40 protein-coding genes (1 of these 40 only partly in view) are annotated in these 57,671 nt (G+C 69.2%); 9 read left to right on the plus strand and 31 right to left on the minus strand.

Annotation, left to right across the window (positions count from 1 at the left end):
* Positions 1 to 93 precede the first annotated feature (93 nt).
* Positions 94 to 2,196: a hypothetical protein gene (locus tag HNQ61_RS17470; protein WP_170035362.1), complete on the minus strand. Its 2,103-nt coding sequence runs from the start codon at positions 2,194 to 2,196 to the stop codon at positions 94 to 96.
* Positions 2,197 to 2,439: 243 nt separating this feature from the next.
* Between HNQ61_RS17470 and HNQ61_RS17475 the strand changes: the two genes are divergently transcribed.
* Positions 2,440 to 3,318 carry a sce7726 family protein gene (locus tag HNQ61_RS17475; RefSeq protein ID WP_170035363.1) on the plus strand — a complete coding sequence of 293 codons (879 nt, stop codon included), beginning with the start codon at positions 2,440 to 2,442 and terminating at the stop codon, positions 3,316 to 3,318.
* 1 nt (position 3,319) lies between these two features.
* Here HNQ61_RS17475 and HNQ61_RS17480 read toward each other — a convergent pair whose 3' ends face one another.
* The 6 genes from HNQ61_RS17480 to HNQ61_RS17505 all read right to left on the minus strand — a co-directional run bounded on the left by HNQ61_RS17480 (position 3,320) and on the right by HNQ61_RS17505 (position 8,173).
* A complete protein-coding gene (locus HNQ61_RS17480) occupies positions 3,320 to 4,237 on the minus strand; it encodes a sce7725 family protein (protein WP_170035364.1) in 918 nt (305 codons plus the stop codon).
* 103 nt (positions 4,238 to 4,340) lie between these two features.
* Positions 4,341 to 5,231 carry a hypothetical protein gene (locus tag HNQ61_RS17485; RefSeq protein ID WP_170035365.1) on the minus strand — a complete coding sequence of 297 codons (891 nt, stop codon included), beginning with the start codon at positions 5,229 to 5,231 and terminating at the stop codon, positions 4,341 to 4,343.
* Positions 5,191 to 6,765 (minus strand): ThiF family adenylyltransferase, encoded by a 1,575-nt coding sequence (locus tag HNQ61_RS17490; RefSeq protein WP_170035366.1) that lies wholly within the window; start codon positions 6,763 to 6,765, stop codon positions 5,191 to 5,193. Before HNQ61_RS17490 ends, HNQ61_RS17485 begins: the two co-directional genes overlap by 41 nt.
* 1 nt (position 6,766) lies before the next feature.
* The gene (locus tag HNQ61_RS17495; protein WP_170035367.1) at positions 6,767 to 7,300 is read right to left on the minus strand and encodes a Mov34/MPN/PAD-1 family protein; all 534 of its coding nucleotides are present in this window, start codon (positions 7,298 to 7,300) and stop codon (positions 6,767 to 6,769) included.
* Positions 7,293 to 7,868, minus strand: a complete 576-nt coding sequence (locus HNQ61_RS17500) for a hypothetical protein (RefSeq protein WP_170035368.1) — start codon at positions 7,866 to 7,868, stop codon at positions 7,293 to 7,295. The genes HNQ61_RS17495 and HNQ61_RS17500 overlap by 8 nt, the downstream gene beginning before the upstream one ends.
* Positions 7,869 to 7,870: 2 nt before the next feature.
* Positions 7,871 to 8,173: a ubiquitin family protein gene (locus HNQ61_RS17505; RefSeq protein ID WP_170035369.1), complete on the minus strand. Its 303-nt coding sequence runs from the start codon at positions 8,171 to 8,173 to the stop codon at positions 7,871 to 7,873.
* Between the two features lie 211 nt (positions 8,174 to 8,384).
* Between HNQ61_RS17505 and HNQ61_RS17510 the strand changes: the two genes are divergently transcribed.
* Both HNQ61_RS17510 and HNQ61_RS17515 read left to right on the plus strand, forming a co-directional pair.
* The gene (locus HNQ61_RS17510) at positions 8,385 to 8,738 is read left to right on the plus strand and encodes a helix-turn-helix domain-containing protein (protein WP_170035370.1); all 354 of its coding nucleotides are present in this window, start codon (positions 8,385 to 8,387) and stop codon (positions 8,736 to 8,738) included.
* Positions 8,739 to 8,751: 13 nt separating this feature from the next.
* Complete coding sequence (locus HNQ61_RS17515) at positions 8,752 to 9,306, plus strand: ImmA/IrrE family metallo-endopeptidase (protein WP_170035371.1); 555 nt, start codon at positions 8,752 to 8,754, stop codon at positions 9,304 to 9,306.
* Positions 9,307 to 9,520: 214 nt separating this feature from the next.
* Here the strand turns inward: HNQ61_RS17515 and HNQ61_RS17520 are convergent, their stop codons facing one another.
* On the minus strand, positions 9,521 to 10,627 hold the full coding sequence (locus tag HNQ61_RS17520) for an MBL fold metallo-hydrolase (RefSeq protein ID WP_170035372.1): 1,107 nt from the start codon (positions 10,625 to 10,627) through the stop codon (positions 9,521 to 9,523).
* A gap of 520 nt (positions 10,628 to 11,147) precedes the next feature.
* Here HNQ61_RS17520 and HNQ61_RS17525 point away from each other — a divergent pair.
* Complete coding sequence (locus HNQ61_RS17525) at positions 11,148 to 12,395, plus strand: lipase family protein (protein ID WP_170035373.1); 1,248 nt, start codon at positions 11,148 to 11,150, stop codon at positions 12,393 to 12,395.
* Positions 12,396 to 12,781: 386 nt separating this feature from the next.
* Here the strand turns inward: HNQ61_RS17525 and HNQ61_RS17530 are convergent, their stop codons facing one another.
* The 4 genes from HNQ61_RS17530 to HNQ61_RS17545 all read right to left on the minus strand — a co-directional run bounded on the left by HNQ61_RS17530 (position 12,782) and on the right by HNQ61_RS17545 (position 18,989).
* Positions 12,782 to 15,898 carry an efflux RND transporter permease subunit gene (locus HNQ61_RS17530; RefSeq protein WP_170035374.1) on the minus strand — a complete coding sequence of 1,039 codons (3,117 nt, stop codon included), beginning with the start codon at positions 15,896 to 15,898 and terminating at the stop codon, positions 12,782 to 12,784.
* A gap of 13 nt (positions 15,899 to 15,911) precedes the next feature.
* Positions 15,912 to 17,123 (minus strand): efflux RND transporter periplasmic adaptor subunit, encoded by a 1,212-nt coding sequence (locus HNQ61_RS17535; protein ID WP_170035375.1) that lies wholly within the window; start codon positions 17,121 to 17,123, stop codon positions 15,912 to 15,914.
* Entirely contained in the window at positions 17,113 to 18,435 is a 1,323-nt protein-coding gene (locus tag HNQ61_RS17540) for a TolC family protein (RefSeq protein WP_170035376.1), read from the minus strand. Before HNQ61_RS17540 ends, HNQ61_RS17535 begins: the two co-directional genes overlap by 11 nt.
* A 158-nt stretch (positions 18,436 to 18,593) precedes the next feature.
* The gene (locus HNQ61_RS17545; protein WP_184430756.1) at positions 18,594 to 18,989 is read right to left on the minus strand and encodes a hypothetical protein; all 396 of its coding nucleotides are present in this window, start codon (positions 18,987 to 18,989) and stop codon (positions 18,594 to 18,596) included.
* A 320-nt stretch (positions 18,990 to 19,309) separates the two neighbouring features.
* Between HNQ61_RS17545 and HNQ61_RS17550 the strand changes: the two genes are divergently transcribed.
* On the plus strand, positions 19,310 to 20,257 hold the full coding sequence (locus HNQ61_RS17550) for an NAD-dependent epimerase/dehydratase family protein (RefSeq protein WP_170035378.1): 948 nt from the start codon (positions 19,310 to 19,312) through the stop codon (positions 20,255 to 20,257).
* Between the two features lie 300 nt (positions 20,258 to 20,557).
* Here HNQ61_RS17550 and HNQ61_RS17555 read toward each other — a convergent pair whose 3' ends face one another.
* Positions 20,558 to 21,832: a GAF domain-containing sensor histidine kinase gene (locus HNQ61_RS17555; RefSeq protein WP_170035379.1), complete on the minus strand. Its 1,275-nt coding sequence runs from the start codon at positions 21,830 to 21,832 to the stop codon at positions 20,558 to 20,560.
* A gap of 323 nt (positions 21,833 to 22,155) precedes the next feature.
* The gene (locus HNQ61_RS17560) at positions 22,156 to 22,563 is read right to left on the minus strand and encodes a nuclease A inhibitor family protein (protein WP_170035380.1); all 408 of its coding nucleotides are present in this window, start codon (positions 22,561 to 22,563) and stop codon (positions 22,156 to 22,158) included.
* A 375-nt stretch (positions 22,564 to 22,938) separates the two neighbouring features.
* Between HNQ61_RS17560 and HNQ61_RS17565 the strand changes: the two genes are divergently transcribed.
* Positions 22,939 to 25,089, plus strand: coding sequence for a DNA/RNA non-specific endonuclease (locus HNQ61_RS17565; protein ID WP_170035381.1), 2,151 nt, complete (start codon positions 22,939 to 22,941; stop codon positions 25,087 to 25,089).
* Between the two features lie 365 nt (positions 25,090 to 25,454).
* On the opposite strand, the gene HNQ61_RS17570 is transcribed toward HNQ61_RS17565, so the two are convergent.
* From HNQ61_RS17570 to HNQ61_RS17630, 13 genes are all read right to left on the minus strand, one after another.
* Complete coding sequence (locus HNQ61_RS17570; RefSeq protein ID WP_170035382.1) at positions 25,455 to 27,263, minus strand: hybrid sensor histidine kinase/response regulator; 1,809 nt, start codon at positions 27,261 to 27,263, stop codon at positions 25,455 to 25,457.
* A 581-nt stretch (positions 27,264 to 27,844) separates the two neighbouring features.
* On the minus strand, positions 27,845 to 28,840 hold the full coding sequence (locus HNQ61_RS17575; protein WP_170035383.1) for a histidine kinase: 996 nt from the start codon (positions 28,838 to 28,840) through the stop codon (positions 27,845 to 27,847).
* On the minus strand, positions 28,837 to 29,970 hold the full coding sequence (locus HNQ61_RS17580; protein WP_221239699.1) for a sensor protein KdpD: 1,134 nt from the start codon (positions 29,968 to 29,970) through the stop codon (positions 28,837 to 28,839). Before HNQ61_RS17580 ends, HNQ61_RS17575 begins: the two co-directional genes overlap by 4 nt.
* Positions 29,971 to 29,993: 23 nt before the next feature.
* Entirely contained in the window at positions 29,994 to 31,091 is a 1,098-nt protein-coding gene (locus HNQ61_RS17585) for an outer membrane beta-barrel protein (RefSeq protein ID WP_170035385.1), read from the minus strand.
* 402 nt (positions 31,092 to 31,493) lie between these two features.
* The gene (gene kdpC, locus HNQ61_RS17590; RefSeq protein ID WP_170035386.1) at positions 31,494 to 32,105 is read right to left on the minus strand and encodes a potassium-transporting ATPase subunit KdpC; all 612 of its coding nucleotides are present in this window, start codon (positions 32,103 to 32,105) and stop codon (positions 31,494 to 31,496) included.
* A 114-nt stretch (positions 32,106 to 32,219) separates the two neighbouring features.
* Positions 32,220 to 34,340: a potassium-transporting ATPase subunit KdpB gene (gene kdpB / locus HNQ61_RS17595; protein ID WP_170035387.1), complete on the minus strand. Its 2,121-nt coding sequence runs from the start codon at positions 34,338 to 34,340 to the stop codon at positions 32,220 to 32,222.
* Positions 34,340 to 36,058 carry a potassium-transporting ATPase subunit KdpA gene (gene kdpA, locus HNQ61_RS17600; protein WP_170035388.1) on the minus strand — a complete coding sequence of 573 codons (1,719 nt, stop codon included), beginning with the start codon at positions 36,056 to 36,058 and terminating at the stop codon, positions 34,340 to 34,342. Before kdpA ends, kdpB begins: the two co-directional genes overlap by 1 nt.
* A 2-nt stretch (positions 36,059 to 36,060) precedes the next feature.
* Positions 36,061 to 36,150, minus strand: coding sequence for a K(+)-transporting ATPase subunit F (gene kdpF / locus HNQ61_RS17605; RefSeq protein ID WP_170035389.1), 90 nt, complete (start codon positions 36,148 to 36,150; stop codon positions 36,061 to 36,063).
* A gap of 186 nt (positions 36,151 to 36,336) precedes the next feature.
* Positions 36,337 to 36,834, minus strand: coding sequence for a hypothetical protein (locus HNQ61_RS17610; protein ID WP_170035390.1), 498 nt, complete (start codon positions 36,832 to 36,834; stop codon positions 36,337 to 36,339).
* Positions 36,835 to 37,486: 652 nt separating this feature from the next.
* Entirely contained in the window at positions 37,487 to 38,053 is a 567-nt protein-coding gene (locus HNQ61_RS17615) for an RES family NAD+ phosphorylase (RefSeq protein WP_170035391.1), read from the minus strand.
* Entirely contained in the window at positions 38,053 to 39,000 is a 948-nt protein-coding gene (locus HNQ61_RS17620) for a hypothetical protein (protein WP_170035392.1), read from the minus strand. The genes HNQ61_RS17615 and HNQ61_RS17620 overlap by 1 nt, the downstream gene beginning before the upstream one ends.
* 118 nt (positions 39,001 to 39,118) lie before the next feature.
* The gene (locus tag HNQ61_RS17625; RefSeq protein WP_170035393.1) at positions 39,119 to 40,684 is read right to left on the minus strand and encodes a sensor histidine kinase; all 1,566 of its coding nucleotides are present in this window, start codon (positions 40,682 to 40,684) and stop codon (positions 39,119 to 39,121) included.
* Positions 40,681 to 41,376, minus strand: coding sequence for a response regulator (locus tag HNQ61_RS17630; RefSeq protein ID WP_170035394.1), 696 nt, complete (start codon positions 41,374 to 41,376; stop codon positions 40,681 to 40,683). The genes HNQ61_RS17625 and HNQ61_RS17630 overlap by 4 nt, the downstream gene beginning before the upstream one ends.
* A gap of 724 nt (positions 41,377 to 42,100) precedes the next feature.
* Here HNQ61_RS17630 and HNQ61_RS17635 point away from each other — a divergent pair.
* Positions 42,101 to 43,990: a methyl-accepting chemotaxis protein gene (locus HNQ61_RS17635; RefSeq protein ID WP_170035395.1), complete on the plus strand. Its 1,890-nt coding sequence runs from the start codon at positions 42,101 to 42,103 to the stop codon at positions 43,988 to 43,990.
* Positions 43,991 to 44,620: 630 nt separating this feature from the next.
* Here the strand turns inward: HNQ61_RS17635 and HNQ61_RS17640 are convergent.
* Genes HNQ61_RS17640 through HNQ61_RS17655 form a run of 4 tightly spaced genes read right to left on the minus strand, consistent with a single transcriptional unit; the run spans position 44,621 to position 48,565 of the window.
* Positions 44,621 to 46,366 (minus strand): hypothetical protein, encoded by a 1,746-nt coding sequence (locus HNQ61_RS17640; protein ID WP_170035396.1) that lies wholly within the window; start codon positions 46,364 to 46,366, stop codon positions 44,621 to 44,623.
* A 17-nt stretch (positions 46,367 to 46,383) separates the two neighbouring features.
* Positions 46,384 to 47,553 (minus strand): prepilin-type N-terminal cleavage/methylation domain-containing protein, encoded by a 1,170-nt coding sequence (locus HNQ61_RS17645; RefSeq protein ID WP_170035397.1) that lies wholly within the window; start codon positions 47,551 to 47,553, stop codon positions 46,384 to 46,386.
* Positions 47,550 to 47,957, minus strand: a complete 408-nt coding sequence (locus HNQ61_RS17650) for a type IV pilus modification PilV family protein (protein ID WP_170035398.1) — start codon at positions 47,955 to 47,957, stop codon at positions 47,550 to 47,552. The genes HNQ61_RS17645 and HNQ61_RS17650 overlap by 4 nt, the downstream gene beginning before the upstream one ends.
* Positions 47,957 to 48,565 carry a pilus assembly FimT family protein gene (locus HNQ61_RS17655; protein WP_170035399.1) on the minus strand — a complete coding sequence of 203 codons (609 nt, stop codon included), beginning with the start codon at positions 48,563 to 48,565 and terminating at the stop codon, positions 47,957 to 47,959. The genes HNQ61_RS17650 and HNQ61_RS17655 overlap by 1 nt, the downstream gene beginning before the upstream one ends.
* Before the next feature lie 631 nt (positions 48,566 to 49,196).
* Here HNQ61_RS17655 and HNQ61_RS17660 point away from each other — a divergent pair.
* Positions 49,197 to 52,436: a VIT domain-containing protein gene (locus HNQ61_RS17660; RefSeq protein WP_170035400.1), complete on the plus strand. Its 3,240-nt coding sequence runs from the start codon at positions 49,197 to 49,199 to the stop codon at positions 52,434 to 52,436.
* A 657-nt stretch (positions 52,437 to 53,093) separates the two neighbouring features.
* Positions 53,094 to 57,671, plus strand: partial view of an RHS repeat-associated core domain-containing protein gene (locus HNQ61_RS17665; protein ID WP_170035401.1) — the 5' portion only. The gene runs 648 nt beyond the window's last position; only the first 4,578 of its 5,226 coding nucleotides appear in the window; the start codon lies at positions 53,094 to 53,096; its stop codon lies beyond the right edge, outside the window.

Raw genomic sequence — 57,671 nt, forward strand, 5'->3', positions numbered from 1 at the left:
TCACTGAACCGCTCTCCTGAGGATGGTTCGGGCCTGCGTCAACGACGCGAACAGTATGCGACCCAGATGCCATCCGCTGAACCGAGATTTCGCTTATTCTTCGGGATGCGGGATCTCCCCCAGTTCAGTTGCCAACAAAGCGTCGTCGATCCCGAATGAATGCACATCCACTCGCGATTCCCCGAATTCGTAGCGCAGCGCGTATGGTACCATGGCAGCAAAAACAGGCGCTCGGGCTGGATCATACCGTAGATTGTCACTTAGTTCCTCGCCCGTTGCGCGCGTGCCGCTTACCTGCCGTCTGGGGCGCCCTCTGAGTACGATTTCTCCTCCGAGGATGAAATTCCCCAGTTCGAAGAGGCTCCGGACCGGATGGGCTCCGTAAAAGGCCCCTGACAGCATCCGATTCGTGGTAACAGCACAGGTGTGGATCTCAGACGGATTCGTGCAGTCGAGTCCGGTTTTCGTCGCAAGGGACTTGAGGAACTCAGGGTCAGCAGAAAGGCGGCGGAATCGATCCAGTTGCTCCTCGGCGTGTGCCAAATGGTCCAACGTCGTGCGAAGCTCGAACGGCCCCGTAGGCACCAGGGAATTCTTGCACTCAAACGCAAAGAGACGCCCGTCCACCACGGCCAAGACATCAACTTCGCCTTCTTCTCCACCATGTTTGTACTTGACACTGGCCTTGGCAGCATGCCCCGCTAACGGAAATACGCTGGCGAGCATACGCTCTGCGGGATCATCCTGTGCTCCGCCATGGAATCTTGTACGCGAGTGCTGAAGCGAGTTACGGATCAGGTCCGACATTCCAAGGATGTTGAGCGGGGCCATCACGAAAGTGCCATCCGTGATCATCGGCTGGTATTGAACATCGAACACAGTATCTCCAGGCCACGTTAGTAGCCGCAACACTCCCTCGGCGTTCGCCGGATCCATCACCTTGCCCAGTAGTTCACGCAGGTGTTCGTGACTGTAGACGGGCACGCTCGACTGGGCTGCAGTCCATGGATCCTTCGGGAGAAAATCCTCCATGTAGCGGTTCATCCAATGCCTCATGACGTTGAACACCCTTTGTACCTTCATGATGTCCCACACTGCTACCCCGCGAATCTTGAACTCCGTCAGTTGATCTGCGGGAATGAGGTACGCTTGCATCGCAGATGACAGGTGGGCACCCTCCTCTCCAAACAGGTTCTCTTCGGTGAAGATTGCCCAGAACTCCGCAGCGCTCGGCACGTGCATCGTTACGCGCCGCACAGGATCCTGCAAGACTTTGAATGCTCCGCCGCGTACCATCGCCCGGTACGTACGTTCAGCGAATTCAGTAAGTTTGAAGGCGTCCTGCGCCGGCGCTGCGAGTGCTTCGCGGGCAGCGGCTGTGCTGGATTGTAAGTAGCCTAATCTCAGCGCCATCTCGTTACGAGCGTCAACGGGCGTCAGGTCATAAGCGTTTCCATCGCCAGCCCGACTGCAGACATGGGTTCCCCAATCAACGAGTACCTCCCATTCCGTGAACCTCCGGATCATCGCACCATCCGCGAACCAGTCGAGGTACTTGCCGGCAACGACTCCTTCGACGTCAACTCGGCCGAACGACTCCCTGGCAAATCCGACGTTTTCGGAGTACATGTGACAAAGGAGCGAGAACCCTTCGGCCAACTGTTCTGCGGTGTGGTGCGCGGACGTGTTTGTCGGGGCGCCCAGGTCTGCCGGCCGCACGTCCTTGAAGACGGCGTCGATACTGACAGCGAGAGATTTGATTAGAGACGGCGGACCATTTCGCAGAAGCCGGACTAACCGAAGTCGGCTCTTCCGGACGCCTTTCGCGACGTCGGCAAGGGCCAGAACGGATTCGAGGTACGTCCGAACCTGCTCTGACAGGCCGAGCGCGGTATGGCAAGCCAATACCGCTTCGACTGTCTGGCTGATCGTGCTTCCGACAAACTCGTACTTTGATGCCCGCAGCATGCCGTCCCGACGGAGGCGCTTGCCGAACCGCTCTGGTTGGAGCACAAACCCAAGCGCAAGCCACCCTGCTGCCTGTCCGGACCTTCCCCGTTCCAGAGCCCGTTGCAGTGCCTCGATGCAGGTGGCTACGTCCGCCTTTGTCGCTTGGTGGGTACCTGCCACCCTTACCAGGGTGGCCGGGTCGTGTAGCCAAAAGCCTTCAGGAAGCTGTCCGATGAGATTGACCACGAGTTGACGCGGTTGTGAGTTGTGTTGGATTGGCGATCGTTGCTTGCGGCCACAACTTACTGTCCCATTGTTGTGCCCGAATCGGAGCACATCTCGTGTGAGCCTCTGCGACACGCAGGTGTATCGACCGGCGTCCTGGGGGTCCCTATTGGGAAACATTCCGTCGGCGAGATCTCCCACGCGTTCAGACCGACACACAAGGGCTGTTTACGACACATCAGGGTAAGGCTACCTTACCCTGATGTGTCGATCCGCCTCGTTGACTCCTGTTGTGTGAACCCTAAGTACCTTCGTTCGCTCCCACCGCTCTTTGCGCGTCCAGTCCTGGCCGACTTCGCCCGGACCGGCCGCTCGGGCGCGTTCAGCAACCTCGCCGCAGCGGCTGGCCTCGACACGCAGGCCACCGTGGGTCAGATCTATACGAGGGTGTACCAGTGTCTGATTGAGCAGCACCGTTGCGAGTACGTGTTCAAGAACCAGATCGCGCGCCGGCTGCTTCTTGATCGGCACCCATGGCGTGAGGCGCGGCTGCTTACAGAGTTCCGGATCGGCCCTGCCAAGGCGGACGTCGTGGTGCTGAACGGCACATCGACGGTTTACGAGATCAAGACCCGGCTGGACAACCTCGACCGGCTGCCTCAGCAACTGGCCGCGTACAAGAAGGCATTCGACCGCATCTACGTCGTCTGTGAGGCGGAACAGGAGGAGCGTATCGGCGCCGCGGTGGACCCTCGCGTGGGTTTGATCGCGATGGGTGTTGACGGGGAACTGACCGAGACCCGTGCTGCCGCGGAAAACGCGCCGTTCACCGACCCCGTGACGATGCTCGCCGCATTGCGCAGATCCGAGTACCTCGAGGTGGTCGCGACCGAGTGCGGCGCGGTGCCGGACGTACCCAACGGCAGGTTATGGGGTGAGTGCGTCCAACTGATGCAGACCATGGACCCGGAACGCGTGCACGGGCACATGGTGCGCCTGCTACGCGCGCGGGGGGCGGCGGCCTCGCTCCGGCAAAGGGTAAACGCCGCCCCGCCCGCGCTGACACACGCGCTTCTTACACTGGACGCATCAGATGCGGAACTGGAGCAGCTCGCCCGCGCACTCGAAGCGCCTCCCAGTTGAATTAGAGCAACGACATCATGAGTTCGATGTGGTGCTGGATTCCGAGCCGCTTCGGCGTACCCAGGCCCGGATACGATTCCGCCTGAAGCAGAGCGCGGTATTCCGCCACGGCCTTGGAGAATTCAAGGTCCCTCTCGTCCTCGCCGGCCCAATCCACCAACTCCTCCAGCACTTCAAGAAACCGTCCTGGCACTTCGGGAGCCGCGGTCACCGTGTCGGACACGAAGTGTCTCGCGCGAACGGCGCCGTCGCTGGCAGTGTACGTGAGATGCAGCGCTACAGCACGGGGCGTGAAGCCCCCAGGACTGTAGTCCCGTCCCACGATCTGGTAGTCGCCGAACCCCGCGAAGCCGTCGTTGCTGAACTCCGCGTACGTGTCGGAGAAACTCTCGTCCTCCGGGTAGTCGGCATTCTTCACCTTCCGGAACGGATCCTCAATCAGCACGCGCGTGTCGGCGGCGAACCGGCGCACGTACGCGCGCCTCTGAGGTTCCAGCAGATGCCACCGGCCACGAGCAGCAACCGTCTCCAGCGCGGCAGCATCACGGAGTTCGTCGAGGTGGAAGAACGCCATTTCGTCCTCCGGGAACCGCTCGCAGAACACGTCTACCTCGGCCCTTGTGGTTGCCGCGTTCAGCATCATGGTCGGATGGAAGACGCGGTTCTCCGCGAGAACATCGTTCATGACGCGGTTCACGGCATCCGGCGGCATCAGCTGCCGGCAGCAGATCGGGTTGACGACGAAGCAGAAGGGCTGACCACTGCGGGTGTACCTGCGCAGGAGCCGGCGCAGGCCGTCCTCGTTCTTCGCCACCGGGATGAGGACGGGGATCACGGTGCCGGACGAGCGGATCTCGGCACCGATTCCAGCAAGGGCGAGAATGTCGAACCGCGCGGAGTGGATGACAGGGAAGTACATGCAGACCTGTTGACGTTGGTTTCCGGTTGACAGCCGTCCTGTATCGGTCCCGCTTCCTCGCCGACATGCCAGCTCCGCGAGTCCGGCATTGGCGGACGAACGCTCAGCCGAGCTGCACCATCTGAGCGGTAAGCACTGCTGTCGTACTGCGGGGTCGCGTAGGCACGCTGACCGCTACCGCTGGATCGAGGAAATCTGCGATCAGCGGTGGGCGGTCCGCGGCGAGCAGATCCTGTGGAAGCTGGGGCCAGACGTCCATCATCGACGGGCTGTAGCCGTAGTGCACGACGCAGAGTGCCCGCTTTACGCCAAGCCGCAGCAACGCGATCAGTTTGCCGATCCCGTCCAGCGCGACGGCTCGATCATCCGCAACCAGCACGCGGACCGGCGTTGGCAGTGGGATGACACGGAACGGAACTCCCACGATATCGCCATTCACCTGCAGCGGGCCTGCGGCGTCCAGCAAGAACGGCAACGCGGACTGCAGCCCCGGCCCGCCGGGAACCGCCTCCAGGAGCATCTGCGATCCGTAGCCGTAGATGCAGAAACGGGCGATGCTGCCTTCATCCTGAGCGGCCGGAAGGAGTTCGGCGATGGGCACAGGATCGCTGAAGAGCCGCCCGGCAATCAGCTTCTCGATCGCGATCCACTCGAACCCGGCCAGATTCCACGCGTCGGACGGCTGGATGAGGCTGCGGGCGTCTGCCAGCACCTTCAGGGCAGCCGGTCCCCGCACGGCGTGGAAGGACGGCTTGCCGGCGTGGTCAGCGGGCCCGAGCCGAGCCCCAGCGCCGAAGCGCGCTTGGAACTCCCCGAGCGCCTCCGGCGAGAGAGCACCAAGCCAAGGGATGGAAGCGGCCGCAGACGCAGGATCCATGAACCCCGCCAGCGCGACCGATTCGACGTACGGCCGCTTCAGCGGGTGCGGTTGAGGAACAGGAAAGGTTTCCACTTCACTCCGCGTGTGCAGAAGGATGCGCAGCCCCGGATCCACCCACCGCCTCTGCCCAGAGGGCCGCAAGCGCCGGATGCGAGCAGAGCAGCAGGCAGTGGGGTTCGCGCTCACGCGGCCCGGTGCTGAGAAACGGGAGCCGGACCGAATTCGCCACCCGCGCATCCGCCGTGAACCGGACGTGCGGCCCGGCCCCGGCGGTCCGGATCAGCGCCGCCACTTGAAACGCGGCGGCCATCACGCTCGCGAACGGAAAACTCGCTTCCGGCTGAGTCATCTGCTCCTCGCCCACCACCGGCATCCCGGCACCGCAGGCGAGTGCCCGTCGCGACGCGGCGTACGTCTGCGTTGCTGCCCCATGGATGCATCCCAGGCATGCACCTGATCCCCGCGGGTGCAGGCTCACCGTCCAAGAGGTTCCTGACGTGCCGGCGTTGACCAGCAGGTCTGGCCAGTCCGCTTGGACCTGGAGGCGGGACGCGACCTGGTCGACACCGACCAGCAAGCGCCTTGGCTCGGCGCTTGTGGGTGCGAGATCTGCGGCCGCCAGATCCTCGTACCGCGCCGCATAACCCCGCGTGCGCAAGCCAGCTTCGGCCAGCGCAGTCACTGCCGGAGCAGCCTTCGGCTGCCCGACGGCACCAACCCCCACCCGGATCAGGCGGTTTAGGTTCGAGAGTTCGATAATGTCCGGTTCGACCACGGTCGCCGACGCGCACGTGATCCACGACGCTGCGAGTACCTGCGCCGCATTTCCCCCGATCCCTCCCGCCGACACCAGCACGAGTTCGCCGAGATTCACCTGGGGACCGGCTTCCGCGTCCCAGGGAGCCGGACCAGGGTGCGATGAGCCCTGCCGCATCCACACGCTTGCGTCGGCTGGATCAACGCAGACCCGACCAGTATCCACGGAGCACCAGTAGCGCAGGTTTTCGCCCTCGCTCGGGTGCTCGTCGCGGACCGTGCGGTACACGAGCGCGACCGCTGCTGCGGCGGCGGCGACGACCGCCGCGGTTGCAGCCGGTCCCGTTTCAGCCGCCTCTCCGGCGGGGCGCATGTGGTTGGCCAGCGCCCAGCTTGCCGGAGGCGTCCAGTCCACCCCGAAGACCCATCCATTCCAGCCCACCCGAACCTCGCCCAACCGCGGAGCCGTTCCCGCCGGGTCCACAAATCCAATCCGCAAGACCAGGTCGACGCCGGCGAGCGCACCATCATCCCCCAGGGCGCGCCACTCGATGCTTCCGAAAGGGTCCGCTCCCATGAGTTCGGCGTTGACGGCCTGTCCGAGGGTGGCGAGCGAGCGGTGGAGAGCAGCATGGTTGCGGGTGTCCGCCGCGCCCGACGTGGCCACGATAATGGAGCGTGAGAACGCACGCCCCATCCGCTTCAGCATGGAGAGTGACCACAGCAGCGCCGTCTGCCCGGCCGCGGTTTCCATCAGATCGGGCGCCAGAACCACCGCCACGGCGAGCTGGGGCGCCGCATAGGCGCCACCGAGTGCGGTCCGCTGGTCGCGCTCCGCGTAGAACGCGTCCGCTGTGAGGACCCTGCCCCCGACGATGCACGCCGGCACCATCCTATTCAGATCCAGAGATCCAGACATCGCTCAGCACCTCGAATCGCACTTCCGGGTTGATTGCTCTCCAGTCACCGCCACCCTGGTGCTCGTACGCGCGCCACCGCGGCTCGCGGACCGTGGAGAACCGCGCGAAGTAGGGGATGACGACCGAGAGGAAACCGGGCCGATGCGACACCGGCTCGGCTTCGTCGGCCTCGGAGTGGTCTTCGTCTGTCGGATGAGTGTGCACCTGGGCCAGGATCCACAGCCCGTGCTTGCCGCACCACCGGGTGATGTGGCCCATCTCGCCTTCGGCCAGTTCGAACCGAGAGTAACCCGACCGGATCCGCGGAAACGCCACCGTCGACACCAGGGCCCGCGTCGCGCCGGCGGTCCCCGGCAGCTCAGCGCCGATCCAAAACGCGAGCATCTCGCGGTCTCGTCCGAGCGCCAGGCCCTGCAAAGTGTTCGAGAGCACCGTCGCTGGGATCACCAGCCGCTCCAGCCTGCCGGGCGGGCGCACGATGACCGGCTCCTCGGTCCCGTCATCCACGGTCAACGCCCGCGCTCGCGGGAAGCTCGATCCCGCGCTGACGCGCAGCCGCCAGCAGCGTTTCATGGCCGAGCGGGCGCCAATGGCTGGGGTGGTCGGCTTTTTTCATGGCTTCGACGAGCTTCATGACCACAACATCGATGGGCCAATCGCCCGGGATCCAGCTCTCCTTCGCCCCGTGAAGGTGGTAGAAAGGCGCCGTTGCGCGCTCACACCAGAAGACCGGAATGACACCGGGGTGGGCCACCTGGAAGGAGCCATGCAGGCCGGGGATCGCGGACAAAGGCCAATAGCGCGGATCGCGGTCGGTCAGCCGATCCCACTCCGAACGGGCAGCGGCAGGATTCAGGAACCCGATCTCGTACGGCTCGACCGGGTAAGCCGAAAAGTTGATGCGCGCGAGGTAGTTGTCGTTCGGCCGCTTGCCGCAGGCCCAGACGTACAGGAAGGGCCCGACCCGCTCCACCCGCACGCTATTCAGCGCATCGTCCTCATCCGCAGCCAGGAGGCGCCGGCCCAGGATCTCCAGGCCGGCGCCCACCAGTGCCTCATGATAGGCGGCGTGCACCGTCAGCGCCGCGCGCCGCCCGACATCGGCCAGCCGAGGCTGACCACGACGTCCACCTCATTGCCGCGGTTCTTGCCCCCCGTGGCCAACCCTCCGATCAGTTCGCTGTCCGCGACCGACTTGCCTCCGAGCTGGATGTACGTCGCCGAGAGCGGCACGTTGCCCTTGTCCTGCACCAGCCGGTCGTAGACGAACCGCTTCAGTTCGCCGACCGTCTGGCTCACCCGGAACGGGTGCTCCAGGTTGCCCTCCGTCGATTCCACCCGCACCCGCACGACACCATGCTCATCACCCTTGCCCGCCATCTCGCACCTCCGCTCAACACTGGTTCCCGGCTTCGAATCCCCCGATCCTCGCCTCGGCGCAGCGCTGAGCGGAGTCCACGCCGGGAACGTAACCAGAGGCTATGGGTATGTCAACGTGCCCGTCTTTGTCATCTACAATGACAGATTCGACAAGCAATGGCCCACTTCGGGTCGTTGCATACCTGGGCACTACGGCTTATCGTACACCTCCATGCAGATCTACGAGTACATTGGCACGGCCGTGCGGGATCAGCGGACTGCAACGCGCCGTACTCAGCAAGAGCTGGCTGACCTCGCAGGGCTGAAGCGGTCGACGCTGGCCATGATCGAAACGGGGCGGCAGCAGATCTCGCTGGATCAACTCATCGATCTCGCACGTGCGCTACAAATCGACTACCGCGACCTCCTGCCCGCGCCGGACTACTTTATGCCGACGCGCAACGTACGGGTCACGCTGGACACGATGCACGACCAGGCTCCCACAACGGCGGGCCTCATCGCACGCTTGCAGCAGAATGCCGATCCATCCCATGAGCCAGCGAACAAGGCAAAGGACTCGGGCTGACGTATCGTGGGCAATGGCCGAAGCCGAAAAGGTGCTCGCCCGCGCAGGGTATGTCAGACCTCCCGTTCCCATCGAAGACATCATTGTCGACACGGGGCTGCAGATACAATCGCAGCCGCTGGAAACCAACGTCTCGGGTTTCCTTATCCGTAAGGATTCCGGGGCATACGTCGGCGTAAATTCCCTCCATCACCGCAATCGGCAGCGATTTACACTCGCGCACGAGCTTGGTCATTATATCCTCCACCACGACAGCCCTACCGTGTTCGTCGACGACGCGCTCATTCACTTCCGAGCCGAAACGACGACAACGCCGAACGATATGTACGAGATGGAGGCCAACGCCTTCGCTGGAGCTCTCCTGATGCCTGAGTCGATGCTCAGACGAGACCTCGCGGAACGGTACATAGATGCAATGGATGAAGCTGCCGTACGAAACATGGCGCGGCGTTACGAGGTCAGCCCTCAGGCCCTGACCATTCGATTGATGCGCGTCGGCTTGCTTGGCGGCGTTGATCCAATCGGACCGCCGGCGCAGCAAAGGAAACGCCCTCCTACCGAGTTCTAGCGCCACATTGTCACTTCGTGAAGCTCGCCATCGCTAGTTGCAGACGAAGTGTCCGAACATTGCGGGTTCGCAGATGATCGGCTATGACGGTCGCATCTGCCGCATGCGTATTGCTGACCTCCGTGAATCGAAGACTACACGAAGAAAGCGCGCCCGGTCTGTATCGGGCGCGCTTTCTTGCGTTTTGGGCATGGTCCCACCTCTTCGCACCTTCCTATCGCGAGCAGTAAGGCTTTGGTGCAGGTGGATGAAAAGTTGGAGTATCAGGACCCCGAGGGACCGTGTCCGTCAGCATGAGACCCGGCAGATCCTGAAACGGATCAGTATGGTCCCATACAGGCGGAATCAGGACCTGGACGCTGTCCGCGGCCGCCAATTCGGCGATTCGCCCCATGCTGCGCGGGACGTCGTCTCCACCGTAGATCGTCGGCAGCAAGGGCTCATCAAGGCCGCGGAAGAAATCGTCCCAGTGCACGAGGATCACGCGCCGGGCGCCGGTCGCGCGCACGACCTCTGTCCAGTAGGTGTCGATGACGGAGAGTGGCTGGCGGCCCAGACCGCCGATTGCGAGGTAAACCACGTCGGCGCGGCGCCCGCGCAGGGCGCCCGGTTTGTAGCCGGCCGTACTCTGCACCAGAATCGACCGTCCGCGGTGGCGGACGAACACCGAGTATACAAGCCCGGTCTGCCACGCGGTTGTTTTCGCCGGTGGTTCGAACGGCTCGTACACTGTCCCAGGATAGCGGTCCGGCAGTCCGTGTACGGACTCGATGAAGGTCAGTTCGAACCTGCCGAACTGGATCGGAATTCCCTCTCGTACAATCACATCCTGACTGTCCGGGAGACCGATGCCGCGACCGAGCATCGTGACGGAGCGCGAGCCGACCAGCGTCGCCCCGCTCATCTGCGCCCAGACCGGCGCGTCCATGGCATGATCGTAGTGCGCATGGCCGGCGAAGACAGCGGCCAGGTTCGGCTCGCCCAGCCGGGTGTGCGCCTGCCGGATGCGCCCACAGTTTGGCCGGATCCTTCCGATCCCGACCCGGAGCATTCCCGGACGACTCACGAACCCGTCCATCAGGATCGAAGTGCCGTCCCGATCAGTGAACAACAGCGAACTAGCACCCATGAAGCGTACGGTGAGCGCAGGAGCATCGGATCCGGAGGTGTTGGCAAGCGCAGGCTGCGTATAACCTTTGAACGATGTGATGCTCGGATGGGCAAGAGGCGACCTGATGCACCCTTGAGCCATGAACAACCCGGTCAGAATCCCGGCCCCGGCGAGCCAGCGGACCGAATTGCGGGGGTGGGTGGGGATCATTGGGACTGGCGGGCCGGAGGGAGAGTACGAGGGGCCTTTACAGGAAGGATGCAGCCAGGAGTGCCGGCGCGGAAGTGTCTTGTAACGTGTGCACCGCCCGCACCCGCTGATGATCGTTGTCTATGGCCCTAGAGGATGCTACACTGATCTGTAGCAGGATGCCGCATGTCCTTTCCCGCCGGAAGGAACGACGAACATGCGGTGGTTCTAACTTCTTGCCTCTTCTTCCCGCCCCGAACTGTCGCCATCCCTCCAGGCGCGGTGCAGTACCTCCCTCCTTCATGCGCAGACCCCTATGATGAGCCTTCGAGAAAGATCTCGGTTTCGCGTGCTCTCCGCACTCGCACTGGCCTGCGTTCTTTCGGGTTGCGCGAGCAATGGCGGGACGGTGTGGACATCACATGCAAAGCTGCCGACCCGAGCCGTTTTCCTGAACCGCCACGGCGTGGGGGTGCCAGTACGCGTGACAGGACAGGCAGAGTCGGTTACTGGGAATGAGTACGAGGAACACGTGCACCGGATGATGATCGAGCTCCGCCGCGACCGCAGGCCGCGGGGGCTCATGATCGTGGTGCACGGGGGCTTGAACAGTTTCGGCGCGTCCCGAGAATTTGCCGAGCAGGCGGGGGACGGCATCTACGCCGCCGACTACAACCCGATCTTCCTGAACTGGCAGACGAATCTCGTCAGTTCCTACGGGGAGCACCTGTTCTGGACGCGTCGCGGTCACATCGTCACCGGCGAAGCGGCCACCGTGAATGCTCCCTTCAACCTGGTCGCGGACGTAGGGCGGGGAGTCTCGCGCTGGCCGATCAACGTCACGGAGTCTCTGCGGGATGACCTGCTCACCTTCGGTGCTGACCGCTCGTACCCGGTGATGGCAGAGTATCAGGCTGTCCGTGCCGGCTTTGGAAACCCGGCACAGGTGCAGGTTTCGCTCGGAACGTACTGCAAGTCGACCACGGGCCAGCTCGCCACCGCCTTGGGGCTCCCCTTCCTTCCTTTTCGGCTGGCTCTGGGGCTCCCTCTGTCGGAGATGGGCGGCACGTCGGGATGGAACAACATGCTGCGCCGGACGCGCAACGTGTTCCGGCAGCCGGTGGAGTCAGCGCATCGAGACGTCGCGTATGGCGAGCAGTATAAACCCGGCCAGGGTGGGGCCTCGATTCTCATGGACTCACTGCAGGGGCTTCTCCGTGAGGATACCACTCGCAGGGTCACGCTCATCGGCCACAGCATGGGTGCGATTGTGCTGAATGAGGTTATCCGGCTGTATCCGACGATCCGATATGACACGATCGTCTACATGGCGGCGGCGGCCAGCACACGGGACGTATATGAGAGCGTGCTGCCGTACCTTGCTTCTCATCCGGAAACCCGGTTCTACAGCCTTACGCTGCACCCCAATGCCGATGCTGGCGAGCACATGCTGCCACTTGTCCCCGTCCTGCCAGTCGGGAGCCTGCTCGAAGCCATCGACGACATCTACCAGCAACCAGCTACCCACGTCGACAGAGTCTTCGGAAAGTGGACCAACGTGATGGAAACCCTTCACCTGATCCCGGATTCCATACGTGGCCAGGTAACCATCAAGGGCTTCGGCTTCAACGATCCCAATCACCCGGGGTATGGCCCCTATCATCGACAGCCAGCCGCGCATGGTGACTTCAACGACGTCAAGCTTCAGTTCTGGCGTTCGGAGTTCTGGGAACCGCCGGCGACGGCACGACCGGGTGATCCAGATCCGCGTGGCTGCACAAGATCCTGACCGCGTGAACGGATTCCATCTCGCCGAATCGTGTAAGCGGTTGTACCGCAGAGGCTTATGAGGGGTGCTGACATTTCGCATGTCAGCGTAACTGCGAAACGCTGACATTTCGCATGTCCACGGGGTGACAAAATCCGTGTCGCTCAGCAGGGCGGCGCGGCGGAATCCTTCCCCTGTCTTCGGCGGGAACGGATTCTTCTGGACGACACAGGGCATTCCGTATCTGATAACAAGGACGTCCGCCGAACCATGGTTCGGCGGACGTCTTTGTTTTTGGTTCGGGGTGCCGCGAGGAACGCGCGGTCCGATCCGTGTCGATCGGCATCGGTATGGACGGAAGCGCCGGGGCCCGGCGCTTTCCCTCGCGCGCCGGGGGCACCCTCCGCTCAGCCCGCCGCTTCCGCGCCCGGCGCCCGCCGCTCGCGCCGGCCTTCGATCCACGCGTAGAGCGCAGGCAGCACCAGCAGCGTGAGGAGCGTGGAGGTCACGAGCCCGCCGATGACCACCGTGGCGAGCGGGCGCTGCACCTCCGCCCCCGTGCCGTGCGAGAGCGCGACGGGGATGAAGCCGATGCTGGCCACCGTGGCCGTCATCAGCACCGGGCGCAGGCGCTCGCGCGAGCCCGCGGTGGCGGCGTCCGCGGCGGTGTGCCCCTCCCGCCGCCGCCGCTGGATGGTGCTCAGCAGCACCAGCCCGTTCAGCACCGCCACGCCGAACAGCGCGATGAAGCCGATGGAGGCGGACACGGACAGGTGCAGCCCTCGCAGCCAGAGCGCCGCGATCCCGCCCACGGCCGCGAACGGCAGGTTGGCCAGCACCAGCCCGGCCAGCGTCCACGACCGCAGCGACACGTACAGCAGCAGCGCGATCAGCGCGATGGAAAGCGGCACCACCACGCGCAGCCGCGCCATGGCGCGCCGCTGGTTCTGGAACTGGCCGCCGAAGTCCACGAAGACGCCCGCGGGCAGATCCGCCCGCGCGACCGCCGCCTGCACGTCGTCCGCAAAGCCGCCCAGGTCGCGCCCGGACACGTTGGCCGACACCACCACCAGCCGCTGCGCCTGCTCGCGGCTCACCTGCACGGGCCCGGACTCCAGCCGGATGTCGGCCACCTGCGCCAGCGCGATGCGGGCGCCGCCGGGCGAGGGCACGGTGATGGCGCCGATGGCCTCCACCGAGGTGCGCAGTTCGGCCGGGTACTGCACCACCACGTCCAGCGCGTAGGCCCCGTCCACCACCTGCGACACCGGGCGCCCGCCCACCGCCGTCTCCAGCGCCTCCTGCATCTCCCGCATGGGAATGCCGAAGCGCGCCATCGCCGCGCGGTCCATCCGCACGTTCAGGTAGCCCTGCCCGTCCGTCGCTTCCACCTGCACCTCCGCGGCACCCGGGACGGCGCGGATGACGGAGGCAATGCGCTCCGCCGCCCGCCGGTTCTGCTCCGGGTCGTCGCCAAAGACCTTGACGGCCAGGTCGCCGCGCACGCCGCTGATCAGCTCATCCAGCCGCATCGCCATCGGCTGGGTGAAGACGAAGCCCATCCCCGGCACACGCTCGCCCAGCCGGTGCTCCATCTCCTCCTGCAGCGCGTCCTTGTCCAGCCCGGCGCGCCACCGGGACCGCGGCTTGAGCATCACGAAGACGTCGGCCTGGTGCAGCCCCATGGGATCGCTGCCGATCTCCGCCCGCCCCACCCGGCTCACCACCGTGCTCACCTCCGGCGACATGCGCAGCGTGCGCTCCATCTCCCGCTGCATCTCCACCGACCGCGTGAGTGAAACGCCCGGATCGCGCAGCGCCTGCACGACGATGGAGCCCTCGTCCAGTTCCGGAAGAAACTCCGTCCCCAGCAGGGGCACAAGCAGCAGCGAGCCGGCAAAGAGCGCGGCGGCGGATGCCAGCGTGGACCCGGGGCGGCGCATGACCCGGGCGAGGAGCGGCGCGTACCGCCGGTCCAGCCAGGCGGCAAGGCGCACGGCGTAGCGCGACTCCCGCGCGCCGTGCCGGAACGCGAGGGTGGCCGCGGCCGGCACCCACACCAGCGCCAGCACCAGCGAGCCGAAGAGCGCGATGGCCACGGTGATGGCCATCGGCCGGAACATGCGCCCCTCCAGTCCCTGCAGGGTGGCGATGGGGACGTAGACGAGCATGATGATGAGCACGCCGAACGCGATGGGCCGCGCCACCTCTCGCCCCGCCTCCGCCAGCCGCGCCGCCAGCGCGGGACCGCGCGGAAACTCGCCACGCTCCTCGTCGCCGTGCAGCGTCTTGACGTAGTGCTCGGCCATGACCACGGCGCCGTCCACGATCATCCCGAAGTCGATGGCGCCCAGGCTCATGAGGTTGGCGGACAGGCCCAGCCACCGCATTCCCACAAAGGCGAACAGCAGCGAAAAGGGGATGGTGAGCGCCACGATCAGCGCCGCGCGCACGTTGCCCAGAAAGAGCAGCAGGACGGCGATGACCAGAAAGCCGCCCTCCAGCAGGTTGCGGCGGACGGTGTGCAGCGTCCCGTCGACGAGGTCCGTCTGGTCGTAGTACGGCCGGACGCGCACCCCGTCCGGGAGCGAGCGGTTGACCGCCTCCACCCGCTGGCGGACGCGGGACACCACGTCGCGGCCGTTTTCGCCGCGCAGCATGAGCACCATTCCGCTCACCACCTCGCCCCGCCCGTCGCGCGACACCGCGCCCTGACGCAGCTCGGAGCCGTAGCCCACCTCGGCGACGTCGCCCACCAGCACCGGCACTCCGGCCTCGCTGGAGCGGATGACCGTCCGCGCCAGGTCCTCCGGCCCGGACGCCTGCCCCAGCCCGCGCAGGATGTACTGCTCGTCGCGGTGCTCCAGGTATCCGCCCGCGGCGACGGCGTTGTTGGCCTCGATGGCGGCCACCACGTCGTGCAGCGTCAGCCGGTAGCTGGCCAGCGCCTCCGGGCGGATGACCACCTGCACCTGCCGCACGTATCCCCCGAACGAGTTCACCTCCGCCACGCCGGGCACCGTGCGCAGCTGCGGCTTCACCACGCGGTCGTGAAGGGTGCGCAGCGCCATCAGGTCCTGGTCGTTCCCCTCCAGCGTGTAGAAGTAGATTTCGCTGTTGGCGGCGGACATGGGCCCCATCTCCGCCTCTGCGTCCGCGGGAAGCGACTCGCGCACCCCCTGCAGCCGCTCGGCCACCAGCGTGCGGGCGAAGTACAGGTCCACGTCTTCCTCAAAGACGATGGTCACGGCGGCAAAGGCGTACTTGCTCACCGAGCGCACCTGGGTGACGCGCGGCAGCCCGCCCATGGCCACTTCGATGGGCGCCGTGGCCAGCCGCTCCACTTCCACCGGCGACAGTCCCGGCGCTTCCACCAGGATCTGCACCTGCACGTCCGTCAGGTCGGGAAACGCATCCACGCGCAGCGTCCGCATGGCCCACACGCCCGCGCCGATCAGTGCGAGAATGCCGAACGGGACCGCGCCGCGGTTGCGGACGGCCCAGCCGATCAGTTTGTCGATCATTGACCGGCTCCTTTCAGTGCCCGTGCTCAAAACCGGCCTTGCCCATCTCCGACTTGAGGGTGAAGGCGCCGGAGACGGCGATCCGCTCGCCGGCCGCGAGCCCGGAACGGACGGCGACCCGCCCGACGGCGGGCACGGTGGATCCCGGCGCGCTCAGCGCCTCCACCCGCACGGCGCGGCGCTCGAACGCGCGGGGTCCCACCTCCACGAACACGTAGCGCGCCTCGCCCTCCGTCACGAGCGCGGCTTCGGGGATGGTGAGCAGCGTCGCCGCGCCGGTCCGCAGCGCGGCTTCGGCGGGGGCATCCAGCGTCACGCTGGCGAACATCCCCGGCCGGAGCGACCGCTGGGGATTGGGGACGTGGATGATGGCCTTGACCGTCCGTGTGGCCGGGTCCAGCTGGTCGCGCAGCCGTTCCACGCGTCCCTCGAAACGGAGCGCGGGATACGCGGCGAGGGTGATGGCGGCCCGCTGGCCGATGCGGAGCAGCGGCATGCTGCGCTCCGGCACCTCCGCGGCGACGTCCACCGAGGACAGGTCGGCGATCTTGAAGAGCGGCGCACCAGCCTCCAGCGCCTGCCCGGCCAGTGCGTGCGTTTCCACGATGCTGCCGCCGAAGGGCGCGGGCACCGGCATGACGGCGGCGATCTCTCCCGTATCGGCGACGCGGCGGATGGCCGCGTCGCTCACGCCCAGCAGCCGCAGCCGCCGGCGCGCCGCGTCCGCCAGCGCCTCGGCGCCGGCCGCGTCCTGCGTGCCGGCCAGCACGCGGGCGCGGCGGACGGCCTGCACCAGGTCCGTCTGCGCGATCAGGAACTCGCGGCTGCTCACGAGCGCCACCGTCTGCCCGGCGCGCACGCGGTCGCCTTCCACCACTGTCAGCCGCTCGATGCGGCCGGACGCGCGGGGCGACACCATGGCCACGCGCTCGGGCTCGAACTCCACCTGCCCCGGCACCTGCAGCCCGGACCCGGCGCCCGCGACGGCTTCGGCGGCCACCGCCTCCACCCGGATGCCCGCTGTGCGGTACGCGGCTTCAGAGAGGGTGATCCGACCTTCCTCCGCTTGCTCCGCGGGCCCGCTCTCCTCGTGCTCACCGGCGTGTGGCGTCTCCTCTTTCTGCTCTTTCGCCGGCTCGCCGTCTCCACCGCAGGCGGAAAGCGCCAGGAGGGCGATCAGGATGACAAGATGAAGAGCGCGGCGGATGTGCGTGCTATTGGTCATGATCGCCTCCGGTCCGGGGCTCGTCGTGACCTGCGGCGGCATGGAGGTCGGCCAGGGCGCCGGCGGCGTCCAGATAGCCGCGCAGCCGCTCCGTTTCCGCGCGGGCCAGGGCGCGCTCAAAGTCCAGCAGTTCGATCAGGCTGAGGTCGCCCGTGCGAAAGGAGGCCAGCGCCGCCTCGCGCTCCTCACGCGCGCCGCGCAGCAGCGCCGCGTCGAAGGCGGACAGCCGGGTGCGCGCGGCCTCGTAGCGCCCGAGCGCCGCGGCGAGTTCGGCCCTCACCGACGACACGGTCGCGGCACGCTCCGATACGGCCGCCGCGATTTCCGCGTCCGCCGCGGCGAGCCCCGCCCGGTTCGCGCGGCGCGCGGTGGACGGGAGCGTCACCGATCCCCCCAGCGTGGCGCCGACCATCCCTCCTCCGCCGCCGCCCGCGCCGAAGCGCTGCACGCCGGCGGCGCCGGACCAGCGGGGGCGCTGGTCGGCCGCGGCCAGCACGCGTCCCGCCCGGGCGCGATCCACCCCCGCCTGCGCGGACCGCACGGCGGCCGAGCGGGCGAGCAGCGAATCGGGATCGGGCGGGGGCGGAAGGATGGCGAACGCCGCCCCGGCTTCCACCACGGCCGCGTCGACCAGCGCATCGCCGTCATCTATCGAACCCAGCAGTCCGATCAGGGCCACGCGGGCGGCGCGGGCACCGGCCAGCGCCTCCGCGCGCTCTCCCTGCACGCGCAGCCGCTCGGTGCGCAGCCGCAGGACGTCCACGTAGCGCGCTTCGCCCACGGAAAAGCGTGCGGTGAGCGCCTCGCCGGCGGCCGCAAGCAGCGAATCTTCTCCCGCCAGCCGGCGTGCGATGGCGGACCATCCCGCGGCGGCGGCCAGGGAGCGCGAGACGGCCGCGTCCAGACGCGACACGGCGGCGGTGAGCGACGCTTCCGCCGCGCGCACGTCCGTGGCGGCAAGGGCGCGCGCCGCGTCACGGCGGCCGGCGGACAGGAACTCCCGCCCGACTTCCACGCGGACGGAGGCCCCGGTCAGGTCGATGCCGCCGGGTACTTCCTCCACTTCGGCGGAAAGCGCGGCGGGCGGGGCGAAGCCGGATGCCGCGGCACGCGTGCGCGCGGATTCAACCCCGGCGCGGCGGGCGGACAGCTGGGGGTTGGAGCGCTGCACTGCCTGGCGCAGCGCAACGGTCGCCGGCGTCTCCTGCGCGGAGAGGGCGATGGGGAGCAGCAGTGCGATGGCGGGCAGCGGCCACGCGCGGCGTCTGCGGACCGGCCCCCGGGGGCCGGCCGCGTGATAGGACGATAGCAAGGAATGCCTCCCTGAACGGACGCGGTTGCGCCGCACCCGCGGGCACGGCGAAGTGCCGGCCCGGGTGCGAGCGAATGGTCTTGTTTTGAGTCAGGGGCGTCCGGAAGCGGACGCGGGCACGTGTGCGGGCGCGGCGAGAGCCGGCCCCGTGCCGAGGCTTACGCGACGGGAGGGCGAAAGTGCGGTTCGGGCGAAACGCTGGCGAGAACGCGCTTTGTGGAGGTGAAACCGAGGTGGTGCGCGGACGGCCGCACCGGCTCGCCGGCCGCGGCCGGCAGGGCGGGGGCGTGCGCGTGAATGCAGTGGCAGGTGTGCGGCGCCTGCGGGGCGTGGCCCGGGTCGTCCGCGGGCGCGGGCGGGTGCCCGTGGGAGAGCTGAACCCAGGCGCCGGTCTCGGGCTGCACGTCGCCGTGCCCGTCGTGGACGTCAGGCACGGCGCGCTCCATCCATCCCAGGACCATGCCCAGGACGGCGAGCAGCGCGGCGGCGCGGAACAGGCGCGAAGCCCGGCGGATCACCACGCCCTCCGTCCATCGCCGCAGCCCGGGCCGCACCGATCACCCCGCGAAGTGCCTGGGCGCGACGGAGCGGCGAAGCTCGGGAAGAGCTTTGCCGCGGGCGCGGGCCAGGGGAGGTGCGTGGTGGCGGGCATGCGGGTCCGGTGAATTTTCATCATCCATCAGGGGCGGATGATAGGAGCCGCGCCCCCGCGGGGTCAAGACGGGCAATCCTCCGTGTGATCACGGCCATCGGGCGAGGCGTGGGTTGCCGGGCGCACCTCGCGCCTGCATTCTCCCGGGACGGCGCGGCGCGGGGCGGAATGCGCGGGCGCCGGCCAGGATCTACGCCCCATCCTCATTGCGCGGAGCACGGAATGCCCGGTTCGGGAGAGCGGCACGTGATATTCGGGACGGGGCCGGCGGGGAGCACGCTCGCCGAACTGCTCGCCAGCCGGGGCAAGCAGGTGCGCTGCGTAAACCGCAGCGGCAGGGCGTCGCTCCCCCGCGGGGTGGAGGTGGTTGCGGGCGACGTGCTGGACCCCATGAACGCGCGGCAGCTGTGCCGGGACGCCGCTGTCGTGTATCACTGCGCCAACGTGCACTACGCGCAGCAGGTGGAGCTGATGCCGCGCCTTGCGTCCAGCATCACCGAGGCGGCGGCGCGCGCGGGGGCCCGGCTGGTGGTGCTGGACACGCTGTACGTCTACGGCGAAACGCACGGCGCCGTGATGACGGAGGATACGCCGATGGCGGCGCACACCCGCAAGGGACGCATGCGCGCGGAGCTCGTGGCCGGCTACCTGGAGGCGCAACGCGCCGGCCGGGTGCGCGTGTCCATGGGGCGCGCGGCGGACTTCTACGGCCCGCGCGTGCTGAACTCGGCGCTGGGCGAGCGGGTGTTTCCCCCCGCGCTCAGGGGAAAGCCGATGCAGCTGGTGGGCAACATCGACCTGCCGCACAGCTTTGGCTACATCGGCGACGTGGCGCGCGGGCTGGCCACGCTGGGCGAGCGCGACGAAGCGCTGGGGCGCGCCTGGCTGCTCCCCGTGGCGCCGCCGGTGTCGCAGCGCGGGATGGCGGAAAAGATCGCGTCGCAGCTGGGCCAGCCGGCACGCGTGCGCACGCTGCCCAGGCTGGGCGCCCGCGCGCTGGGGCTGTTCGATTCGTTCATGCGCGAATTCGTGGAGATGTTCTACCAGTACACGGAGCCGCAGGTGGTGGATTCGTCCGCGTTCGAGCAGGCGTTCGGGTACGGCGCCACGCCGGTGGACGAGGGGCTGGCGGCAACCATCGAGTGGTATCGCCGCCGCGAGCAGCAGTGACGTTCCGGCTGGATGACGAACGAGGAGGGCGGAGAGGATTTCTCTCCGCCCTCCTCGTTTGCTGGACGTGGGTCAGCTGATTCCGCAAAGCCGGGGTGCACTCTCTTTCCACCGCAGATTCACAGCGTCGCCTTCAGACTGACGGCAGGAAGAAGGAACTCGTCGCCGCCATTCTGCAAGGAGGCGCCGCGCGGGAGCTCCCCCAGCCGCGGTCCCGGGTCAGCCGCGAACGATCCGCCGATGCGACCTTCCGCTTATTCCGGTCATCCACCAGAGAGCGACTCACCCCGCCGGAACGGGTCAGGCGGCGGGCGGGGCGAGGGGGAGGGTGAAGTGGAAGGTGCTGCCCTCGCCGGGCGCGCTCTCGGCCCAGACGCGGCCGCCGTGCTGCGTCACGATCCCCTGCACGATCGCCAGCCCCAGGCCGATGCCCCGGCGGTCGTTGCGGCTGGCCTGCCAGAAGCGGTCGAACAGGTGGGACAGGTGCTCGGCGGGCATCCCCAGCCCGGAATCCGCCACGTGAAAGCGCACCGTCTCCCCATCCACCGTGGCGCCGAGCGTGATGCGCCCGCCGCGCGGCGTAAACTTGACCGCGTTGCCGCCCAGATTGCTGAACACCTGCAGGACGCGCGCGCGGTCCGCCAGCACGCGCGGCAGCGCACCATCACATTCCGCCACCAGCGTGATTCCCGCGTCGTCCGCCAGCGGGCGCAGCAGGTCCACGGCTTCGCTGATCAGCGACGCGGGCGAGGCGGGCGCCGGCTCCACCGAAAGGCGGCCCGCGTCCACGCGCGCCACGTCCAGCAGGTCCTCGATCATGCGGTTCATCTGCTGCGCCGAGCGGTCGATCATGTCCAGCTGCCGCTTGACCTGCGGGTTCTCCGCCGGGACGAGTTCGCGCAGGAACGACGCGGCCATCATCACCACGCCCAGCGGGTTGCGGAGATCGTGGGAGACCACGGCCAGCATCTGGTCACGCGCGGTGATGGCGTTCTGCGCGTTGGCGTACAGCCGCGCGTTGTCCACCGCGAGGGCGGCGCGGCGCGCGAGTTCGTCCGCCAGGCGCAGGTCCTCGCCGGAAAACACGCGGTCCGGCCCATCGGAAACCAGAAGCAGCAGGCCCAGCAGCTTTTCGCGCGCAACCAGCGGGGCCAGAATCAGCGAGCGCGGCGCCATGGCCCGCAGAAGCGCCAGGTGCCGCTCATCCTGCGCGATCTCAATCAACTCCTCGTCCGTGACGGTGGCGATCAGCTTGGGCTGGCCCGCCGCCATCGCCTGGAACGAAAGCGGATCGCGCGCCGGCTGCACCGGATACGCCATCAGCTTCTCCAGCTTTTCGCGCAGGGCGGGATCACGGTGGTCCACCGCCAGCCGCTCCGCCGAGCCGTCCTCGTTCAGGATGTCGATGAGGCACGCGTCCGCAAAGTCCTGCACGGCGAGCGCGGCGACGGCGCGCAGCGTGGTGGCGTAATCCAGCGATCCGGCCAGAGTTTCGCCCGCGCGCGCCAGAAATGTCTGCCGCGCCTGATCCTGCGTGCTGCCGGGCGGAGCGGTGGTGGGAACGGGTGCGGTCATGGAATCGGCGGCGTGGGGCGGGGGAGTCGGCGTGCCCGGACGACGGACGGCCTGCACGCAGTCTAACGCCTCGTCGCCGCGAAGCCCACTTCCGGGTGGGCGCGGGCTGTCTCAACTGCCGTTTCACACGGAGGTCACGGAGGATGCACGGAGGTCACGAAGGAACCGCGTTGGTTCTCCCGTGACCTCCGTGTCCTCAAGGAGATGGGCGGATGGATGGTGAGGCGTCCGCGTCGGCGGCGGGCATGGTCTCCCCCGCGCGTCTGATCGTCCGTTCCGGCGACTGCGTTCCTCGTAGCCGCTCCGGCCGACTCAGCCGGTGGTCAGGTCTCGATCGCGGTCGTGTGCAGGCCCGCGAGGCCGCCGCCCGCCGTGCCGATCAGGTAGCACTCCACCTGCGGCGCGCCGATGCGAAACACGCGCACGTCGGGCATGCGCTCGCGCAGATGGTCGCGCAGCGCCTGGTAGCGGCCCGCCGCGGCAACGCCGACCGGATCGTTGGGATCCACGTTCTCGATGTGGTGCTGAAAGAAGCGCTCCAGCGTGACCTCGCGCGCCTCCTCGCCGGGCCTGCCCACCACCGCCCCGATGCGCTCCGGCGCCAAGTCCGCGGCCGTGCCGGGGTAGGAAACGAAGTCGAACGGGTAGTCGGCTTCGGACACATACGGCAGCCCCTGGGCGGCGCTCTCCAGCTCGGTGCGCAGGGCGGACACGTCGGGCGTTTCGGTCATCGGTCCTCGAGGGCTGGGGAATGGGGCATGGGCCGCCAACATAGCCGCCCGCCGCCGCCCCTCCAAGGGTCCGCACGGCGGATCGCGCCACGCGCGCCGCCACCTCCGCGCGGGTGGCCGGCCATCTCCCCGTCCGCGCGGTTCCCCTCACATCCCGCCAGACTCGATCCATCAGGAGGGAGAAGAAAACGCCTGTTCATCGTGGCGATTTCGTGGCTCCTCCGAGACATATCGGCCTTGTCACGACGCGCGGAACCCGTTTGGCCGTCACAATTTACGACGGAACGGCCGTTTTGGGGCGCGGTGTTCCCGGTAAGTCGTTCCGTGGCTATTATTTGCGGACACAGACGGACCCCTCTGACCGGAATCTGCCCTTTGTCTGGTACCTTTCCGCGCGCCGCCGTGCGGCGCAGCTGGCTGGCCGCGGCCCTGATGCTTTCCGCGGCGGCCTGTACTGATCAGCCGACCGCCACCACGCCCGTTCCCGCCACGGACGGCGCCGCGCCGAGCGAACTGCTCTCGTGCCGCGTCACCGTGAGCAGCGGCGTGATGTCCTGCACGTCGCCCACCGGCGGCGCGGAGGGCGGACCGTCTCGCACCGTGTACGGCGGGCAGAACAGCCTGATGCGGCTTACGTCCACCAACCTGCAGAACGTGGGCGGCACCTTTCAGTTCGACGTCACCGTCACCAACCTGCTCACGGACCAGGCCATCGGCACCCGCGACGGCGTGACGGCCCACCCGCAGGGCGTGCGCGTCTTTCTCGTGTCCGAGCCCAGCGTCACGGGCGGCACCGGGTCGGTTTCGGTGGCCAACGCCACCGGCGACTCCACCATCACCGCGCCGGACCAGCCCTACTTCCAGTACAACGGCGTGCTCGCGCCGAATGCTACCTCGCCGGCCAAGCGCTGGAGCTTCGCGCTGAACGGGGCGGTGGAAAGCTTCTCGTTCCAGGTGATGCTTTCCACCGAAGCGCAGGCCAGGCTGGTCATCAGCGAGCTGCTGGCCAACCCCGCCGCCGTGGCGGACGCGGACGGCGAGTACGTGGAAGTGTACAACGCGGGCCGCTTTCCGGTGAACCTGCGCGGCTTCAACGTGCGTGACAACGCCAACGTCGTCGACACCATCAAGACCGACGTGATGGTGGAGCGCGGCGGCTACGCGGTGCTGGCCCGCCTTACCGACCGCACCCGCAACGGCAACGTGGACGCGGACTACTCGTACACCACGGTCGTCGGCCCCACGGCCACCAGCCTCACCTTCAGCAACAGCGGCGCGGACCGGTTCGTCATCAAGTCCGGCGCGGGTGTGACGCTGGACTCGGTGGCGTACACCAGCACCAGCATCGTGGCCAAGAACGGCATCGCCCGCGAGCTGGTGAACCTGACGGCCGACAACACCCTGGTGGACGGCGCCAACTGGGCCGACGCCACGCAGAACTTCAGCACCACCGACCGCGGCACCCCCGGTTTTGCCCGCGGCGGCACGGGCGGCGGCACGGTGGGCGACACCACCACCACGCCGGTGGGCCCGGTGACGACGGTCGCGGTTTCGCCGTCCAACGCCACCCTGAACCCCGGCGGGACGCAGCAGTACACCGCCACGGGGCGCGACTCCGGCGGCCGCACGGCCAGCACCACGTTCACGTGGAGCAGCACCAGCACGTCGGTGGCCACGGTGAGCGCCAGCGGCCTGGTGACGGCCGTCGCCAACGGCACCACCACCATCCGCGCCACCTCGGCCAACGGCGTCATCGGCAGCGCGACGCTCACGGTGGCCACGGCCAGCACGGGCACCGCCAGCTACCTGAACCACCTGGAGTTCGGCGTTCCGGTGGACGCGGACAGCAGCAACGACATCCGCCTGAACAAGCCGCAGTTCGCGCTGTCGTACAACGCGGCGCGCGGCGGGCCCAACTGGGTGAGCTGGGACCTGAACGCCTCGCACTTCGGCGGCGCGGACCGCTGCGACTGCTTCATGGCCGATTCCACGCTGCCGGCCGGCACGCGGCTGATCACCACGTCCGACTACACGGGCAGCGGATACAGCCGCGGCCACATGGTGATGAGCACGCAGCGCACGGTCAATCAGTTCGAGAACGCCACCACGTTCCGCATGACCAACATCCTGCCGCAGATCCAGGACATGAACGGCGGCCCGTGGCTCAAGTTCGAGAACTACAACAACGACCTTGCGCGGGTGAACAACAAGGAAGTGTACAACATCGCGGGCGGCGTCTACACCGCCAATCCCGCGACGCTGAACAACGCGGGCAAGGTGGCCATCCCCACGCACACCTGGAAGATCATCGTGGTGATGAACCGCGGCGAAGGCCTGGCCAACGTCACCAGCGCCAGCTCCATCCAGGTGATCGCGGTGATCATGCCCAACCAGGCCGGCATTCAGAACAACGACTGGCCGCAGTACCGCACTTCGGTGGACAACATCGAAGCGCTGACGGGCTACAACTTCCTGTCGCTGCTGCCGGACGCCATCGAGAACGCGGTGGAAGCGTCGGCCAACTGATCCGGTTCCTGTCGGGATCGCGCTGATGTGATCCACGAAGGCGGGTTGGATGGATGAAAAGAACGGGGGAGCCGGCATTGCGCCGGCTCCCCCGTTCTCGTTTGGCGCCATGGATGAGCAGTGCGCATCGGCAGATGATCCCATCCCCCGAGCCAAGCTTCGTGGGAGATGCGTTGATTCGGATTGTCGCGCGTCCGCCATCCAGGAGCGAATGAATTCGCCGCTGGAAAAGCACGAAGTCCGCCTGCGCGGACTGGGGCGGCGGGATGTCGCGGGTGTCCCGGAACGGGCGCCCGCGAACGATCAGGACGACCGGCGAGATCGTGCGCGCGGTGGCGGATGGGGACGTGGTCGTGTCCGCGGGATCAGGAAAGGCGGCGCAGGGTGGCGGCGCGGTCCAGCGCGAACTCCACGGCGGATTCCAGTTCTTCCACGGAAAAGGGCTTCTGCAGCGTCGGGCCCCACTCGTTCGCGCCCTCGCGCTCCGTCTCCGGCTGGAATCCGGACATGAACAGCACGGGAAGCCCGGGGTGCGTGGCCCGCAGCCGGGCGGCCAGTGCGCGGCCACCCATCACCGGCATCACCACGTCCGTCAGCACCAGGTCGATCCGGCCCGCGCGCGCCATGGCGTCCAGCGCCGCCTGCCCGTCCACCGCCTGCACGATCTCGTATCCCGCCTTGCGCAGCACCATCGCCACAAAGCGGCGCACGGCGCTGTCGTCCTCCACCACCAGCAGCGTGCACTCCCGCCCGGCGCCGCGCGCCCCGGACCGCGGTCCGTCCCCCGGGCGCGCGTCCGTGGCCGGTTCCGGCTCCCCGATGGCGGCTTCGGGAAGAAAGACGCGGAAGCGCGAGCCGCGGCCGGGTTCGCTTTCCACCTCGATCAAGCCGCCGCTCTGCTGCACGGCGCCGTACACGGTCGCAAGCCCCAGCCCGGTGCCCCAGCCCTGCTCCTTGGTGGTAAAGAACGGCTCAAAGATCCGCGAGCGGGTTTCCTCGTCCATGCCGCATCCGGTATCCGCCAGCTCCAGCACGGCGCAGCGCACCACCGCCGCCCCCGCCGCGCCGAACGCGGCCCCGGTCAGCTCCGCCGTCCCCACCTCCAGCGTCAACGTGCCGCCGTCGGGCATGGCGTCGCGGGCGTTGACGGCCAGGTTCAGAATGATCTGCTCCACCAGCGAACGGTCCGCCAGCGTGCGCCCCGTCCCCGCCGGCGCGCGCGTCACCATCCGGATTCCGCCACCCAGCAGCCGTTCGATCATGGGCTGCATTCCCGTGACCACGTCGGCCAGCCGCAGCATCTGCGGCTGCACCGCCTGCTGCCGGCTGAAGGCCAGCAGCCGGCGCGTGAGCTCCGCCGCGCGGTCCGAGGCCTCGCGGATTTCGGTGGCCAGTTCGCGCGTGGTCCCCCCGGCGGGAAGGTCCATCAGCAGCAGGTCGGCGTTGCCGCCGATGGCCACCAGCATGTTGTTGAAGTCGTGCGCCACCCCGCCCGCCAGCCGGCCGATGGCCTCCATCTTCTGGCTCTGCCGCGAGCGCTCTTCCAGCCGTTGCTGGTCGGTGATGTCGCGGGAGATTCCCATGATTCCGGTGATGGCGCCGTCCGGCCCGCGCACCACGCCCTTGGTGGCCAGAAAGGTCCGTTCTTCGCCGCCCACGTCCAGCGTTTCGGAGAAGGTGACGGCCTGCCCTCCGGCCCGCACGTGTTCGTCGTTGGCGCGGATGGCGGCGGCGTCCGGGGCGGGGAAGAGGTCGGCGTCGGTGCTGCCCAGAAGCTGCTCGCGGGTGCGTCCCGCGGCCGCGGCGCCAGCCTCGTTCACCAGCACGTACCGCCCGTCCAGGTCCTTGACGAACACCGCGTCGGTGGTGCCCGTGATGACGGCTTCCAGCAGGGCGGTTTCGCCGCGGCGCGCGGCCTCGGCCTGCAGCACGCGGCGGACGTTGTGCGTGAGCACCCAGTACAGCGCCGCCGCCGTCACCAGCACGAACGCCCACCCCTTGGCGGTCTGAAAGTGCATGGCGCGGTCGGCGTTGGACGTCACCGCGGCGATCCCGCGGTCGCTGGCGATGATCCACACGGCGCCCACCGCCAGGTACACGAGCGCGGCCCGCGCGGGCAGGTAGGCCAGCGCCGAGCGGAACTCCAGTGCGCGAGACGGGACGGGTGGAGCCATGGGGAGCCCGATGGGCAGAGATGGACGGCGTGCCGCGGCCGTCGTGCAGCAAGCGAAGGACCAGCGCGCGTTCCGCTGGCGCCAACTCGCGATGCCGGGTCCAATCCTTGTCCAAGCTAGTGCGCCCGCACCCGCCCGGCCATGCCGCCGTGTGGTTCTTCTTTTCCCGGCATCCGCCTGGCCTCGGCCAGCGCTCCTCGGGCGCAGGGCAATCGGCGTTTTGCGGACGAGTCTGGAGCGGGATTCGTCAGTCGGCGCAGGCAGGCCGAAAGGGCTGCTCACGCCGCAAGGCGTCACCCTTGAGGAGGCGCCGGCCGAAGTGTCTGCACACCGTACGTTGGCGCCGACGAAGGATCTGCTTTCCCCGCGAGAACGGACGTGGGTGTCGCGAGGTTGGCTCGGCGGATGGTAGATCCGTCGGTCGCGCATGACTCGGCGCGACCGAGAGAGCGGACGCACGCTCCATCCCGATGACGCCATCGGCGGGGGCCTCAGGTGGGGGCGCCAGAACTGAGCGGGGAGTGATCGCGGTGCGGTTGATCAGACGCGGGGGGCCGGAAGCGCGTCGCGTCCGGGGCCTTTCATCCCGTTCGATGGATGGCGGGAGGTGCGTGGTCCATCGTGCTTTCGACCGGCGCGGTCCCGGCGGCGGGGGCGCCGGAAGCCGCCAGGAAGCGGACGGTGAGCGATCCGTCCTCCATCCGCCCCAACTCGGCGCCCTGAACGCGCAGCAGGCGTTCGGCCAGGGGGAAGCGCTCATCTGGCGGGGATGATTCCGCGGATAGACGAATGCGGACGCGCCCCGCGTCGGTCCCGGCGTCCAGGTGCGCGGTGGTGCCCGCCGCGGCGCGCCCGGCCGCGTGCTCCAGGATGATCAGCAGCGCCTCGCGCGCAAAGCCGGCGTCCGCCCGAACGCGGGGGAGCGCGGGGGGCAGATCCGCCTGAAGCGTGGCGCCCGCCGCGCGAAAGCGCTCCTCCGCGGCGGCCAGCACCGGCGCGAGCAGGTCGCGAAAAGGGATGGACTCCGTGCGCGGCTGCACCTGCCCCGCGTCCAGCGCGGCGATCCGCGCCACCACCCGCAGCCGCTCGTCCGCCGCGTCCGCCGCCGCTCGCGCCGCGCCCAGCATCTCCTCCTGGTTCTCGTTCAGTTCGCCGAACGGCGAATCCAGCAGGATGTGCAGCGGCAGGCGCACCTCGTCCAGCCCGCGCCCGGCCGCCGCCAGCGCATCCGCCATCAGCGCCGCGTACTCCCGCAGGCGCGCCTCGGCCGCCTCGCGCTTGTCGCCGCGCCCGCGCGCCTCGCCCAGCGCGCGCTCGATGGCATCCAGTTCATCCGCACGGCCGGTGGCGGCATCGGCGGGGTGCGCCTGCGCGGAAAGCGCGTCGATGCGCCGCGCCACGTACCGCGCGTTGCTCCACACCAGTACCAGCGACGCCACCGCGGCCACGATCCCCAGGACGAGGAGCCCCTCCGGAACCTGCCGCCCGCGCTGTCCCCACCACGCCAATCCCGCCATCGCCAGCACACCGACGACGGCGGGGATGACGGCCAGAAACAGCCGCGGCCCGATCCTCATCGGCCGGCCTCGTCCGCGAGGGAAACGACCAGCACGTCGATCCCCGCCGCGCCGATCAGCCGCTCGATGACGGACCCGCGGAGTGCGCGGTGCAGGCGGGAACGGTGCGTCTGCCCCACGATGATCATCGCCACGCCTTTTTCTCTGGCAAAGCGGATGATGGCCTGCGCCACGTCCGCGCCCTGCAGCTTCACGATCTCCGCCCCCATTCGCTGCGCCGTCTGGATGTTCTGCACCAGCTGCCGCTGCACGGCGGCGTCGATACGGTCCGCCGCTTCGTCGGGCGTCTGCACGTAGACGCAGTACCAGTCCGTGTTGAGCCGTCCGGCCAGCCGTGTCGCCTTCTGCAGGAGCACGTCGGTGTGCGGCGGGCGGCTGCTCATGGCCACCAGCACGCGGTCCGCCGAGCGGGGCGCGCCCTCGTCGCGGCTCACGATCCCCGTCCGCAGCCGGTCGACGCTGCTGGCCACCTCGCGCAGTGCCAGTTCGCGCAGCGTCGTCAGGTTCTGCGGGGTGAAGAAGTTGGCCAGCGCGGCGGGGATGCGCTCCGCCGCGTACACCTTGCCGTCCATCAGCCGCTGGCGCAGCTCCTCCGCGGGGATGTCGATGTTGACCACCTGGTCCGCCCGCGCGACGACCCAGTCCGGCACCGTCTCCCGCACGGTGACGCCAAGGGTCTCGGCGACGGTGCGGGTGAGCGATTCCAGGTGCTGCACGTTAAGGGCGGAAATTACGCTGATCCCCGCGTCCAGCAGTTCCATGACATCCCGCCACCGCCGCGCGTTCCGCGACCCGGGGACGTTGGTGTGCGCCAGTTCATCCACCAGCGCCACGCGCGGGCGGCGGGCCAGCACGGAGTCCACGTCCATCTCCTCCAGCACCACGCCGCGGTACTCCACGCGGCGGCGGGGAATGACCTCCAGCCCCTCCGCCAGCGCCGCCGTTTCCGCGCGCCCGTGCGTCTCCACGAAGCCGGCCACCACGTCCACGCCGCGGGCGCGCAGCTCATGCGCTTCCTGCAGCATGCGATACGTCTTGCCCACGCCGGCGAACGAGCCCATGTAGAGCTTGAAGACGCCCGGTCCCGCGGGGCGCTCCGGGTCGCGGAACGGGGAGGTGCTTTCCTGCATCATGTGCGCGGCCGGCGGCGGCTTCAGATGCGGAGCGACAGCGAGGTCACCAGCAGCGTGGACGAATTCGCCCGCCCGTCATCCTCGCCGCGGGCGGGAAAGGGGCGGCCGTCCGCACCGAAGAGCGAGCGCAGTTCCGTCCTCCACACGGCCGCGCCGCGCGTGACGTCCACGCCCACGGACGCGCCGTTGGTCACCAGCCCCGGCGCGTCGTCCAACCCCGTCGCGGCGACCACGCCGTCCTCGTCGTCCAGCCGCTCGATCCTTCCGTTCACCGCCACCGCCGGCGTCAGCCGGTAGCGGCCGGCGAGCGATCCGGCGATCCAGTTGGCGCCATCCTGGCTCCCGAAATCCACCGTGCCCACCAGCAGCGCGCGATCATCTGCCGCCCATCGCGCGCTTACGTCGTGCAGCACGCGGAGGTCCATCTCTCCCGTGGCTGCCGCGGCGTCGCGCCCGACGTAGTTGGAGTAGGAGAGTGTGAGCGGCGCCACGGGGAGCCAGTCCACGCGGATGCCGGCGCCCTTGTCGTGGTTGGTTTCGGAGATGATCTGCCAACCGTTTACGACGTTGATCTGCGCGGTCAGGTTGGAGCGCGCCTGCCAGGTGGCGCGCACTCCAGTCTCGTAGTACGGGCTGAACTCGGCGGGGAGAGAGCGGGTGTAGTTGGGATTGTCGATGGAAATCCAGCTCTCGCTGCCGATGTGCGAGAACATGATTCCGCCGTCGATCCACACGGAAGGCGCCACCTGCACGCCCAGCGTGGCTTCCTGGATAAGCGGCAGGTAGTTGGGCTGGCTGCCGGCGATCTCATCCGGCTCGCCCGCGTAGTTGAACTGCACGCTGGTGCCGGCCTGCAGCGCCAGCCGCCCGCGCACCGTGGGCGCGGCGTAGCGGACTTCCACGTGCGCCAGATTGATGGCGAACTCGTCGTGGCGCGCGGCCTGGGTGGTGAACGCGCGGTCGTGCGAGCGCGGCCGCGCGAAGTCGTATCCGTAGTAGCCGTCCACGAATGCGCCCACGGTGATGCGCGCTGCGGTGTCGGCGGGGGCCGGCTGCGCGGCGAGCAGGGCGGGAAAGGCGAGCGCAGCGGCGCAGGCGGGAAAGATCAGGTTCTTCATCGGTTCAACGATCGCTTTCTGTACGCCATCCACGGGGGAATGGGATGGCTGTGGTTGCGGTGTGTCTGGGACAGTGTGGCGCATGCTGAGGCACCCCTCTCCCCCCGGCCCCCTCTCCCGCAAGCGGGAGAGGGGGAGACCTAACCGCGGCGGCGGGTTGCGTCATGCGTCGCCACGCGCTGCGTTGCGGTTGAAGCCCCGAACCGGACGCGCCAGCGGCTGGTGTCGGGGGTTCGCGCTGTTTGAGCGGCGGATTCATCCGCTCAGGATCATCTGCTCACGCGCCGGTCTGCGCTCCACCCACCGTGTCCAGCGCCCTCCCCCAACCGTCCCCCAGTCTTTTTTGGGGGAGGGTGGGCGAGTAGTACGAGCCCGGGTGGGGGCCGCCCTAGAGCCCGCCGCTCACGCCCTGGCGGGGAAGGAACGCGTTCCCGGGTGCCCCAGCTCGCGGTCCAGCGCAAGGTTCAGCATCAGCACGTTCACGCGCGGCTCGCCCAGCAGCCCCAGCGTGCGGCCCTCCGTGTGCGCATCCACCAGCGTGCGGATGCGCGCCGGGTCCACGCCGCGGGCGCGGGCCACGCGCCCGGCCTGCAGCGCGGCGTTGGCCGGGGACACGTGCGGGTCCAGCCCGGACGCGGACCGCGTCGCCATGTCAGCGGGAACGCGCCCGCGCACCGCCCCCTCTTCCGCCACGGCGCGCTCCACCTCACTCGCGATCAGGGTGTCGGCCAGGCGCCGGTCGGTGGGCCCGCGGTTGCTGCCGCCGGACGCCGCCGCATCCCATCCCTCTCCCGCCGCGGACGGGCGGGGGTGGAAGTACGCCGCGCCGGTGAAGCCCTGCGCGATCAGTTCGCTCCCCACCACGCGCCCGTCCACGCGCACCAGCGAGCCGTTGGCCTGCCGCGGAAAGAGGAGCTGCGCCAGCCCGGTGACGGCCGCGGGGTACAGCGCGCCCGTGATCACCATCAGTACGAACGTGGCGGTAAGGGCGGGGCGGATCTGGTTCCGGATCATGCGATCAACTCGAGTTCGAGTACGAGAGTACGAAAGTACGAAAGTGCTAAGTGCCAAGTGCCCGGCTCCCAATCTCTTGGGCACTTGAACCTGGGCACTGGGCACTTCGTTTCTCTATACCAGCCCCAGCGCCGTCAGCATCACGTCAATCAGCTTGATGCCGACGAACGGCACGATCAGCCCGCCGAGGCCGTAGACCAGCAGGTTGCGGCGCAGAATCACGCTTGCCGCCGCGGGGCGGTATTTCACGCCGCGCAGCGCGAGCGGGATCAGGGCGACGATGATCAGCGCGTTGAAGATCACGCTCGCCAGGATGGCCGACTGCGGCGAGGCAAGGCGCATCACGTTCAGCGCGTCCAGCTGCGGATACGTCGCGGCAAACATCGCCGGGATGATGGCGAAGTATTTGGCGACATCGTTGGCGATGCTGAACGTGGTCAGCGAGCCGCGCGTCATCAGCAGCTGCTTTCCGATCTCCACCACCTCGATCAGCTTGGTGGGATTGGAATCCAGGTCCACCATGTTTCCCGCCTCGCGCGCGGCCTGCGTCCCCGTGTTCATGGCCACGCCCACGTCCGCCTGCGCCAGCGCGGGGGCGTCGTTGGTCCCGTCGCCCGTCATCGCCACCAGCCGCCCGCCGCGCTGCTCCCGGCGGATGACCTCCATCTTGTCCTCTGGGCGCGCCTCGGCCAGAAAGTCGTCCACGCCGGCCTCCTGCGCGATCGCGGCGGCGGTCAGCGGATTGTCGCCGGTGATCATGATCGTGCGGATCCCCATCGCCCGAAGCCGCTCAAAGCGCTCCTGGATGCCGCCTTTCACGACGTCCTTGAGATAGACGACGCCCAGCGCGCGTGCCTCGCCGTTTTCCCTTTCCGCCACCACCAGCGGCGTTCCGCCCTCGCGCGACACGCGTTCGACCACGGCGTCCAGCTCCGGCGGCACCGTGCCGCCGTTCTCCCGCACCCAGCGCGAAACCGCGTCGCCCGCGCCCTTTCGCAGCTGCATTCCGTCCAGGTCGATGCCGCTCATCCGCGTCTGCGCGGTAAAGGGGACGAGCTCGTGCGTCCCCGCCGCCAGCGTGCGGCCGCGGATGCCGTAGCGCTCCTTGGCGAGCACGACAATGCTGCGCCCCTCCGGCGTTTCGTCCGCCAACGACGCGAGCTGCGCGCGGTCCGCCAGCCGCTCCGCCGTCGTCCCCGGCACGGGATAGAATTCCGCGGCCTGGCGGTTTCCGAGCGTGATGGTCCCCGTCTTGTCCAGCAGCAGCGTGTTGATGTCGCCCGCCGCCTCCACCGCGCGGCCGCTGGTGGCGATCACATTGTGCTGGATCATGCGGTCCATCCCCGCGATCCCGATGGCGCTCAGCAGCCCCCCGATCGTCGTGGGAATCAGGCACACCAATAGCGCCACGAGGACGACCGTCGGGATGCGCCCGCCGCTGTAGACCGCGAACGGCTGCAGCGTCGCCACCGCGAGCAGAAAGATGATCGTCAGCCCGCTCAGCAGGATCGTCAGCGCGATCTCGTTGGGCGTCTTCTGCCGGCTCGCGCCCTCCACCAGCGCGATCATCCGGTCGATGAACGTTTCCCCCGGATTGGCCGTCACCCGGATGACCAGCCAGTCGGAAAGCACGCGCGTGCCGCCCGTCACCGCCGACCGGTCGCCGCCGGACTCGCGCACCACGGGGGCGGATTCGCCGGTGATGGCGCTCTCATCCACGGACGCCACGCCCATCACTACCTCGCCGTCCGACGCGATCACGTCACCGGGCGTGCACAGGATGTGGTCGCCCGCGCGCAGGCTCGCGGCGGGCACCGTCTCCACCGTGTCGCGATCCGATGGGTCGGCGAGCCGCCTGGCGGATGCCTCCGTCCGCCCGCGGCGCAGCGTGTCTGCCTGCGCCTTGCCGCGACCCTCCGCCATCGCCTCGGCGAAATTGGCAAAGAGGACTGTGAACCAGAGCCACAGCACGATCTGCAGCGTAAACCCGGTCCCGCGCGCGCCCGCCATGGCGTCGCGCGCCAGGATCAGCGTGGTCGCCGCGCTGCCCACGAGCACGACGAACATCACGGGATTCCGCACCATGTGGCGCGGGTTCAGCTTGGCGAGCGCATCGCCGGCCGCGCGGCGGACGAGCGGCGGGTCGAACAGGGGCCTTCCCGTGCGCCCGGGCGTGGCGGCAACCGGTGCGGTCGCGACCGGCGCGGGCTCGGGGCGGTTCAGCGTGGCGGGCATCAGAACATCCTCCCGGCGTTCATCAGAAAGTGTTCGGCAAGGGGGCCCAGGGCGAGCACGGGAAACCAGGTGAGCGCGCCCACGATCAGCACCACGGAGACGAGAAGGCCCACGAAAAGCGGCGTATCCACGGGAAAGCTCCCCGCCGTTTCCGGCGATGCGCCGCGCTCGCCCATGAACCCGCCCAGCGCCAGCACGGGGACGATCAGGGCGAACCGGCCCAGCAGCATCGCCATCCCCAGCAGCGTGTTGTAAAAGACTGATCCGCCACTCAACCCGGCGAAGGCGCTGCCGTTGTTGGCCGCCGCGCTGGTGAACGCGTACAGGATCTCGGACAGGCCGTGCGGTCCCGTGTTGGCGCGCGCGGAAAGTCCGGATTCCGTCACGGACGCGAGGGCCGTCATCAGCAGGACGACGGCGGGAAAGGCGAGGATGTACAGCATCGCCATCCGCACTTCGCGGCTGCCCAGGCGCTTGCCCAGGTACTCCGGCGTGCGCCCCACCATCAACCCGGCCAGGAAGACGGTCAGCACCACAAAGACGAGCATCCCGTACAGTCCCGCCCCCACGCCGCCAAAGACAATCTCCCCCAACTGCATGTTCACCATGGGGATGAGCCCGCCCAGCGGGGTAAACGAGTCGTGCATGGCGTTCACCGCGCCGCACGAGGCCGCCGTGGTCACCGCCGCGTACAGCGCGCTGCCCGCCACGCCGAATCGCGTTTCCTTGCCCTCCATGTTGCCCGCGGCGTGTCCGGGAAGGATTCCCGCGACGTCGATTCCGCGCGCGGCGTGGATGGGATTTCCCGCCGCCTCCGCCGCGTACGTCACCGCCGTTCCCGCCACGAACAGGATGCCCATCGCCGCCAGGATGGCCCACGCGTGCCGCGGCCGGCCGATCACCCGGCCGTAGGCGTTCACCAGCCCCGCGGGAATCAGCAGGATGGCCAGCATCGACAGCAGGTTGGTGAACGGCGTGGGGTTCTCGAACGGGTGCGCGCTGTTGGCGTTAAAGAATCCGCCCCCGTTCGTCCCGATCTGCTTGATGGCTTCCTGGCTGGCGACGGGCCCCATGGCGATGGTCTGCCGCGCGCCCTCCACCGTGGTCACGATCTCGTACGGCTTCAGGTTCTGGATCACGCCGCGCGAAACCAGCACGAGCGCCAGCACGATGCAGAGCGGGAGAAACAGGTAGAGCGTGCCGCGGACGAGGTCCGCCCAGAAGCTGCCCAGCCGCCCGCCGGACCTGGCGGCGATTCCCCGCGCCAGGGCGAAGGCCACACCCATCCCGACAGCGGCGGAAACGAAGTTGTGAAAGGCAAGCTGCGTCATCTGCGAGAAGTAGCTCATGGTGCTCTCGCCGGAGTAGCTCTGCCAGTTGGTGTTCGTCGTGAACGCCGAAGCCGTCTCGAACGCCTGCCGGTCCGCCACGCCGGGGAGCGCGGCCGGGTTCAGCGGCAGCAGCCCCTGCAGGCGCAGCGCGGCGTACGTGGCCAGCATGGAAACCGCGCTGAAGACGAGCACCGAGGCGGCGTAGCGCGTCCAGTGCTGGTCCTCGTCCGGGTCCACGCCCAGCGTGCGGTAGATGGCGGATTCCACGGGGCCCAGCCAGCGGCGCCGCCCCTGGTAGACGGCGTGAAGCCAGCCTCCCACCGGGGCCGCCAGGGCGAGGATGACGGCGCAGAACAGGGCGATCTGCAGCCATCCGTTGATGGTCATGGTCAGAACCTTTCCGGCCGCAGGAGCGTGTACGTCAGGTAGATGAGCAGCGCCGCCGCGACGACGATTCCGCCCCAGTCTTCGGCTGTCATTTCACTTCCTCCGCCGCGTCGCGGCCCAGCGCTTCGCAGCCCCGCACGTAGGCCAGCAGCGCGGCGAACGTCCCCGCGGTGGCCAGCAGATAGATCACGTCCAGCATGATGACGATCCTCTCCCGTCAGTGCCGGGCCGGGCGGGGGCGTGCGCCGCCGCGTGCGGACCGGCGTGTGTGGCGCCGGTCAGGGCCGGCGGAGAACGAAGCGGCCGCTGCTTCCGCCGGCCACGCGGCCGCCCTCCGTCCACCAGTGCCCGGCCACGGAGTCGCCGTACAGCCGTCCGCGCGCGTGCAGCGGGTGGGTGGTGCCGGCCTCCACGGTGAACTCCACGGAGTCCGCGCCCGCCATCCGCGCCACCAGCGTGGGCACGCCGGCGGCCGGGGTCACGCCCAGCGCGCGCAGGTCCGCCGCGTACGCGCCGTAGTGCGTGTCGCGGGCGGGAACGGCGGGTGCGGCGGGGGCGTTTTCCATCATCACCACCGAGCCGCGGACGGGCGCGGGCGGGGTGGCGGCCGCGGTGACGGGGTGCTCCACGCGGAACTCCATGCTCCACGCGCCGTCCAGCCGCTCCGGGTGCTGCGGCTGCGCGGCGTGGCCGGCGCGTCCGCACGCGGCGGAGGCCAGAACAAGCAGAAGGGCGCTCGTGGATTGGAGCGCGCGGCGGATGGCGGGAGTGGGCATGGTGCGGCACCGGTTGAAGGCGCGGGGCTCCCGGCGTCGCCGCCGCGGAGGACCCGTTGGATTACGCCTCGAAGCTACCGGCCGGGCCGTAAAGGACGCACAAAGAGGAAGCGTCCCCGTGTGAAGATTTCACAAAGGGATGCGGAGGGAGGGGCGGCCCCCACCCGGGCCGACGGTTCAGCGCGGAAGGCGGAATGCGGGGTTGCCCGGAGTGTGTTGAGCGGATAAATCCGCCGCTCCCAAAGCGGTAAGCCCCGACACCGGCCGCTGGCGCGTCCGGTTCGGGGCTTCAACTGCGTGGGATTGACCGGCCCGAGCCGCGGTCCGCTGCCACGCTGAGGTCTCCCCCTCTCCCGCTTGCGGGAGAGGGGGCCGGGGGGAGAGGGGTGCCTGCGGCGGCGCCGGGCTGTCCGAAGCACACGGAGCCGCCTTTCTCCGTGTGGATCAGTGAGTGCCTGCGCGGCCCGGAGTCTCCTGAGCGAATGAATCCGCCGCTCCAAAAGCGGGAAGCCCCGACACCGGCCGCTGGCGCGTCCGGTTCGGGGGCTTCAACTCCCTGCGCGTCGCGAGCGGAGATGCGCGCCCGGTTCGCGGTCTCAAGCGGGTGCTTCCATCCTCAACTTGAGACCGCGGCGGTGGGGCTGCGCTCTGGTCAGACCAGCTGAATCTCGCAGTTGTCCAGGATGGAATCACCAAGTCTGCTTCCTCGCAGCGGAATGGGTGCATCCGCTCCCTTCACCTTCTCCGTCGCGCGGCCGAACACGGCCCAGCACAGCTGACTCGGATCCCACCGTGAGCGGAACTGAATTCCGTCCACGTCGGGCAGGGAGGCGTGCACAGCCGCAGCCAATGCTCGGCACTCGTCATATGTGGCTGCATGTGCCCGCTCCGCCCCAATCCCAAATGCCGGCAGGCGGTTTCCTTCGAACTGGAGAAGGTTAAGATCGGTCGCAAGGTGGATTCGCGAAACAGCCCGCGCGTTCCACTCCCGAACATCGACGACGCATTGGGCCGAGCCGCGGACGAGTGTTTCCAGAACGGCAACCTCCGGGCTCTCCCCCACATACAACACCCCGAACTCGGCGGCGGGATCGTCAAAGCGATTGCTCCTGCCCACGCTGTACCAGAGCGCACCCAGCTTGGCAAGGTGTACCCGCCAGAGCGGGCGGGACGACGGAATCCGCACGATGGGCGGCTTCGAGGGCAGGGCGATCACCATCAGGATGCTCCATGCTGCCCGTACGAACTGATGCGGGAAAGCACGTCGCCCAGTACCTCGGGCCTTTCCAACGATTCCAGAAGCGTGCTGTCCGAAGCCGGAGCCGTGTCGATCAGGATCGAAAGGAGCACCCACCGGCTCATGCTTCCAGCCGCGCGTACGACCTCGGCAACCCCCTTTCGCAGACCACCCGCGGAGAACTGGCGCGCGGGAAATCCCCACTCTGCACCTGAGAGCGGGAGTGCGAGAATGCTGTTTCGCGTTCGTCGGATGTTGACTGCGGAAACACTGATTCCCAGCAACCGGGCCACCTCGCTGGATGACAGAAATCCTCCCGCCGCACCAATCATGGTCTGTTTTGCAACTGCCCCGCGGGCCAGGGCGCGCGTCGTTGCGGTCTCCCGCTGCAGGCCGGCCTCTGGCGCCGCGTTCAGAACCTCGACGACGGTTGCCGCAGGAGTCGGGGCTGCCACCGCTCGCTGGAGTTGCTCAGACGTCATCTGCCGGAGTGACGTCCGTATGCTGCTGATCACCCGGTACTCCAAGGACTGCTCGATCCCTTCCCGGAACGTCTTGGGAGTGGCTTGGCTGTGCCGCGACTCTCCCGGGTCGGCACGGCGGATGGGGGTTTTCTGGCGTACGTTGCTATGGATCTGGTCAGAAGATGACACGCTTTTCCCGCTAGCCAGATCCGACGATCGTGCCTTTTTGCGCGCGGTGCCCAGAAGAACTGAACCTGCCACCGACTTGCTCGCACGCGACCCATCGGGCGTGCCACGTGAGACCCGCGACGCAGCCGCAGATTTGCTCGTCTGCGATTTACCACCACGCGTGCTCTGCGATAGCGCAGAGGCAGCCCCCGATCTACTTGGCGCGTTGGGGTTTTGAGCTCTGTCCTTCTTGTCCTCGGCATGGACGCCCTTGCCCTTGTTTGGCTTTGCGGGCATCGAAACTCCTTTGTAGTTGTTGTGTGTGCGTGTATTACGCACAACTACAAGCTACGTGCCCTGTGAGATTAGACAAGCCCCTCCAAACCGGTTGGGGTGTGCAGGCCAGGACGCAGCCCTACGCGGATTTCTCCCCGTCCAGCCGCACGGCGGGCAGGGTGAAGACGAACACGCTGCCGCCGCCCGGCCGCGCCTCCAGCCGCAGCGCGCCACCCTGCGCCTCCGCCAGCCGCCGCGCGATGGACAGCCCCAGCCCCGCGCCGCCCACGTCCGGCGGCACGTCCGGCCGGCGGTAGAACGGCTCAAAGATGCGGTCGCGCTCCGCCTCCGGCACCCCCGGCCCGCAGTCCGCCACGCGGAAGGCGAGCCGGTCCTCTTCCGCCACCGCCGCGACGTCGATCGGGTGATGGGGCGGGGAATACTTGTTCGCGTTCTCCAGCAGGTTTACCAGCACGCGCAGCGACTGCACGAAATCGAACCGCCCCGCCAGCAGCACGTCGCCGGGCGGAACAGACGCGCGGATCTCCCGCCCGGGCATGGAGCCGCTCACCCGCTGCAGCGCGGCGCCCAGCAGGTCCTCCGCCGCCGTGACCTCAAGATGGAGACGGATTTCCCCCGCGTTCAGCCGCGACAGGTCCAGCAGATCGGCCACGAAGCGGTTCAGGCGGTCCGCTTCCTGTTCGATGGTGGCGGCATCTTCGTCGCCCTTTTCCGCCAGCTGATGGGCAAGCGCCTTGATGGTTGTCAGTGGCGTGCGCAGGTCGTGCGACACGGAAGCGATCAGCGCGTCCTTCAGCCGGTCCGCCTCCGACAGCGCCTCCGCCCGGTCCGCGTCCGCGCGCAGCCGCACCCGCTCCGCGCCCAGGGCCGCGTAGTATCCCAGGACGCGGAAAAAGCGGTGCTGCTCCGGCGTCAGTTCCAATCCCGCCACGCGCGTCACCCGCAGCACGCCCACGATGCGCTCCCGCACTCGCAGCGGAAGTGCAACGCCGCGCGCGTTGGCGTCATCCGGCAGGCCGCCCGCGTCGTGCCGCGCCTCGGTGACGAGGGCGAGCGTGCCGTCCGGCCGTTCGATGACGGGCACGCCTCGGTCCGCCGCCAGCGCCGCCGCGGGCGCGATCAAGTTCTCCGCATCCAGCGCGGGATCCCTCGCGGCGCGGGTGAGCGGCCCGTCCGCCGCGCCGGGGAGCAGGATCTCGCACGCGTCCGCCTGCAGCGCGGAGCGGATCACGCGCGCAAAGGCGTGCAGCGCATCCTCCGCGCGGCCGGCGTTGAGCGTTTCGGCGCCCAGGGTGGAGAGGTGGTTCAGTTCATCCGCCCGCCGCCGCGCCTCTTCCGCCTCCGCGCGTGCACGGGTGATGAGGTGCGTGGCGAAGAGCGCCACGACCAGGTAGCTGAACAGCACCAGCCAGTTCAGCGGATCGGTGACGACCAGCGTGTAGTGCGGGGGGAGAAAAAAGAAGTTGAAGCACAGAAAGCTGAGCGCCGCCAGCACCACGCCGCGCGTCCTCGTGCCGCGCGTGCTGGCCGCCAGCACGAAGAGGAGGAAGGCGAGGGCGACGTGCGCGGCGTCCAGGTGCTCGCGAATGGCCACCATGGCCGCGGTGAGCGCCGCCAGCGCCAGCGCGTTCGCCGCCGCGCCCAGGAGCAGGCCGGAGCGCGGCCGGACGGGAGGCGCGCTCAATCCAGCGCGCGAAAGCGGTAGCCCACACCGGGCTCGGTGATGATCAGGCGCGGGCGGATGGGGTCCGCCTCGATCTTGCGCCGCAGGTTGGCCACGTGCACCCGCAGGTACGCCTGCGGATCGCCGCCGGACCGGCCCCACACGGCGCTGAACAGCTGCTGGTGCGTGAGCGTGCTTCCCGCGTGCGCGGCGAACGCGCGCAGCAGGTCCCACTCCGTTGGCGTGAGATGAATTTCCTCCCCGTCGCGGGAAAGGACGCGCCGGGCCAGGTCCAGCGACAGGCCCTCGATCTCCACGGGCCCCGTGCCGCCGGGGCGCGTGATGCCGCGCGACCGCCGAAGCTGCGCGCGCACGCGGGCCTGCAACTCCGCCGGGCCGAACGGCTTGGTGACGTAGTCGTCGGCGCCGGCATCCAGCAGGCTCACCTTTTCGTGCTCGGAGTGGCGGGCGGAAAGGACCACGATGGGCGCCGCGGACCACTTCCGCACCTCGGCGCAGACGCGCACGCCGGGGATGTCGGGCAGGCCCAGGTCCAGGACGATCAGGTCCGGGCGCTCGGCCGCGGCGAGCGCGATCCCTTCCGCGCCGGTGGCGGCTTCGATGACGCGCACGGACGCATCCGCCAGCGCCCGCCGCACCACTAGGCGGATCTGCGGTTCGTCATCGATGACCAGAATGGTCGATTCGCTCATCTGCGCGTGCGTGGGATCGAGATGCGGACGGGCGGCGGTCGCCGGATCGGGGCAATCTACAGTGGAGCGCGTGAAGATGGCACAAAGACGATCCGCCCCCCCGGCCGCGGCGTTGCGGGGGCGACTGAAGTCGCGGCAACAACGGCGCAAAGTCCGCCTGCGCGGACTGGGGCCGCGGCGGAGTCCTGAGGCGGGACCTTTGTGTGTGGTCGTGCGCGGCCGTCCCTGAGTTCGTGAGTTCGGGTGACGTGAGCGGGGCCAATCCCAGTCCGGCGGTTGAAACCGCGCCTCGACCAACACGAAGTCCGCCTGCGCGGACTGTGGCCGACGGACCCGGCGCGGTCGCCGTCGTCCGCCGCGTGAACGCCGCCGCATCCCTAACCATGCGACCGTGAAGGAATGCCCGCTCCCAGTCCGCGGAGGCGGACTTCGTGTCTTTCAAGGCGCGGTTTCAACCGCCGGACCGATGCCCGGTTCCACCACGTTACCTGAATGCGCGTTCCCCCGCCGTCCATCGCCCCACACGTCTGCACTCTCGTACTCACGTACTCACGCACTCACGCACTCACGCACTCACGCACTCACGCACTCACGCACTCACGCACTCACGCACGTCCACCCTTCCCGCCACCGCATTCGTTGCACAACACGAGAAGTTCAGTCACACAAAGGCGACGGCCCGCCCCCATCATCCCCGCGTACCCACACTCAGGGGAATGCGGACATGCTGAACACGGGCCTTGCCCTTTCCAATATTCCGGTCGCGCGGCGGCTGTGGCTGCTGGCCGGGCTCGGCGCCGCCGCCGCGCTCGCCGTGGGGCTGGTGGCGGGAACCGCGCTGCTGGACAGCCGCCGCCAGCTCGCCGAAACGCTCGTCGCCGAAGCCTCCATCGCCGCCTCGGTGGGCGAGGCCGAGCAGGCCGTCATCGGCTTCAAGAAGCAGGTGCAGGAGTGGAAGAACATCCTTCTGCGCGGCACCGAATCGGGAAACTACGACAAGTACCTCGCCCAGTTCACCCACGAAGAGCAGGCCGTGCAGGCCCGGCTCGCCTCGCTCAGCGCCCGGCTTCGCGCTTCCGGCCACCCCGCGGACGCCGCCACCGCCGATTCGCTCGCCCGCCTGCACGCCTCGCTGGGTGACCGCTACCGGCGGGAACTGGACCGGTGGTACGATCCCGCCGACGCGCTCAGCTACCGCGCCGTGGACCGCGCCGTGCGCGGCATCGACCGCGCGCCCACCGAGGCGATGGACGCCATGGCCGCCCGCGTGCAGGCGCTCGCAACTGACCAGCGCGCCACTTCGCGCCAGCACGCGGACACGGAATTCCGGCGCGCGCTGCTCTGGATCTCCCTTGTCCTGTCCATCGGACTGGCGATGGCGTTCGCGCTGGCGGCGGCGGTGGTGCGCGGCATCCGGCGTCCGCTGGAGCACGCGCTTTCCGCCGCGGAGCGCGTGGCCGGCGGCGACCTGCGCGGCCGCGTCGCCGTGGAGGGGCAGGACGAGGCCGCCCGCCTGGCCCGCGCCCTGGACACCATGCTTGCCGAACTGCGCGGCCTCGTGGGCCCCATCCAGTCCGCCAGTACCGCGCTGGCGATGACGACGGAGGAGATCGGCGCGGCCATGGCGGAAACCGAGTCGTCCGTTCACGGGCTGGACCTCGCCATCTCGCAGATCAGCCAAGCCGCGCAGCGCCAGGCCGAGGTGACGGACAACGTGGCCGTGGAGACGTCGGAGATCGCCCATTCCGCGGAGCGCATCACCGGCGGGGCGCGCGTGGTGGGCGACGCGGCCGAGGCGGCGGTGGCCACGGCCCAGCGCAGCGGCGCCAGCATCCGCGACGTGGCGCAGGAGGTGGCGCTGGCCGCCCGCGACGCCGCGCGCGGCACGGCCGAGGTGGAGGCCCTGGCGGCGTATTCCGAGCAGATCGACGGCTTCCGCTCCGCCATTGCCGCCATCGCCAGCCAGACCAACCTGCTGGCGCTGAACGCCGCCATCGAGGCCGCGCGGGCCGGCGAGCACGGGCGCGGATTCGCGGTCGTGGCGGATGAGGTGCGCCGCCTGGCCGCGCGCGCGGCGGAGTCCGCCGACGACACCAGCACCTGGGTGGTGCGCATGCGGACGGACATCGAGCGCAGCGTGGCGGCCATGCAGACCCGCGGCGAGCGCCTGGACCGCGCCGCCACCCGCGCGGACGGCGTGGGCGAGGCGCTGCAGGCGGTGTTCACCGCGCTGGACCGCACGCGCACGGAAATCGGCGGGCTGGCTGCGGAAGCGGAGGAGATCCGCGCGCGCGTCGGGCGCGCCTCGGGGCTGGTGGAGGCCGTTTCCGCGCTGGCGCAGGAGAACGCCGCCGCCGCCGAGCAGATGAACGCGCACAGCGGCGAAGTCGCGGCAACCGTGCGGTCCATGGCGGGACGCGTATCGGGAACGGGCGCGGCGGCGGACGGGCGCGTATCGCTTCGCGCCATCGCCGCGCACATCGGCGGGCTCACCGGCCGCTTTCGGCTGGAGGAAGATCAGCCTGCCCCTGCCATCGCCGAGCCCCCCGCCTCGTCCGCCGCGCCGCCGCCCAGCATGCGCGCCCCCCGGCGGTCCATCGCCCGCGCGGCGTGATGATCTTCTTTCGATCCGCCCCCGCCCCCGCCGGCGCCCGCGTGGCCGGCGTCCTCTCTCCGTAGGCGTCCCCCGCACACTCCCTCCGCCGTCCGTCCCGCCCCCGCGGGACAGACGGGTCCGGCGCCGCCGCGCGTGCCTCCCCGGCATCGCGCGGCGGCTGCTTTCCATGCCCGGCACGGCTCGCGAGCCGCCTTGGCCCGCTTCCGCTTGTATCGCCGCCGCCCTGAAGGGCGTCATCCTGAGAGAGTGTGCGCCGCTCCTTCTTCGTACGCCGGATCGTGCGCGAGCGAAGGATCTACCATCCAACAAGCCAACCATGAGATACGCACGGCCGTTCTCACGGGATGGTAGATCCTTCGTCGGCGCCGAGATCCAGCTCGGCGGCTGCTCCGTCCGGCGCCTCCTCAGGATGACGCCTTTCAGGCGTAAGTGCCGAGATGGCGGAGTCTTACGCTGTCGTGGGTCATCGCTCGGAATCCCGTGGAGAACGCGTCATCATCGCGGCGCGGCGCCCGTCATCCACAGAACCGGCAGGGTGACCGAATCGCCCGCATGCGGCGGAAAACGAATTGAGCCCCGCGCGTCGAAAGGGACGCGCGGGGCTCGTTCATCATCCACAGGTCCGGACTACTGCATGCGGCGGTAGAAGTCGGTCACCGAGAAGCCCGTGGGGTCCAGTTCGTAGAAGCTGCTGCGCGTAAAGTGCCCCGTCGTGGGATAGTACGGCGGCGGATCCGAGTACGCGCAGGGGTCGTACGTGTACCGCTTCAGGTATCCCGTGCCGCCCGACGTGCCCACCGCGCCGCGCGTCTTCTGGATGATGCCGCCCGTAAGGAACAGGCATCCGCGTCCAAAGAACGTGGTCTGGCAGAGCTCCGCGTTGGTGGGCGCGTCGTCGTAGTTCTGCACGGAGAACGACTTGAGCGTAAGCGCCACCCCGTTGATGAACTCGCTGGGCGTGCTGTCGAAGCTGCGCCACGTTTCGCTGGTGGCGTTGGTCAGCTTCTGCGGCGTGTTGATCATGTTGTCGACCACCACGATGTCCGAGCCGCTGAACAGCCCCAGGATGTTGCCGCACCCGGTGCCGCCCGCGTACGTCACGTCGTCGGCGATCAGGATCTTGTCCGTGGCGGCCAGCGTCACGCGCCCGCGGATCACGCCGCTGATGGCCACCTTGCCCGTGACGTGAATCACGCCCTTGAAGTTGGGATTGTACGTGCGGCTCAGCGGGAACAGATAGTCCCTGTCGTCGCGGATCGCCAGCGCGGCCGGCATGGCGCCGCTCCACGCAAACCCGCGCGGCAGCCACTCGCCCCGGCCCGGAATGGTGGCGACGAAGTCGTTGGCCAGGGAGTCGGAGCCGCCCAGGTAGCAGCGGGCGCTGGCGTCGCGCAGCCGGTCGCGGCGCTGGGTGGCGTTCATGCCCGTGAGCTTGGACGTGGGGGTGAACACCCCGCCCACGTACGAGCCGCAGTTTTCCGAGTTTTCCCACGCGATGCCGTTGCGCACCGCCATCAGGTAGTCGGTGGGGCCGGAGCTGCGGAACACGCGGAAGAAGCCTTCCGATTCACCGTCGATCTGCGAGTTGCCGTCCAGGTCAATGCCGATGAACTCGATGCGCAGCCGGCTTTCATAGTCGTTGCCGCCGTTGGGCGTCACGAAGGCCGTGCCGCCCGCCGTGGCGTAGGTCCGCAGCTTGTCCAGGTCCGCCAGCGAGGGCAGGGGAATGCGCGCCGCGCGCTCCGTGTACCCTTCGCTGAAGCGCCCGTACTGGCGGTCCTTGATCACCCCCGACGTGGTCACCGAGCCCGGCCCGCGAAAGGTGGCGCCGGAGCTGTAGATGGTGATGTCGTCATTGCTGTGCACCGGGCCGCTCAGCACGTCGCCGCCACCGAACGCGATGCCGTCGGGCTCCACGTCGGTGAAGTAGGCGAACTTGGCGAAGCTTTCCTGCGCCAGGTCCGCCCGGCGCACCACCCGGGTGTTGCCGGATTCCACCACCGAGATGATGCTGCCGAACACGCCGTACTGCCCGGAGGTCTGGCCGATGGGGCCGGCGTACACCCACCGCTTCACCCCCGGAATGGCCGTGCCCGCGGCGTCGGTCGGCACCACCCCGTTCTCCAGGGTGGCGTAGCCGGTGGCGGGGTACAGGGTGGCGTCGGCGTTCAGCCGCGCGCGGGCGACCTCCACCCCGGCGTCGGCCAGCGACTCCATGTCGGCGCGGCGGGCCTCGTAGGCGTTGATGAGCGACGCGTTGCCCACCACCGTCACCGCGCCCGCGGCCAGAATGCCCACCGCCAGCACCACCATCAGCACCAGCAGCAGGGCATATCCGTCCCGGCCGTGCGCCGGGTTCTCTATTCTCTTCATCGGCCTGAAAGTCCGGGTCAGGGTACGGGTGCGGGAATGGGGACGGACGCCGAAAACGACTGCGACGAGCGCGCCGGCGTGCAGTCCTGCGCGGCCACGGCGTACTGGTATGCGGTTCCGGGCTCCACCGCCTGGTCCACGTAGGTGTACGAGCCGCCGCCCGCCGGAATGCTCACGAAGGGGTCGCCCAGCGGCAAACTGCCCGCGCGCCGCCACACCACGTAACGCAGCACGTCGGCCTCGCCGGAGTTTTCGTCCACGGAGGCCGACCAGGCCAGCCGGACGGCCTTGGTGCCGTCGGGGAGGGAAACCAGCGAGGCGCCCAGCGCCACGCCCTGGGGCGCGTCGCCGCACACGTTGCGCACCGAGATGCCCGCGTTGGGCATGCGGATGGTGCGGTCCACCGTGCGCACGGGGTCGGCCGGGCCCGCCGTACCGCTGGTGACGGCAAAGCGCACCCGCACCGCGCGGATGCTGTCCACCTTGGCCGCGGCGCCCGCGTCCTGGCCGCCGCCGTGCAGGGCGGCGGAGTGCCGGTAGGGGCCGCTTCCCAGCGTCACCATGCGGGTGGCGGCGTCGGACGGCACTTCCACCGCCATGTACTCCAGGAACTGCTGCCCCGCCGACTTCAGCAGGTTGCGCGCGACCACCGCCGGCGTTGTGCCGTTCACCTGCCGGTACAGCACGAAGTCGTCGGTGCGCGTGGTGGTGGGGTCCGGCTGAAAGAAGAAGGAGATGGTTTCCGCCGGGCTGTTGCTGGCGCCGTCGTTGTAGTTGCCATCCGGGTACCCGGTGGACGTCATGGGAATGGTGAAGCGGGTGGTGAGCGTCGCCGCCTCCACCTGTCCCGCCGGCGCCGACGGGTCCACGTACACCGCGTTCAGGTCTGTTGACAGGTTGCTGGCGTAATTTGCGTTGAACGCAATCACGTCGGGGCCGGCGTACACCAGCGACGGCTGGCTCGCCAGCACCCCGATCCCCATGGTGCGCACGTCCTTTTCCATCGTGTTGATGGCAAAGCGGGCGTTCTGCATGGTGCCCATGGCCGCCACGCCGCTGCTGAACGAGCGGCCCTGCCGGGCAAAGAACGACAGCGCGATCTGCATGATGATGGCGCCCACCACCAGGGCCACCAGCAGTTCCAGCAGCGTGACGCCCGCGCGGGAGCGGATGCGGTTGGTGATCATGGGCTGGCCACCGTAATGGTTCGCGACACCGCGCGCGGCAGCCGGGGCGAGCTTACCGTGACGGTGACGGTGAGGTAGGAATTCCCCCCCGTGAGCGCGCTGGTGCGGAACAGCGTGGTGCGCGTGTAGCGGGGTGCGTTGGCGATGGTGGACTCGGTGCCCGAGTAGCGGGCCGCCAGCGTGGCGTACGCCGGGTCCGCCTGAATCAGGTGAATGCGGTCCAGCGCCAGCTGGCTGGCGCGCAGGCGGGCTTCCTGAAAGCCCACCCGCCGCACCATGCGGTCGGTGATGGTGGCCTGCGCCCCCATGATCACGAATCCAAGAATCACCAGCGCCACCATTACCTCCAGCAGCGTAAAGCCGCCGCGGCGCGCGTCCGGTGCGGGTGCCGTGTGCGTGCGCATCAGAACTTTCTCTGCCAGGTGGGAGCCACGTACTTCCAGACGGCGGTGCGGCCGGTGGCGCGGTCCACGATCACCGCGCGTGACGGGCGCTGGGCGGCCACCCCCACCGTGGAGGTGAGGTACGCGCCGCCTTCTTCGCTGGCGCTGCCGCCGCGGTTGAAGGTGACCGCGGGAAGGCCGCCCTGCCGCGCGGTGAACGAGACGTTGGCGGTGCCCAGCTGCGTGAGCACCGCGGCGCCGCCCCGTCCGTAGGTCATGTTGCGGCCCAGCGGCTCGCTGGTCACCTGCTCGCCGGCGTCGATGGTGCCGTTGTTGTTGGGGTCCATGTGCACCCGCACCAGCCCCTGCGTGGCGTCAAAGGCGACGACCACGTTGTGCTGGCGGACGACGGCGGCGCGCTGGGCGGCCATCAGCGTGGAGGCCACGGACTGCACGGCCGCCTCGGTGCGCGAAGGAGACAGGTTGACGCGGGGCGCGCCGATGCTGAGCGCGATTCCGATGATGGTGAGGACCACCAGCACCTCCGCCATGGAGACGCCGGCCCGGCCCAGCGGGGCGCGTGCGCGCGGGGGGGGCGCGATCGCGACGGGGGGATGTTCAGGAGGCATGGTGCACCGGGCCGGTGAGGCGCTCGCCGTGCGGATGCCGCGCGCCCCGTCCGCGAGGGCGGAGGAGCGTTCGGATGGATGTGACGCCGGGGTACGCCCGGTCGTCAGCCGTAGTTTCTGCATCTGTCCGTGTACGAAGAGAGTACAAGGATGCAGCGGGTCTGGCAAGTGCCAAACTGCTGCATTACCCCTCGTTTGCCGTCGTTAATCGCGCACAGCATGCGCCATCCCGTTGTGCCGGAACACTCTGCGCCTTCTTCTCCGTTGCGCGCGAAAGCGCGTCAACGCAAGCGGGTGCACGGGGTTCCGGGCGCGGACCACCCGGTCCGGGAGCGTCGTGCCGCGGACGTCCCGCCCGCGTTCCCGGCCGCCCTCGCCCGCACTCCCCGCATCCCGGCTGCGAACGGTTTTCCTGCGCGTCCGGGTGAATACATTCTCACGTTGCAGAATATCAATTCCTGTGCTACGTGAGTACGCCACAGTTTCCGCGGGCGGGCACTCCCGCGCCCATGGCAGAATGCAGGGAGCCGGGGCGTTTTGCATGCGCCTGCACTGGACGCGGCCGCGTCCCGAACGTACGATCCTGAACGCCCTCCGCTGGCCGGTTCCACCCCATCTCCCCGGGCTTCCCGTGACCTTTCGCCGATCCACCCGCACCGCGCTCGTCGTGGCGGCGCTTGCCGCGCTCCCCGCGGCGGCGCTCGCCCGCCGCACTGATCCGGCATCCGCCGCGCCTTTCCAGGCACAGCCCGCCTCGGCGAGGGCGGGGGTGGACCGGCCGCCGCGCGCGGAGCGGGACACGGTGCCGGTTCCCGCGCCGTTCGCCCTTTCCGACCCGGACGGGCAGGACCTGACGCTGGAGCGCATGGACGTGCGCACGGCCGTCCAGGGAATGCTGGCGCTGACGGAAATCGAGATGCGCTTTCGCAACCCCCGGCCGCGGCGGATGGAGGGGCGGTTCAGCGCCATCCTTCCGGAAGGCGCCACGGTCAGCCGGTGGGCCAAGGAGGTGGACGGGCGCTTGATGGAGGGCGAGGTGGTGGAGCGGCTGCGCGCGCACCAGGTGTACGACCAGATCCTGCACGAGATGCGCGATCCGGCCATGCTGGACCAGGAAGCGGGCAACCGCTTCAGCGCGCGCGTGTTCCCCATCGAGGCGAACGCCACCGTGCGGGTGGTGCTGGCGTACAGCACCCTGCTGCGCCAGGTGGACGGGGAGCGCGCGTGGAGCCTTCCGCTGCGCGGGCTGCCGCGGGTGGGCGTATTCACCTTTCACGGCAGCTTCCGCCCGCTCCCCGGCGAGGCGCCGCGGCAGGACCTGTTCGTCCGCACCGCCGGGCCCGGCCGCGTGGGCGATGCGGACGGCGCGCGCATCATCGACCGCTCCGACGAGGCGTTCATTCCCACCGAGGACCTGCACGTGGCGTGGCGTCCGGCCCCGGAAGCGGCGGGCGCGCGGGTGCTGGCGGCGGACGGCTTCTACGTGGCGGCGTTCCGCCCCTCGGTCCCCCGCGCGGTGCGCACGGCCGGCGGAAACTGGGTGTTCTATCTGGACACCAGCGCCTCCGGGGCGGATGGCGCGGAGCACCGCGTCCGCGCGCTGGAGGCGCTGCTGGCTTCGCTTCCCGCGGGGGACGCGGTGGAGGTGCGCGCCTTCGACCACCGGGTGACGCGGGTGGCGGCCGGCCGGGCGGGGGAGATGGCGCGCCGCGTGGGCGCCCTGCTGCGCGAGCGGCGCTACCTGGGCGGAACGGACCTGGGCGCGGTGCTGCACGACGCGGCGCAGGTGGCGCGCGCCAACCCGGCCGCCACCGTGGTGATCCAGACGGACGGCGTGGCGACGCTCGGGCGGGTGGATCCGGCGCTCCTGCGCGCGGCGGCGGATTCCATCCCCGCGAGGGCGGCGGTGCACGCGCTGGTGCTGGGCGCGCGGCAGGACGGCGCCACGCTGCGGATGATCACCGGCGGCCGCGGCCGGGTGGTGTCCATTCCCTTTTCCGACTCGCTGGAGGTGCGCGCGCGTGACGCGGCCCGGCGGCTGGCGCTGGCGCCCGGGGCGGCGTTCACCGTGAGCGACCCCGGGAGCGAGTGGGTGTACGCGGCGGGCGCGGACGACGTGCAGCCGGGGGACGAGGTGCTGGTCGTCGGCCGGCTCAAGGCGGGGGCGCGCCCCTCGCCGCGGCTGGCGGGGCGCACGGGGCAGGTGCTGCCGGGCGACGCGGAGCGGATGGAGGCGGGCACCTTCGCGCCGCTGCTGCGGCGCGAGGCGTACCGCGCCCACCTTCAGGAGCTGAACGAGCGCGCCTCGCGTACGACGGACGACAGCACCCGCGCCGCGCTGGCCCGGGAAGAGGTGCGGATTTCGGTGGAGCACCGCGTGCTGTCGCCGCGAACGACGCTTCTGGTGCTGGAGACGGAGCGCGACTATGACCGCTTCGGGCTGGACCGCCGCTCGCTTTCCGACATCCTGGCCGTAGGGCCGACGGGGATCACTCGGGTGGACCGGCAGCGCCTGCCGCGCGTCGCGGAAGGCAAGGCCGCCGCGGATTCGGCGGAGGACGTGACGCAGGCGGAAGATGGGGATGAGTCCGCGGGCAGTGCGCCGGCGGCGGGCGCGCCGGCGCCGGTGGCGCGCCGCGCGAGGCTGAATGAGGTCGTGGTTACCGGCGCGCCGTCCGTCGACGCGCCGGCCGAGCGGGAGGAAGGCTATGCGGCGGGCGGTCCGCCGTCCGCGCCCCCTCCTCCTCCTCCTCCCCCGCCGCCTCCTCCCCCGCCTCCGGCCGTGGTGCCGCCTCCTTCGCCGGCTTCCGTTTCGCAACCCCGCGCCCCGATCGCGGCGAGTGCCGGGAACGGTGCCGCCGCGCCCGCGCGCAAGGCTCCGGAGTGGACGCGGCCGTTCATCGCCTCCCCCGCGCGGGTGGACAGCCTGCGCACGCAGCTTCGCGCCACCCCGCGCGACCGCGAACTTCGCAACCAGCTGGCGGAGGCGCTGTGGGCCCGCGCGGAGTGGGCGTCGCTGCGGGAACTGGCGCTGGACTGGCAGCCGTACGATCCCGAAAATCCGCAGGTGTACGAGGCGCTGGGCGAGGCCGCGCTGAACCTGAACCGGCGCGACGAGGCGGAGCGCGCGCTGGGCTCGCTGGTGGAGGTGGCGGATGGCAAGCCGGAACTGCTGCAGCGCGCCGGGCTGCTGCTCCTGCGGGTGAATGCCGCCCGCCTGGCCGAGACGCCGCTGCGGCGCGCGCTGGAGCAGCGCCCGGACCGGGTGAACGGCTACCGCCACCTGGCCCTCATGCTATGGCAGGACGGGCGCGAGGAAGAGGCCGCGCGTGTCCTGCAGGATGCCACCCGCCGCACTTTTCCGGACTGGTACCGTGACGCCCAGCGCGTGGTGCACGAGGAACTGGGCTACGTGCTGCGCGCGTGGATGGCCAGGGAACCGCGCCGCGCGGCGGAAATCCGGGGCGAGGCGGCGGAGTACGGGGTAGACCTGGGCCGGCGCGATGCCCTGCGCGTGACGCTGGCGTGGGAGGCGGACGCCAACGACGTGGACCTGCACGTGGTGGATCCGGCGGGCGAGGAGGTGTACTACGCCCATCCGAAGAGCGCGCAGGGGCTGGAACTGTATCAGGACGTCACGCAGGGGTTCGGGCCGGAGGTGGTGCGCGTGGACAAGGTCTCGCCCGGCACCTACCACGTCGGTGTGACGTACTTCAGCGCGGGCGCCATGGGGGTAAGCCGCGGCGTGCTGGTGGTGATCCGGTCGGATGGCGCGCGGGGAGCGCCGGTGGTGCGGATCCACCCGTTCCGGCTGGTGCAGGGCGACCCGTCGAACGTGCGGTTCGTGACGAGCATCCCCGTGGCGCGATAGGTGGGCGCGGGACGCACCTCACTCGCCGGACGAGAGCCGGACCTTCGCAGCAACACGTTTGATGGATGATGATCAAGCATCGGGGCCGCTGGATGATTCCAGCGGCCCCGTTTTTCGTTGATTCGGGGATGCGCCGCTCGCATCCGCCCCGACGCATTCTCGCGACGGACGGTTCTCGCGATCACGCGGCGTGTTCGCGCGGGTCCGCCAACTGGCGGGGGCCGATCAATCTTCATCTCTCGCGGCCCCGACTAGCGATCCCAGAAAACCGCTGGACGGCCACCTTCCCGCAAGCTCAGGCGGAGCGGACGAACTCCATCCATCCCCAATTGCGTCCATTTTCCCGCACCCGATTCGAATGCGTCCAGCGCTCCCATTGTGCAAATAAAAACGCGACGGCCGTGTTTACGCGCCGGGTCGTGGCGGGGTTGAATCCAAGTAATTGCGGGAGAAGCGTTTTCGGATCAGGTGAACGGAGTGTGCCGACGAACGTCACACCGTTGCCGCTGGACGGAAACCGCCGATTCAGGCATGTTCGACAGACGGCTCCGCCGCGCCCGCCGCGGAGCCAGAAGTGGACGCGAGAGCCTGCCAGGGTCCTCGCCTCCGCCGTGCATCTCCGCTGGTTTGCTCGTCCCCCCGCCTCCCGCACTCCGCATGACCACGTTCTTCTCCCTCGCCGCCCGGTTCGCGGCCGCGTCCCTCGCCCTGGTGGCCGCCGCCGCGCTGTTCCATCCCTCCCCGGCGCGCGCGCAGATCACGCCGCCCCCGTCGTGCACGGATGATACGTGCGCCGATTTCGACACCGTGGCGCCCATGATCTCCATCAAGCCCGCCGCGGGGATCTACACGCAGCCCACGCTCCCCGTCCAGATCCAGATCACGGACGCGGACCCGGTGCAGACGGGGCTGCAGGTGCTTTGGAACGGTGCCAACGTGACGTCGTCCTTTCAATACGACATCTTTTCCACCACGGCCAAGGGAAAGATCGCGCGCGTCACGGGCCAGGTGCCGCTCCAGGCGGGGTCCAACCGCATCTCTGTGCGGGCGTGCGACCGTAACCAGAACTGCCGGACGAGCCCCGAAGTCTTTTATTCACTGGGGACTCCGGGTGTCACGGTATCACCCAACGGGGGTTACGGGCAGGTGGCGGCCGGGGTGTCGCAGTCGTACCCCTTTCGCGTGCGCAACACGGGACCGGCGCAGGCGACCTTTACGCTGCACCCCAGCTGCCTTGACGGGGTGGGATACACGATCGCGGGATGCACCGCGCCGGCCTCGGTGACGGTGGCCGCGGGGGATTCCGCGGTCGTGCCGCTCACGTATCCCGCCATCCTGCCCGGCCACGAACTGAGCGTGCGCCTGGCCGCTCGCGGCGCCACCGCGGGGATGGAGGACGCGGGATGGGTAGAGCTGGAAGCGGTCGGAAGCGGGAGCACGCCGGCGCCCATGACCGTCACCCTGGTGGACCTGAACTCCGGCGGCACCGTGGCGCGCGACCAGTGCGTGACCGTGGCCATCGCGCCGGGCGGGGCCATGGAGTGCGGCGACCTGCGGCTGGCGCACGGGCTTCCCGCGCTCACCGCGCTGGGACGGACGCGGGCACCCACGCTCCTGTACAGCAGCGCGCACGTGTCCGGAATGGCGCGCATCTACGCGGACGTGCGGCTGCCGGCGGGCGCGGCCGTCCCCACCTCGGTGCAGGTAACGGTCATCCGCCCGAACGGAACCAGCTATCCGGCGGTGTACCCGGGGAGCGCGTGGGGGCCGGGCACCACGCGCCGGGTGGCCGTGGTGGTGGAGGGGATGGCCACGGAGACCGGCGTCTACCCGTACACGCTGCAGGTGACGGCGGTGTACCCGTCCGGCCCGCAGCCCGCGGCGGCGGTTCCTGGCGAGATCGCCGTGGTGCACCGCGGCGCAAGCGAGTTCGGGCCCGGGTGGTGGCTGGCGGGGGTGGAGCGCCTGTACCCCGTGTCCGGCAACCGCATGCTGCGGGTGGGCGGGGACGGAAGCACGCGCGTGTACAACCCCACCGGCACCACGGGAGTGTGGGCGGCCAACACGGTGGACTGGCGCGACACGCTGTGGGCGGGCGGGATCGACGGCGGATACGAACGGCGCCTGCCGGAAGGCGGCCGGGTGACGTACCGCCTGAACGGCGTACACGTGGGCACGGTCAACCGGCTGGACCAGCACACCCGGTTCGTCTACGACACCGTCTCATGGCGGATGATGGGCGTCGATGTGCCGCTGCAGCCCGGGCTGGCGGGTGCCAAGGTGCGCTACGCCTTCATCCCGAACGCCAGCGGCCGCGTGGAGACCATCTACGCGCCCGACCTGTCCGGCAACCGGGCGGACACGGTGACGCTGATCCGCGATTCGGAGCACCGCATCACCTTCATCCGCGACCATCCCGATCCGGTGCTGACCGCGTTCGGCTACGACGGGCGGTACGTCATCTCCCGCACGGACAAGCGCAACGTGCAGACGCGCTTCACCTGGGGGCCGGGGCGCACGCTGGCCTCGTCGCGGATGGAGCTGGCGCCGGGGGACAGCATCATCCAGACACTGGAGCCGGCGGAGGGGAAGGGGATCACCAGCGCGGTGCCACTGTCACAGGCGTACACGATGCTGGATGGGCCGCGCACGGACGTGGCGGACCGCACGCTGATCTGGGTGGGGCGGTGGGGCGCGCCGCGGCGCGTGCGTGATGCCATGGGCGGCGAGACGGGGCTCATCCGCGGCAACGCGAGCTTTCCCGCGCTGGTGACGGAGATGCGCGGGCCGGACCCCAGCGGCGCGCTGGTGGTGAAGAGCCTGGCGGCGTACGACACGCGCGGCCGGGTAGACAGCACGGTGACGGTCAACCCGCTGGGCGACGGGCGCAACGCATCCACGCGGTACACGTACGACAACGCGCGCAACACGGTGACCAGCGCGCTGAGCTACACGGTGGCGAACGGGGTGCGCACGCCGCTGGCCGGCATCGACTCCACCGCGTACGACCCGGCGAATGGCAACGTGCTCTGGCGGCAGAGCGGGGGCGCGAGCCGGCGGGTGACGTTCGACTACTACACGTCGGGCGTGACGGCGGGGATGGTGCACCACGTGTACTATCCGGCGCCGCAGCCGGGGGTGCCGGGCGGCTCGGAAGAGGTCACGTACGACGCGGTGGGGAACCTCTACACGTCCAAGTCGCCGCTGGGCTACCTGACCGTGCACGTGCGCGACCAGTTGGGCCGCGACACGCTGGTCATCACCCCCATCCGCGCGGACAGCGCCACCAGCGTGCCGGGGCTGTACGGCAGCGGTGCGCGCAACCGCACGGTGTACGACTCCTTCGGACGGGTGAAGCGGACGGAGGCGATCGGCCCGGCGGTGATGCCGCACGCCAATCCCCAGAGCACCTATACCGGCCCCGGGATCAAGCCCGCCGAGTTGCTCATAGTGGAGAACGTGTACGGGACGGGCAGCGAACTGCTGGAGGTGAAGCGGTGGAGCAGCCCCGACTCCGCGGGTGTCGGCACGCTGATCAACCAGTACACGTATGACAACGCCGGCCGCAAGCTGACGGAGAACGACGGGTCCGGCCCGGTGCAGCGGTTTGAGTACGACCGGGCGGGCAACGTCACCGCCTGGATCACCCAGCGCGGCCGGCGCATCCTCTCCGAGTACGATGCGCTGGGGCGCATGGTGAAGCGCACCGTTCCCGAAACATCGTACGCCCGCCAGTGCCCTCCCGGCGGGGCGGATCCCTGCCCGCTGTACCGGTTCCCGTTCTATTCCACCAATCCGGCGGGTGGCTACTCCATCCCCGGCGAGGTGTTCGTCTACCGCTACGACGCGGCGGGCAACCAGGTGTGGGCCGAGAACCTGGACGCACGGGTACTCCGCGGGTACTACCCCGGCGGCGCGCTCCGGACCGATACGATCCAGATGCGCAGCTACGACGGCCTGGACTACAGCCAGCACGTCTACGGGATCGAGTACGGCTACGACATGGCCGGGCGGGTGAACACGGTGCAGCACCCGGGCAACCTGGCCGCGGCCGGATCCCGGACGGACAGCTACGCCTATCACTCGGTGACTGGGGCGCTGGCGCAGGTGACCGGGCGGCAGGGGCACGTTTTCCAGTTCGGATACGACGAGCATGACCGGATGATCTGGCAGACGTATCCGAGCGGGATCGAGCGGAGCGTGTACGACGTCGGCGGGCAGCGCATCTTCCGCGTGGACAGTACCGCGGTGGAGGGTGAGCTGAGCCGCGAGACGCACGAGTACGACGCGCGCGGCAAGCTGCTGCACTCGTACACCGAGTTTGATGGGGACGGGAGCCACTCGGACAACTGGTTCTCCGGGCTGGGCAACCTGGTCGCCACGAACTGGAACAACGTCGAGGACAACGCGGCCAACATCGAGCGGTTCACGGTGGACGCGATGGGCAACCAGTTCCGTCGCAGCACCATGCAGAACGCCACGCCCGTGCCGTACCAGACGCAGTACGCGATCAAGACGGGCCGTGTTCTCCGGATCAACCGGCTTCCGTCGGAGAATCCTGCGGAGCCGTTCCTGCCTGACAGCACCCTGCGGTCCTATGACCTGTCCGGGAACGTGGAGTGGGCCCGGGATGTGACGTACAAATCCGTCACCGAAACCAGCAGCGTTTCGGTGACGTGGAACCTGTACGGGGCCGACGAGAAGCTGCGGGTGCTGCAGACGGACAGTCGTTCGCAGTCGGGAGAGGCGGGCCTGAACACGCGCGGACTCTTCTCCGAGTACAGGTATGACGCGCTGGGCCGGCGCATTCTGGAGCGCACGCGGCGGGACAGCGTGTGCAACGGCACTGGGATGGGAGAGTGCGCCAGCACCATCACGCGCTTCATCTGGTCGGGCGACCAGCTGCTGTGGGAACTGCGGGCCAACGGGAGTAACGGGCAGAACCAGGAGCTCGCGGACGGCACGGGCGGGCAGTACGGGCGCGTGAGCTACCTGCACGCGGGCGGCATCGACCGTCCGCTGCTGATCACCAAGGGCGGCACGAGCGTCGTTCCGCACGACAACTGGCGCGGCACGTTCGCGACGGGTACCCTGGCGAACGGGCAGCGCGCGGAGTGCCACGGCACCACGGTGACGAACTGCCTGTGGATCGTGTGGCCGGGGTGGAAGACGACGGCGAGCCACGCGGCGGAAGTCACGCCTTCCGGCCAGAGCGACTGGTGGGGCGGTCTGGTG

Source organism: Longimicrobium terrae (assembly GCF_014202995.1).
GTDB lineage: Bacteria > Gemmatimonadota > Gemmatimonadetes > Longimicrobiales > Longimicrobiaceae > Longimicrobium > Longimicrobium terrae.

What these genes read in the sequence shown, in the direction of transcription:
- HNQ61_RS17480 (WP_170035364.1), bottom strand. Translation starts at nt 4,237, where the DNA reads ATGTACTTCCCTGTCATCCACTCCGCGCGGTTCGACATTCTCGCCCTT.
- HNQ61_RS17490 (WP_170035366.1), bottom strand. Translation starts at nt 6,765, where the DNA reads ATGGTGCCGGCGTGCATCGTCGGGGGCAGGGTCCTCACAGCGGACGCG.
- HNQ61_RS17505 (WP_170035369.1), bottom strand. Translation starts at nt 8,173, where the DNA reads ATGGCGGGCAAGGGTGATGAGCATGGTGTCGTGCGGGTGCGGGTGGAA.
- HNQ61_RS17510 (WP_170035370.1), top strand. Translation starts at nt 8,385, where the DNA reads ATGCAGATCTACGAGTACATTGGCACGGCCGTGCGGGATCAGCGGACT.
- HNQ61_RS17515 (WP_170035371.1), top strand. Translation starts at nt 8,752, where the DNA reads ATGGCCGAAGCCGAAAAGGTGCTCGCCCGCGCAGGGTATGTCAGACCT.
- HNQ61_RS17520 (WP_170035372.1), bottom strand. Translation starts at nt 10,627, where the DNA reads ATGATCCCCACCCACCCCCGCAATTCGGTCCGCTGGCTCGCCGGGGCC.
- HNQ61_RS17525 (WP_170035373.1), top strand. Translation starts at nt 11,148, where the DNA reads ATGATGATCGAGCTCCGCCGCGACCGCAGGCCGCGGGGGCTCATGATC.
- HNQ61_RS17530 (WP_170035374.1), bottom strand. Translation starts at nt 15,898, where the DNA reads ATGATCGACAAACTGATCGGCTGGGCCGTCCGCAACCGCGGCGCGGTC.
- HNQ61_RS17535 (WP_170035375.1), bottom strand. Translation starts at nt 17,123, where the DNA reads ATGACCAATAGCACGCACATCCGCCGCGCTCTTCATCTTGTCATCCTG.
- HNQ61_RS17550 (WP_170035378.1), top strand. Translation starts at nt 19,310, where the DNA reads ATGCCCGGTTCGGGAGAGCGGCACGTGATATTCGGGACGGGGCCGGCG.
- HNQ61_RS17555 (WP_170035379.1), bottom strand. Translation starts at nt 21,832, where the DNA reads ATGACCGCACCCGTTCCCACCACCGCTCCGCCCGGCAGCACGCAGGAT.
- HNQ61_RS17560 (WP_170035380.1), bottom strand. Translation starts at nt 22,563, where the DNA reads ATGACCGAAACGCCCGACGTGTCCGCCCTGCGCACCGAGCTGGAGAGC.
- HNQ61_RS17570 (WP_170035382.1), bottom strand. Translation starts at nt 27,263, where the DNA reads ATGGCTCCACCCGTCCCGTCTCGCGCACTGGAGTTCCGCTCGGCGCTG.
- HNQ61_RS17575 (WP_170035383.1), bottom strand. Translation starts at nt 28,840, where the DNA reads ATGAGGATCGGGCCGCGGCTGTTTCTGGCCGTCATCCCCGCCGTCGTC.
- HNQ61_RS17580 (WP_221239699.1), bottom strand. Translation starts at nt 29,970, where the DNA reads ATGCAGGAAAGCACCTCCCCGTTCCGCGACCCGGAGCGCCCCGCGGGA.
- HNQ61_RS17585 (WP_170035385.1), bottom strand. Translation starts at nt 31,091, where the DNA reads ATGAAGAACCTGATCTTTCCCGCCTGCGCCGCTGCGCTCGCCTTTCCC.
- kdpC (WP_170035386.1), bottom strand. Translation starts at nt 32,105, where the DNA reads ATGATCCGGAACCAGATCCGCCCCGCCCTTACCGCCACGTTCGTACTG.
- kdpB (WP_170035387.1), bottom strand. Translation starts at nt 34,340, where the DNA reads ATGCCCGCCACGCTGAACCGCCCCGAGCCCGCGCCGGTCGCGACCGCA.
- kdpA (WP_170035388.1), bottom strand. Translation starts at nt 36,058, where the DNA reads ATGACCATCAACGGATGGCTGCAGATCGCCCTGTTCTGCGCCGTCATC.
- kdpF (WP_170035389.1), bottom strand. Translation starts at nt 36,150, where the DNA reads ATGACAGCCGAAGACTGGGGCGGAATCGTCGTCGCGGCGGCGCTGCTC.
- HNQ61_RS17610 (WP_170035390.1), bottom strand. Translation starts at nt 36,834, where the DNA reads ATGCCCACTCCCGCCATCCGCCGCGCGCTCCAATCCACGAGCGCCCTT.
- HNQ61_RS17615 (WP_170035391.1), bottom strand. Translation starts at nt 38,053, where the DNA reads ATGGTGATCGCCCTGCCCTCGAAGCCGCCCATCGTGCGGATTCCGTCG.
- HNQ61_RS17620 (WP_170035392.1), bottom strand. Translation starts at nt 39,000, where the DNA reads ATGCCCGCAAAGCCAAACAAGGGCAAGGGCGTCCATGCCGAGGACAAG.
- HNQ61_RS17630 (WP_170035394.1), bottom strand. Translation starts at nt 41,376, where the DNA reads ATGAGCGAATCGACCATTCTGGTCATCGATGACGAACCGCAGATCCGC.
- HNQ61_RS17635 (WP_170035395.1), top strand. Translation starts at nt 42,101, where the DNA reads ATGCTGAACACGGGCCTTGCCCTTTCCAATATTCCGGTCGCGCGGCGG.
- HNQ61_RS17640 (WP_170035396.1), bottom strand. Translation starts at nt 46,366, where the DNA reads ATGAAGAGAATAGAGAACCCGGCGCACGGCCGGGACGGATATGCCCTG.
- HNQ61_RS17645 (WP_170035397.1), bottom strand. Translation starts at nt 47,553, where the DNA reads ATGATCACCAACCGCATCCGCTCCCGCGCGGGCGTCACGCTGCTGGAA.
- HNQ61_RS17650 (WP_170035398.1), bottom strand. Translation starts at nt 47,957, where the DNA reads ATGCGCACGCACACGGCACCCGCACCGGACGCGCGCCGCGGCGGCTTT.
- HNQ61_RS17655 (WP_170035399.1), bottom strand. Translation starts at nt 48,565, where the DNA reads ATGCCTCCTGAACATCCCCCCGTCGCGATCGCGCCCCCCCCGCGCGCA.